We start from the raw sequence: 57,671 nt of genomic DNA on the forward strand, positions 1-57,671 counted from the left end.
TCCCGGTGGTGGTGAAGGACGCCGACGGCGATCCGGCTCCCGCCGGCAACCTGGTCATCAACATCGTCGACGACGTGCCGACGGCGCATGCGGACGAGCTGACGATCGGCAAGGGCGACTTCGCCGGCCACAACGGCAATGTGATCACCGGCGCGGGTGAAGACAATCCGGCTGCCGGGGCGGACGTAAAGGGTGCTGACGGGGCGAGCGTGACCTCGGCCTATGGCACGGGTTCGGCGCAACTGGTGACGGATGCGGGGACGACGATTGCCGGCCAGTACGGCACGCTGGTGCTGAAGGCGGACGGCAGCTACACCTATACCCGCAATCCGGGCACGAAGGGCGGCGTGGACGACGTCTTCCACTACACGCTGACCGACGGTGATGGCGACACTTCGTCAACCACGCTGACAATCCACATTGGCGATGCGGGCGTGACGGTAGGGTCGCCTGGAACGGGAGCGGGTGTGGACACGGTCTATGAGGCCGGCCTGGCGAACGGCTCGCATGTGGGGCCGACGCAGACGGTTGCGAGCGGCGTAATCACAGTTGCCGCGCCAGACGGGGTCGGTTCGATCACAGTGAACGGGGTGCCGGTTGTGCTGAACGGCACGCACACGACGATCGCCGACGGGGCGCGTGGCAGCCTGGACGTGTGGTGGAACGGGACGTCGATCCAGTACCAGTACACGCTGCAGCACAACTATCTCGAGAGCCCGGCGGTGAACAACGGCCGGGATCTGGAAGCAACGCCGCAGTTTGCGGTGAAGGTGACGGACCAGGACGGCAGCGTCGGCAACGGCACGCTGACGATCAACATCTATGACGATGCGCCTATATTGAACAGCGTGCAGAATCAGCAGGCAAGCAACGATCCTTCACAGACACCTGCAGTTGGACATATCGATTTTGTCCCCGGAGCCGATGGCGTCGGGTCGGCCATGACGATTTCAGCTAATACCACCGGCATCACCTCGGGCGGCCACAATCTTATTACGGTGCAGGAAGGTAATGTATTGACGGCCTATGCCGACAATGACAACAGCGGTACCTATAACCAAGGTGATACTGCGGTATTCACAATCACCGTGGACCCAACAGGTGGACAGTATGTTTTCGATCTGAAAGTGCCGCTGGATGGCGTGACAACTCCTGTTTCGATCGGTAGCGGCAGCTCTTTCGGCAGCGGTCCGAGCTCCTCCGTTGTCGTGTCGCAAGGTGGCCAAAACATCGTCATGGTAACAGGCTGGAAGTCCACCGATTCTGGCGGCGTTTTCACCTCACAACACGAAAAGGACTGGTTGCAAGGCGGCAATCCAGCACTGACGCAGACGAATGACGTCAACGGCTCTGGCCAAGGTTGGGGGCTTGGAAACAATAACTTCGACAAAGGCGAGTTCATGCGTTTCGATTTCGGAACGCCGAACGACTACGATGGCGCTGGCCCCTACACGCCGCCTAACATCACTTTGGCGAATGTCTCATTTGCCACATTCAAGTTCGAAACAGTCAGTTCAGCTAATAAGATCGAGTTCGTCGCCCATTACACAGATGGAACATTTGCTGCTTACGTCCCGGCAAATGGCGCCACTTCCGTGACGATTACATCGCCTGCCGGTGCGCAAATCGCATGGATCGATGCGTACGAATCGTCGGGAAAGACCAAACTAAACCTCACGAGTGTCGGTGTAACATCCACCACGGTCGACCACACGATCCCGGTGACGTTGCAGCTGACGGACGGCGACGGGGATCATACCGGGACGGCGAGTTTCAACATTCACGTCGCCGATGGCCTGACGCCCTCCGCTGTAGCGACCCCGGCCGGGCTTGATGCCAACCACAACGCCATCCAGGCGCTCGATGTTTCGCACTTGGCCGTCGCATTCGATTACAATGGCGAAGGCATTGCATCGAAAACTGCCGCCGACGTTGGCCCCAATCACGGCATTCTGGCTATAGATCCTAATGGCAATAGCATAGGTAGCAGTGGCTCGGAGATCACCCAGCATGATGTGGGCGCGGCAACTGACCTCACCGCGCCCGACGGCAAGCCGACGGCCCTCGAGATCGAGACTTTTGCAAGCCCTGCTCTCGGGGAGCACATCAGTGGCTCTGACAATAACGATCTCCTGGTCGGCGATAGTGCCAACCACATCCTGGATGGAGGTCCCGGCAACGACATCCTCATTGGCGGTGCTGGCAACGACCTGCTGATCGGCGGACTGGGACAGGACACGCTGACGGGCGCCAGCGGGGCCGACACGTTCAAGCTCGACAGCCTGGACATCAAGGACCTGATCACCGACTACAATGGTGGCGAAGGCGACGTGATCGATCTTACGGCATTGTTCAAGACCGATGGCGGCAACCTTGATGATTTCGTTCGCTACGACCAGTCGACCGGCACGCTGAGCGTCGACAAGGACGGTGCGGCCAATGGCACCAATTTCGTCGACGTGGCTACGCTGCAGAATACGCCGGTGGCCAGCACCATCACACTGCTCTACGACGACGACAAGCATGCAACCGCCCCAGGCGTGGTCTGACCTATGGCGCGGCAACGCAAGCGCATGATATAAGAATTCGCGGAGGGAATTCAGTATGACAAAACTTGCAAAGTCCTTGCTTTGTTGCGTGGCGTTGTTGGCGTCGGCCGGAACCGCTGGCTATGCGGCGGATCTGGCTGGAGGTCCGCAGATCGAATACTGCCAGGTTGCCGGTGCGTCGGAGCTTTTGCTGACACAGGGTGTGCCCGAGTTGCGGGCAGAGGTCGTGCAACTGATGGACGAGTCCGTGGCCGTTTCGGAGGATCCGCATTGGATATTTTCCGCGCGCCCGGCCTTTGTCTGGGCCGTGGAGGCAAAGGCGGCCTGTGGCAAAGCCATTGGCTATCTGAAGGCGAGCTATCGCGACGAAGATACCCTCAACAAATGCGCATGCTTCCATAGCCGGATGGTCGAGTACATGAACTGATCGTCCGGCGAATGCGGCGCCAAGTGGTTCTTGTGGGATGCGTTGGCACGCCCGGCATCGTAGCCGGGCGTGTCGGCCTTTTCGCGGACCGCTGTCCATTGCGTCCCGCGTCGCTTCTTGCCTCTAAGCTGCGCAGGCTCGGCCCAACAGGCCTCGAATGTGCTGGAAGCCAAAATGCATCATAGGCGAATTCGGGTTCTAGCGGGCGTAACGGCCCTGTCAGTGCTTCTCGCGGCCTGCCAGTCCAACGGCAATGTCTCGGATATGCTCGATCCTGGCGGCAGCCCATCGCAGACGAAGGATGGCCCGGCACCTCAGGCGGCTCTGGTTCTCGGCGAGGGACCGGCGAAGGTTACCATGCTGCTGCCGCTTTCTGCCCCAGGGCAGAGTGGCGAACGGGGCAGAAAAATGAAAGATGCAGCCCAGCTTGCAATGAACGACCTGGGCAACAAAATCCTCACACTGACGATCGAGGACACGCGCGGTGATGACGGTCGCGCCAAGGAACTGGCCCTGAAAGCTTTGTCGTCCAGGGTTGTCATCGGCCCTACTGAACTCTCTGTGGCGAGGCATCTGGCACAGGTTTCCGGCAAGCTGCCACCCGTCCTGACACTGGCGGAGAATTTCGACGGTGCTCCTGGCATCTATTCCGTGCCGTTGAACGAGGCTGACAGCGCCGCTGCCGGGGCAGCTGCGATCGCCGCAAAGGGTGCCCGGAAGTTCGTCCTGCTGGTGCCGCGCGGACCCGACGCTTCGGTCCTGGAAAAGCGTGTCGCCAACAGTTTGAGCGTTTATGGCGCATCGCTGGCAGTGACCATTCCTTACGATGCCGGTGAGGGTAGCGCGACGGTCGTGACGAATATGAAGGCGCTGGTCGAGGCGCCAGAAGCGATAATACTCGCCACCGGAAACGACAATCCTGTATTCATCGCGGGAGCACTGAAGTCCGAAGGTTTTTTGAAGAAAGGCATGGCCCTTGTCGGCACCCACCGGTGGCTTGAGCACCCGATGGACGACCAGGCGCTCCAGGGTGCTTACATAGCCGCGCTGGATGCAAAGGAAACAGGGCCGATAGCCGAGCGTTTCAAGGCCAAGTTCAACTACCCGGCCGATATCACTGTTGCGTACGCCTACGACACGGTCGCGCTAACGGCGGGTATCGCCAATGCTCTGGGTCCCGATGGATTGCAAAAGAGCGCGTTCGAAACCCCGGCCGGCTTCCGCGGTTCGACGGGCGTGTTTCGCTTCAGGTCCGACGGTGGGAGCGAACGATCGATGCCATTCTACCGAATTGAAAACAGTAAACTGAAGCAGATTGCCAAGTCCACTTCCGGATGAACGCAGTGCCATTTCTGTATGACGCCTGCGGAGAATCAGATTTACGGGAGTAAAGCTTGGCAGTCGGGTGATGAGGCTTCACCCGACGATTGGCTCTCGTCGCAGGGCTTTCGGTCGCCATGAAGGTTACAGCGTTTCGCCGCAATCTCATCGCGGCTCCATCGCGAATTGGCGACGGTGCGCTATACTTCGCCCTCAGTTTTCGGATATCGCGTTGATTTGTGCGATTTCTCGTCGGATGCTCGTCCATCTGCGGCCATCTCAAGCAGCTTGATCACTTGAAGGGCCCAGCCGAAAAGAGGGACTCTGCCGCAAACCCTTATCCCAGTTTGCGGCAGAGCCGAGTTACTTCCAGATCGGATTCGACCAGGCGCTGCGGCCGGTGTCGTCAATGACGATGACGCGCAGCCACGGGCTCTTTTCCAGTGGAGCGAGCGAGACGGTGGTGCGGGTCATCGAGATGCCGCTGCTGTGGCTCATCAGGTAACCCTGTCCGGCGACCAGCACGCGCGAGGCCGGCGAGCAGCGCACCCCCACGCGATCCGCAGTCACGTCGATATCATCGATGCGCGGACCCTGGGTCGAGTAGAAGTGACCGTTCTTCAGCGCTTCCAGAATGTGCTCGGGGCTGTTGATCTCGGCCTTCAGCTCGATCCAGCCGCCGCCGAAATCGGCCGCCTTGAAGTGCGCATCGTCGCAAGCATAGGTGGTCAGGCGGTAACCCTTGTCCAGCAGGCCGTCGAGCAGATACGCGCCATGGCCCTTGTCGTGCATAACCTGGCAGCCATGGTTGTAGATCTCCACGGAATGGGCAGCATCAACCAGCGTCTCGGCATCCGCCAGCGACAGGCTGTACCAGCCGGGATGGGCAATACCGACGAATGCGCCGGCGGCCTTGGCGCGGCGGGCAAGGGTCGGACCAGTTTCGTCCGGCGATGTCGGCGCGAAATCGAGCGGCAGACCGACGGCGACCAGGTGCCAGATATCGCTCACTTCGGTGCGGGGAGCATGTACCTCGGCGCCGAGCAGCATGGTGAAATTCTCGTCGCTGAACGCGCGCGTATCAGTGATCGGAAAGTCGAACTGCTTCAGGAAGTGATCGGTGATCGACAGGAAGTCATAGCCCGAGTTGCGATAGGCCTTGATCACGTCCTCGACCGAAAGCGCTCCGTCAGAGCGGGTCGTGTGGGTGTGGATATTGCCGCGCAGGAAGCGGCCGGGCATGGAGAAGAGAGCGACGCTGCTCATGCTGATGTCCTTTATGTTCAGGATGGAATCTAGGCGCTGACGGCCGCTGAAACACCGGCTGCCAGCCAGGGAAGGGCGGCGAGCTGGTAGTGATCGGTAAGGATGTGATCGGCACCGAGCGAAAGCAGGCGCTGGTCGTGGCCGGGTAGTATGTGGCCGCCGCCGCAGAAGCCGACAACGCGCATGCCCGCGGCACGGGCTGCGGTGACGCCGGTCACGCTGTCTTCGATGACCAGGCACCTTTCGGGAGGAATGCCACCCATCGTCTTGGCCGCGTGAAGGAAGAGGTCAGGTGCCGGCTTGCCGCGCGCGACATCGTCGGCGCTGAAGACGCGTCCCTCGACCAGTGGCGCGAGACCAGTCGCGGCGAAGGTGCAGCAAAGACGCTCATGCCCGCTGTTGGACGCAACACAGTAAGGCTGATTGAGGCCGCGCAACAGTTCCACGATGCCAGCAATGGGCTGCAGTTGCGTGTTGAACGCGTCATCGAGACGCTCGGCAAGGCTTGCCTCATAATCAACCGGCAAAAGAACGCCATGGATCATCTCAAGCTTGCGGCGTGCCGCCATGGCATCCAGGCCGACCAGCTCGGAAATGGTCTCCTTGACCGACATCGCCAGTCCGAAGGCATTGAGTGTCTGGCTGGTTACCTGCGCGGCGAGGATTTCGCTGTCGACGAGAACTCCGTCGCAATCAAAAATTACAAGATCTATCACAGCTTTAACCTGATGAAGAGCCGCGCGTGTTCTTTCACGCGCGGCAGATGTTGGGTGAGGTAACTTACTTCGGAAGAAGCGCGTTGGTTTCCTCGGTGATCTTGGCGAGGCCGTCCTCTGGGGTAACGTCGCCGCTCATCACCTGGCCGATGATGTCGCGCTGCATGCGCCAGATCTTCACGCCATTGGTGCCCGGATAGCCGCCCCAGGGAGCCGCGCGGGAGATCTGCTTGATGCTGGTGTACCAGTTCGGGTTCTCTTCGTAGAACTTGCCAAGATATTCGGGCGCAAGCGCTGCCTTGTTGGTCGGCATGTAGCCCGAGCCGAGAACGGCGATCGTCTGGCCTTCGGCGCTGGTCGCGAACTTGATGTATTCCCAGGCCGCATCCTGCTTGGCCTTATCCTTGGCGAGGATCATCATGCCGTTGCCGCCGGTCGGCACAACGCCCTTTTCGAGGTTCGAAACCGGGTAGGTCGAGGACATGAGCTTGAAGCGATTGCCGATCAGGTCGGAGAAACCACGCGCGCTGTTCGGCGAGGCGAAGATGATGCCAAGCTTGCCGGCGGCGAACTGCTGGCGAGACTGCTCGTAGTCGCGCAGGACCATCTTGCCGTCGGTGACGAAACTGCGAGCCAGCTTCAGGGCGTTCATGCCCGAGCCACTGTCGAAGGCGACAGTCTTGTTGTCATCCTTCATGATGTGTTCGCCCTGCTGAAGGATGAGCGAGCGCCACAGCCAGTCGTCCGGCCAGGCATGCATGTCGTAGGCGAAGCCGTCGACATCGCCGCCGAGTTCCTTGATCTTGGCGCCGAGGGCGACCATGTCCGCCCAGTTGGTCGGGAAGTTTTCAGGATCGCCGCCAGCCTGCTTGACCAGATCGGCATTGTAGAAAACGATCGGCGTCGAGGCATTGAAGCCGATGCCGTACTGCTTGCCGTCTACTTTGCCGAGATTGAGGATCGAGGGCTCGTAGTTGGCGTTGATCCAGGCCTCGCCTTCCTTGGCCATGTAGTCGTCCAGTGCAATGACCTGACCGCGCTTTTCGAGCTGATGGACGACTTCAGGCAGCAGGTGATAGCCGGAGTGATAGACATCAGGGAGATTGTTGGTGATGGCTTCGCGCAAGAGTGCCTGGTGCTGCTCGTCATAGCTCGGCAGCGCATTGCGGAACTTGATGACGATGTCCGGATGCTTCTCCATGAAGGCCGCGGCGACCTTCTCATGAAAGACGTTGTGAGCCGGCATGAAGTGCTCGACTTCGATGGTGATCGGGTCCGCGTAAGCGGAGGACGCACCGACCAGGGTGGCGGCGCCGACCAGAGCGGCCTGCATGAGGGATTTCATCATTTTCTCCTTGAGAGTTGGATGAGCTATTGGGTGGTTACCGGGATCCGATGGAGGATGTTCGGAGCCCATTCTTTCGGCCGCAGCCGCTGCCAAGGGCGAACCATCCGGCCCATGGCGAAATCGAAATTTCACTTCACGCCAGTCATGGTGACGCCCTGGACGAAGTGACGCTGTGCAAACAGGAAGAGGATCGTCAGCGGAGCAGTCAGCAGCGTGGCAGCGGCCATCAGAGCGCCGAAGCTGGAGCCGAGATCCGTATCGCTGAAATACATCATGCCGAGCGGCGGCGGTGCGAGCTCCGGGCTGGTGACGACGATCAGCGGCCAGTAGAGGTCGTTCCAGTGGGCGGTGACCGAAAAGACCGCAAAGGCTGCAATAGCGGGGCTGGCACTCGGAACAACGACCCGCCAGAGGATTTCCATCTCGCCCATGCCGTCCAGCCTTGCGGCATGGATGATGTCGTCGGGGAAGGAGCGGAACACCTGGCGAAACAGGAAGATGGCGAAGACCGATAGAAAGAACGGCAGCATCAGCGAAAAGTAGCTGTCGAGCGTTCCGCTGAAGGCAAGCCCCATATAGAGCGGCAGGGCCGGTACCTGGACGGGAACGCAAAGAGCAAAGAGCACGAGTGCGAAAAGCAGATTGCGTCCGCGAAACTCGTATTTTGCGAGCGCGTAGGCGCAGGGGATAGCCGTCAGCAACTGCACCGCCAAAATGCCGGCGCAGATGATTACGCCATTGGCCATGAAGCGAAGCAGTGGCGCCTTGGCGAAGGCTTCGCGAAAATTGTCGAAACCGACGAAGGTTTGCGGCAGCCAGTGAAATGTCGCCGAAAACACTTCCTGCGACGGACGGAACGCCGTCAGTACCATCCAGTAGAACGGAAACAGCATGGCGAAGGCGTAAGCCAGAAGGAAAACATGCATCGCGATCTGGCCGGGGGTCAGGCCTGCTCGCACGAGGAAGGAACCGGGGCGCAGCATCAGTAGTGAACCTTCCGTTCCAGAACCTTGGCCTGAACCAGGGACAAAAGCAGGATGATGCCGAGGAAAACGACGGTGATGGCCGAGGCGAGGCCGATACGCATGTATTGGAAGCCCTCGAGATAGTTGACGTAGAGCAGCACGTCGCTGGCGCCCTGGGGACCGCCGCGGGTCAGCACGGCAACCGTGTCGAACACCTTGAATGCCGTGATCGAGGTGGTGATGATCACGAACATGGTGGTCGGCCCCAGCATGGGAAGCGTCACGGTGAAGAAGCGCTCGATTGGGTTGTCGATGCCGTCGACGGCTGAAGCTTCGTAGAGCTCCTGTGGGATTGCGGTGAGGCCGGCGGTGAAGAGCACCATATTAAAGCCCGCAAGTGACCAGACACCGATGATCGCAAGTGCGGGCATCACCAGCGACGGATCGCCGAAGAACTCCAGGGAGGGCAGGCCGATCGCGGTGAGAAGGTGATTGACCGGGCCGATCTTGCCGTGAAGCAGGTATTTCCACACGGTCGCCATGGCGATCAGGGTGGAGGTTACCGGCAAGAAGAAGGCGATCTGATAGAATTTGCGGCCGCGCTTAAGCCCGTTGACCATGACCGCGAGAACAAGCCCGATGATGACCGATGCCGGAACGACCAGTGCCACGTAGTAGGCCGTGTTGAGCAGCGATCGCCAGAAGGTCTTGTCTCCCCAGAGCGAGAGATAGTTGTTGAAACCGACGAAGGAGAAGTCGAGCGCGCCGAGCTCATAGTCGGTTAAGCTCATGGCGATCATCATGACGATCGGCAACAGCATGGTGCCGACAAGCAGGATGATCGATGGCGCGGCGAACCAGTATGCGATCGATGGCGCGATCTCGGCGCCAAGCCGGCGCCGGGCAGCGCGGCCGATCGAGGCAGACGACAGAACCATGGTCATGATCAGGCGCCCACCAGCTTGCGGCCTGGGGTATAGGTGATCGGCTCCGGTGCAGTCGCGCCATGAATAGCCGGCAGTCGCTTGCCATCCGCGTCAAACAGCAAGGCCGCGCTTGCGCGCGCGCCGATGTTGAAGTTTTCCTCCAAGCGGCCGCTCATCTGCAGCGCTTCGAGTTCCGCCGCCGAAATTCGGAGCGTCATGTTCTTCTTGTCACTGCCATCGTCGCGCACATGCAGCAGCACATCATGTCCAAGGCGCTCGACCCGCTGCAGGCGTCCATCGATCACGATGTCGGACGAGCCGTCGTCGATGGTGAGGATTTCCGGGCGCAGGCCGACCGTCAGTTGCCCGGTTGCCTCCGTGCGCAGCGCGGTGGCACGCCCCGCGATAGAAATTCGTCCCTGCGGGTCGGCACGGGCCGTTAGGAGATTGATTTCCGGGCTGCCGATGAAGCGGGCAACGCGAACATCCGCCGGGTTGGCATAGATTTCATTGGGTGTTGCGACCTGAATGATCTCGCCATCCATCATCAAGGCCACGCGGGTCGACATGGTCATGGCTTCGACCTGATCGTGCGTGACGTAGATGAAGGTTGCGCCGAGACGCTGGTGCAGTTCGGAGAGTTCGCCGCGCATGTGCACGCGCAAGCGGGCATCGAGGTTGGAAAGCGGCTCGTCCATCAGGAAAACGCGCGGCTGGCGCACCATGGCGCGGGCAAGCGCCACGCGCTGCCGCTGGCCGCCCGAAAGTTGGGCCGGGCGCCGGTCGAGCAGCGGTTCGATCTCCACCTGCGCCGCCACCTGCTTCACCGCTTCCGCGATCTCGGCGCGGGCGGCAGCCTGGCCCGGGGCAAACTTGCCGACCAGTGGCCAGCGCGCGAAGCTGTTCAAGCGCCGGACCTTGAGCGGCGTGGCGATATTGTCGCGAACGCTCATATGCGGATAGAGCGCGTAGCTCTGGAAAACCATCGAAACGTCGCGCGCCTTGGGCAGAAGATGATCGACAGGCGCTCCGTCGATGCTGATCGTGCCGCCGTCCTGCGGGATGAGGCCGGCGATGATGCGCAGCAGGGTGGATTTTCCGCAGCCGGAAGGACCGACAAGGGTCAGGAATTCTCCAGCCTCGACATCCACGGAAACGCCCTTCAGCGTCTTCGTAGCACCGAAATTCTTTTCGATCGAGGAAATGGATACGGTCGCCGTCATGCTTTGTCCCACTGATTTCGGTGGAACCATGACGGAGTTTTATTTCATCTGGATGACAGGAGTGGATTAAAACTCCACAACCAACATCCGCCGCTTAGCCGGCATCATTCCGCCGCGATCGCACCTGCCAGCGCTTCCACAAGCAGAATTTTTGCCGGGACCGCGGTCATTTCCCCGCCGATCGGCGGAGGGTCGACGGCCACCGCCAGCAGCACGGCATCGGCGTTTTGGGTAAGCGGACTGTTTGCGCGGCCGGTAATCGCCAGGGTAAAAGCCCCGGCCGCCCGGGCCCCGCTCAAGAACCGCACCGTGTCCGGCGTCAGTCCCATTTCGGAGATCCCGATAGCCACGCAAGACGCGTCGAACTTCGTGATCACCTCATGGGCGAGCGTGGCATCCTGGAATGCCTGGGCGATGAGGCCGACCCGCATGAGGCGGTAAGCCACCATCTCGGCCACGATTCCCGAGATTCCGGCGCCGAAGATGTCAATGCGCCGGCTGTTCTTGAGTTGTATCGCCAGACGAAGCAATAACTCCGGATCGAGATTTTGTGCAGTGCCGTTGATCGCATTGCCGAGCCGGTCCGCGAGAGGCGTTAGGCCGCCGACATTGGACACGCGCTTCAGCCGAGAGGTGCGCTGGCTCGCGAGTTCCGCCGTCAGCGCGATCTTGAGGTCGCGATAGCCGGCATAGCCGAGATGCTTGCAGAAGCGCACCACGCTGGCTTCGCCGCTCTGCGCCAGCACCGCGAGTTCTGCAAGAGAGGAGCGGACAACCCTTTCCGGATTGTCGAGAATGTACTTGCCAATGCGCGAAAGCGCTTCCGGCATCCCGTCGATTTCCTTGCGCATGCGTGGAAGGCTGGGAGCGCCGAAAGTTTCACGACTGTTTTCTGAAAGCACTTTGAGTGGCATTGAGTCTTTCTTGGCGCCGGTTCTGCAATGGGAGCGGCGCCAAGCGTGGAGCGTTCTGGGCTAAATGTCCAGAATATGCAGTGGGATCCCAGGCCCTTTCTGGCGCGGCCATAGATTGCGGTTCGCTGGCGTTCTCCGAATCTCGAAAGCGGTTTTGCGCCCTTATTTCAGAGACGCGAATTCGCAACAGTTGGATTTCGCTGCTTCCGAGAACTTTTGAATACGTGGCCCCTGGGTCAGACGCACGTATACTGAGAAACCCATGTGTTTACAGCCAAGCGATCTGTACTGCGGTATCTCTGGAAGTGAGAGAGCGGTGTGGCAGAAAATTTAGAAGTGGCTATCGGCGGCTCTTGAGCAGATTCTTAAGGGGCGAGCCCCCGAATTCCGAGATCGTGACATATCAGAAATCTGTCGCGGGTAGCCAAACCTGTTCACCTGCGGCTAGCAAGGTCGCCCCCACCGTTGCTGATCCTCCCGCGACACCAAGTAATGAATGAAGGCCCGGCATTCACCGATCAATCGGTCATTAGAAGGGTCAGCGTTTCAAGCCTGCGGTTCTGTCGATCGGTGATGTCGCTTCGGCTTCGCTGAGATCAGTCTCCCAGGTTCGGTTCACGAAGCCGAAGAACTCTCAAGAAGACCGGCCAGCGCGTTGGAGATCTGTACAATGGGACGTTCCTTTTAGTAGACGAATGAGAAATTCGTTAGTGGGCTTCACGACTGGCGCGCGGATTTCGTTAGTATCGATCATGGTGTCCTGCATTGACCCTCGTCGGCGGTTCGGACACGCCGCAGGGTGATGGCGAATTCGTCGCCCCCACGCGCGCCACCGTGTCGGCTTCTCCGATCAGAGGCGCAAGCCTGCGGCCGACCTCGCACAGCGACTGGTCCCCGGCTTCGTGACCGAGCGTGTCGTTGACCTGCTTGAAGCGGCCGAGGTCGAGTGCCAGCAGCGCGACGCTCGCCTGGTCGCGACGCTCCTGTCACTTTCTCCAACTGCTTGTTGAAATAGGCGCGGTTGGCGAGGCCGGTCAGCGTGCCATGATTGGCATGATATTCGGCATCGGCCTTGCCCTGCTCGAGAGCTGCCGTGGTGCGGCGCAGCCCACGCAGCAGGAGCAAAAGGATGACGCCGGCAATGGCCAGCGCGCCGATCATGGCGGGCAAGGTTTCTGTCAGAATCCGCGCACCCGGGCGATCTGGCCGCCAGATGAACCAGCCGACGGTCACCGCGACAATGTAGACAGGTGGAACTGGCGGTTGAGCAGCACTTCGCCGTTTAAGATATCGCCGAAGATGCCGACGTCGCATGCGCCGTCCCTTCCCATCAGTAAAAGCGGCGCATCTGCAAAGAGGCGCGCCGCATCTTCGCCGATGCGGGATTGGATGGAGTAACTCCTTCGAGCTTTTGCTCGCAGAGGCCGCCCAAAACGCTGCAAGCTGTGCCGAGAGATCGAGCGTCACGGGCTACTTGGTCGGCGCATTCTGGCGCTGGCGTCAGCCCCAAGGTCATCACGACGCTGCGGAATATCGCAGCGCGTGGGCTCGTCGGCTACGGTTGCCGAACCGTTAAGAAAGTCCCTCGCTTTTGTTGAAACATTTGGAGCGCATTTCCACGGCGAATTAAATCGAACACGCTAAAACCTCTCCCATAACGAACAAATATCCGGGAGACTGGTGGCATGGCATTGGCGTCAAAAAATATAAATATGAAACTCGGAGTTATTGGTAAGTTTCTTATCGTTGCGCAAATTCTTATTGTTTCAATGCTTATATCTGAGCGTGCGTACGCCTCTGATCGGCCGACTATGATTTCGTTTGGGCTTACCGATTCAGGATTGCCGCAGCTCAAGAACAAAAGAAAACCGAACAGAATAAGTAGTTCATTCGGACGCGTGAAGGTAAGTTCTGTAAATTACCTTGGCAGCGCACCGTATATTTGCACGCCCAGCGGATTTGGAAGTACCTCTCGCTGCTTCCGTCGCGACAGCATTTTGAAACTCGCGAGCAACGCAAATTGATACATTAAAGGGGGCGGGCGATTTCCTCCCGCTTCCCCTTGCGTTGAACGAACAAACAACCCATTCCACGTGACCCGTGGTATGCCGATAGGGGATATCAGTATTTCTGTTTGATCTTCTCGAGGTTGAGTGTGACGTAGTCCCCACTGCGCAGTTTCAGAAACTCGTCGCCAGGTTGCACCTCACTGTGGCGAAATACATACCAAGTGCCGCCAAGTGACTTCTTCTGAAAAATTACGCCTGCATTTTCCCTAAACAGAAAGCAGGAGAAGGCCGGCGATGTGCCGGCTTTGCTGCGCCATAGGGCACGAAAGCAGAGCTTTCCTTCATTCGACGCAAACCAATCGCCCTGTGCGTAAGAACTTTGAGCGCCCTTTCGCGTCCATGCAAGAAAGTGCTTGTCGGGCGAAAAGAAGCCGCCTCCATCCCGCCAGATCCAGGTACGACCTTTGTGTAGATCTTCCAGAGCAGCGCGGGACATCGGACGGGCCAAGGCGGCAGCCTTGTCGATCTCGATTTGCGAGGCCGCTTGCGCCAATCCTCCCGCCATCCCGGCAGCAATGACCGCGGTCAAGGTGAAAATTCGGAAAGTAGACATCATATCTTACCTATATGGTTAGAGCGTTAGTTGAGTACGTGATCGGCAACTCGCCAATCCGGACGGCTAACACCGTGCGGCCATGCATAGACTTCGAGATCGTTGAAATAGACGACAGCAGTCAGGTCCGGAAATTCCGTATGCGGCTTTGCAGCCTCTTGCGCCCAGTCCCGGACATAGTCGTCGTTACCTGCATAACCCAGCTCCGCGATTTTGATTGGCTTGCCGAAACCCTTCACGCGGTCATATCCAGGCTCTGTCCTTTCGACGAAAGTTGAATCCCGTCCCAGTGTGGCCTGGTCGTATTCCTGATAGCCGAAGACGGACAGGCCGATCACGTCCACATATTCGTCGCCAGGGTAGTAGGCCTCAAGACCCTCATCGCCCTTGGGTGACCACATGTACTGCGCATGTGGAAGCTCCTTACGGCACACCGTGACCGTCCGCCTATATGCGGCGATGAAGTCTGCGGGCTTCCAAAGGGCCCAGGTAAAATGCCCGAGCCTGTCTTCCATCTCCTGCCCCCAGCGAATGGTGATCGGGCTTTTCAATTTGGACGCTTCGGAGCAGACAGCCGCCATGTTCGCATCGTAGCGCCCATTCAATATGTCGCTCAGAAGCTGCTCGGGCGTAAGACGCCAATCCTTGTTCCAGGACCACGGCTCGACCGTGATCATCAGCTCACGCCCGCGTTCTTGGGCATAGCTATCGGCCAAGGTAAGCGTTTCAAGGTCAACGTCCTCCCAGGGAAGGAAGAGATGCTCGATTTTGGAATTCGGGTCGTTCGTGAAATCCCCATGGGGATCGTAGGCACCGAAAACCAGCGACTGCGGCGTGATGATAGGGCGCTTGTCGTGGAAATCCCCGCGAGTGTTCACGCTTGCGCCAGAAACACCGCTAGCCGCATTGACCGCGCCAGAAAGGGTAAACCCGCAAAGAAGGGCCGCCGTGACTTTTCCTAAGACGTTCATTTATCTACTCCTAGCTGCCTCGAGAGCGCTGTCATGGTGGACTATTTTCTTGAAAGAGAGGCCTTGATGTCACTTTGCGGTTGCGAGACGACGTCTTCCTTCGTCAGCTTGGCGAACTCCCCGTCCTTGTCCGACGTGGAACTACGGAAGACGTACCAACTGCCGTTCGGTTCTTTGCGTTGGTAGATCGTGCCATTGTAGACTCGGTGGCTAAAGCAGGTTTTGTTAGGGAATGCCCCGGTCGCGCTATGCCAGATTGCCTTTAGGCAGAGGAAACCGGTGTCGGTGACTATCCATCTGCCATCCGCCCAGGTCACGCCGTCTTTGCCATCGCTCCATGCCGAGAAACTGCGCCCCTCGTCGTTCATTCGGCCAGCGCCGTCAGACCACAGCCAGCTTTTGTCGCGGTAGATCATATAGAGTTCGACGCTGGTAAGGGCTTGCGCGTCGGGGGGAAGGATAACTGTCCCCTCGGCGATGACAGGCGTTGACACGACTGAGAATAAGGCCGAGGCGCCGACAAGCCTGCTCCATATACGCCCACCGCCGAATACGGACAGCAAGTGGTGAAATTCCTTCGCCATCGTGGTTCTCCGCTATGCCGCCGGTGCCGCCTTGGTCGCGCAGCGCACCTTCCGGACGGGGAGATCGATCGGTCGACCTCCCTGCGTGGCAACCGCGGTTTTCGCATTGGCACGGCCTACGGCTGACACCTGGAAACCAAGCCTTTCGGCCGCGCCCGGCTCGAAGGCATTGCGCAGGTCCACCAGAACCGGTTGGCGCATGAGCCGCCTAAGGCGAGCAAGGTCAAGGTGCTGGATGCTGTCCCATTCCGTCACCACCACGGCCGCATCGGCCCCCTGCACGCATTCGTAAGGGTCCTCGAATAAGGCGACATCTTCCAGAAGCGACTTTGCATTCTCCATTCCCACGGGATCGTGAGCGCGAATTTTGGCACCAAACCGCTGAAGGGTTTCAATCAGCGGCACGGAAGGTGCATCGCGCATGTCGTCTGTGTCCGGCTTGAACGTAAGGCCAAGCACCGCAACGCTCATGCCGCTGACATCGCCCCCCAGGGCATCCACGACCTTCAGTGCCATCTTGCGCTTGCGTGCCTCATTGGCGCTGACGGTTTCCTCGACGATACGCAGCGACACACCATAGTCCTGTGCGGTCCGCAGCAGCGCCAGCGTGTCCTTCGGGAAGCAGGAACCGCCATATCCAGGCCCAGCGTTCAGGAAACTGCGGCCGATGCGCTTGTCGAGCCCCACGCCAAGTGCCAGTTCGTTGACATTGCTGCCCACCTGCTCGCACAGATCAGCCAGTTCGTTGATGAAGGTGATCTTGGTCGCCAGGAAAGCGTTGGCGGCATACTTGATGAGTTCGGAGGTGCGGCGCCGCGTAACCACGATTGGAGCACTCTGTGCCGCGAGTGGGTCCGCATAGAGATCAACGAGCACGCCGCGCGCGTTTTCGTCCTCCACGCCGACGACCACGCGATCAGGCTGCAGAAAGTCTCCAATCGCCACGCCTTCACGCAGGAACTCAGGGTTTGATGCGACCGAGAAAGTGTCGTGCGGACGTGCGAGCGCAATGATCTTTTCCACCGCATCGCCCGTGCCTACGGGAACCGTAGACTTGACCACGACGACGGTGTTTTCGTCGATCAGCGGCGCAAGCTCGCGCGCCGCCATATAGACGAAAGACAGATCGGCGTCGCCGTGACCTGCGCGCGGCGGCGTGCCGACAGCGATGAACACCGCACGCGCATCCTTGACTGCCTCCGCCAGGTTGCAGGTGAAGGACAGCCGCCCGGCGGCACAGTTGCGCTCAACGAGTTCATCCAGTCCGGGTTCGTAGATTGGCATTCTGCCCTCGTTCAATCCCGTGATTTTCTGCACGTTCTTGTCTACGCAGACCACCTGATTGCCCCATTCGGCAAAGCAGGCTCCACTGACGAGGCCGACATATCCGGTTCCGACAATTACAATCTTCATCGTCTCGTCACGCCCTTGGCGCCCTTTCCGTTAAGGTGTTCAGTCGGCGTCGTTCGCTTGCCAGTGGGGGTTGAAAATGATCTTCCGCTGTTTCCGGCCATCCACGCCTGCGCCTGCGGCCGAATAGCGACTATCAAACAATCTGAAACTTGTGGTGCCCCATGTGAGGGCTTCGACGCCGGCTAGGCCGCGTTCGACGGTGGCAAGACTTGTGAGAGAGACAAGTCCCGCAACACACGCGGCAAGGGCAGGCCGATAGGAACGTGCCTGTACGCGCACTGTATTTTCACGTGCATGCTGAATCACGATTGTGAGCAGCAGCACCAAATAGAAGACGGCATTGATGATGGCGAAGACATAGAACCCGCGATTTTGATGTGCGTCCTCGATAAAAAGCACGGGCAGTATGGAGGCCAGCGCTACCACGCAGTAAGGCAGGAGAACACGGAAAGGAATCGGGTCGACCTCCGAACTACCCTTCGGGGTAACCCGAAAATCGACAAACGAGCCAGTGATCCAGTCACGCGTAGCGGCGAATGTTCCCGCAAGCACCCAGGGCCACCGGGCCAACAGGAAAAGCATCACTTCCCAGCTGAAAATCTTCCCGTCTATTGGGCGGAAGGTACCACTTGCCCGCCAACGATGGGCGAGGAAGAGGATCATCAGCGACTGCGGCACGAAGTGCATCAGAAAGTCGGGATAAGTGACGCTGACGAAGTTGTCGCCATACAACAGCACCATGACCGGCAGCAGGAACATCATCGCCAGGAAAAACGCATAGAGCGGATACCAGAGCTGCGAGAACAGGAACTGGATCTTCAGCCGCAACGGCAAGCGCCGGATCAACTGAGGCGTGTATTGTAGCAGGATCATGACGAGGCTTCGCGACCACTGGAACTCCTGCGTGACCAAATCGGTGAATGTGCGCGGTCCGTCGCCATGGGCGATGGCGTCGAGCGCGTGTGCGCCGCTCCAGCCATGTGCATTCATGAAAAGGGTGGTCGAATGGTCTTCTGCCAATTCCGGACCGAGTCCGCCGATCTGCTTCAGGGCAGCGGTCCGAACGGCATAGTGTGAGCCGATACAAACCGGAGCGAAGCCACCGTTGTATCCCGCTTGGAGCGAGCCATGCATGCTTGCTTCGACATAGAGCCGGCCACGCGCGGACCAGCTCTTGCCGGCGTTGCGGTCGCAGATGCTGGGCGCGGATACATAGCCCACAGCCGGATCGGCGAAGGGGCGCAACATGTGAAACAGGTAGTCTGGCTCAGGCACATGATCGGCATCGAGCTGCGCCACGAAGTCATAACGCTCATAGCCATAGTGATCGTAGAAGAACGCAAGATTGCCTTCCTTGCACCGTGTCCGTCGCGGCCACGACTGGCGATGATAGTCTGCCCGTCCTTTTCTGGTCGAAACATACACCCCGTGCCGCCGGCACCAGTCGAGCGTTTCCGGCAAAGGATCTTCATCCGCAAGCCACGTGTCATGCGGCACCCCCTGTGCCAGCATCGCGCGCAAGGTCTCCGCCACGACCTCAAACGGTTCCGACGGGGCTTTGGTCACCACCATTGCTACCCGGCTGCCGGCTGGAAGATGCAAGGGGCCGCTCGGCCGACGCGCATTGAAGAAAATGATGATGAAATACACCGGAAGGATCGTCACCCAGGCCAACAACGCGGTCACCAAGATGGAACCGGCAACGTTGACATGGTGCGCCGTCAAGAACCACCATTGCCAGAAATAGACCACCGCGGCAGCCCAGAGAACGACACCGGCGAGATACTCGATGCGTCGCCAGCCCGAAAAGATTGGCACCATCGAAGGTGTGCCCTGTTCTGCGCTCATTTTCGAGCTTCCAGCCCGAAGAAGGGAGCGGCGGTACGGATGATTGTCTCGAGATTCGAATATTGTGCCCAGAAACCCAGCTTCTCTCGGGCCATTCCCGGATCGGCATAAAGCGCAGGGGGATCGCCCGCGCGGCGCTGTCGCATCTCGACAGGTACATCACGACCCGTGATTTCGTGAATTGCATTGAGGATTTCACGGATCGAGGTGCCGCGGCCAGTTCCGAGATTGACCGCGAGGTTGGTCCCCCCACGCATGAGATGCTTCAGCGCCAACACATGCGCGCGCGCCAGATCGGTCACGTGAATATAGTCGCGGATACAGGTACCGTCCGCAGTGGCGTAGTCATCACCAAAAATCTCCAGGCGATCTATACGACCCGAAGCAGCCATCAGAGCACGCGGAATTATGTGGGTTTCGGGATCGTGTGCTTCACCGAGCTCACCTTCGGGATCGGCGCCGCATGCATTGAAATATCGCAAGGCCACGTAACGCAGGCCGTAGGCGGTCGCGTAATCGGCAAGCATGTGTTCCGCTATCAGCTTGGTGCGACCGTAAGGGTTGATGGGGGTCTGTGGCGCGTCTTCCCGGATCGGCAGTTCTGAAGGAATTCCGTAGGTTGCACAGCTCGACGAGAATATGACCTTGTCGATGCCGGCGCGACGACACGCCTCGATCAGCGAAAGCGTGCCGCCCACATTGTTACTGTAGTATTTCGCCGGATCCCCAACGGATTCCCCGACATAGGCGGACGCCGCGAAATGAATGACGGCGACGGGGGCATAGTCCTCGAGCGTTCGCGCCACCAGTTCAGTGTCGAGGACGTCACCCTCGACAAGAGGCCCCCAGCGCACCGAACTGGCGTGGCCGGTGGACAGGTTGTCATAGACGACGGGTTCGAAGCCACCAGCGTGCAGAAGCTTGGCTGTATGGCTGCCAATGAAACCGGCACCACCTGCGACGAGAACGGTCCGAGTTGACATCACGCCACCTCTGCGAAGGCTCCGGCGGATCGGGCCAGCAGGCGTTCGAAATAGGCGATCGTCGACTTGAGACCGTAGGCCAGCTGAATGCTCGGCTCCCAGTTCAGCTCGCGCTTTGCCACAGAGATATCCGGTCGGCGCTGGCGCGGATCGTCCACCGGCAGCGGAAGATAGACTATCTTCGAAGACGAGCCGGTCAGCGCAATGACCTTCTCTGCCAGTTCAGCCACGGTGAATTCACCTGGATTGCCGAGATTGACCGGCGCGTCCAAGCTGGCCGGCGCCCGCATGAGGCGGACGAAACCCTCGATCAGGTCGTCGACGTAGCAGAAGGAACGCGTCTGCGCGCCGTCGCCGTAGATGGTAATATCGTCGCCCTTGAGCGCCTGAACGATGAAGTTGGACACTACCCGCCCGTCATCCGCCCGCATATGCGGACCATAAGTGTTGAAGATGCGGGCGATCTTGGTCTGGACGCCGTATTGTTGATGGAAGTCGTGGAAAAGCGCTTCGGCGCAGCGCTTGCCCTCGTCGTAGCAGGAACGTGGACCGAACGGATTTACATTGCCCCAATAGCTCTCGGGCTGCGGATGAACATGGGGATCTCCGTAGACTTCCGAGGTGGAGGCCTGAAAAATGCGGGCGTTTGAGCGTGCGGCCAGCTCAAGCAGATTGAGCGAACCCAGGACGCTTGTCTTCGTCGTGTGGATCGGGTCTGCCTGATAGTGCGGAGGAGAAGCAGGGCAGGCAAGATTGTAGATTTCGTCGATCGGCAGGTCGATTGGCTCAACGATATCGTGGCGAACGAAGCTGAATGCGTCGAAACGCAGGAGATGACGCAGATTCTCCAGGCGGCCAGTCGAGAAGTTGTCGATGCAGATAACTTCTTGCCCGTCATTGAGCAGGCGCTCGCACAAATGGGAGCCGAGGAAACCGGCGCCGCCAGCCACGAGGATTCTGCGCTTGGATTGATTTTGGCGCGGATTCCTACCCGCTCCCTGGAACGCACCCAATATACACCCCCCACTACTTGCGGAGACCATTGCAGTATTCACAAAGGCAGGGTCGACCGCTCGCAAATTAACTCATATATGCAGTATATTTTGAAATCAATCTGCAATGAGTACTTGGGGAAAATGTATAAGAAGCAATTCGGCGAGTCGTTATCGGGAAATCCGGAAACTTGTCTGGCTGTCCATTTCTGTCCACGGGGCATGCATTGGCCTACTGCCAGCTTTTCGGACACGCAGTTAAGGTAACACATGGCTTGTCGCGCGAACGCGATGGCGTAGAGTGTCGTCGCTGAGAGTCGATGTAATCGAACGTCCGCCCTGGCGTCATCCCTCGTCCCTTAAACCTTGTCCGCGACGGGTTCGGTCTTGAGCGACGAGAAGGAGCTCCCCATCGCAGCATTGTCCCAGACATCGCCGGCCCTGCTCATCGAGAATATGATGCCATGGTCCGCCATCGGCCGCCGGAACTGTTCGCTGCTATTTTGCGATCCACGATCCGAGTCATGCAGCAAGCTGTGGAGATTGCCTCTACGCCAGATCGCCATGATGAGAGCGTCGGTGACGAACTGGGCCGTCATCTCCAACTTCGGAAACTCCGGAACCCGCGCAGCACGTTTTTGTGTAGATCAAAATCGCCGGCCGCCTGCGCCAATGCGACACCTCGGACGTATCTCGATACGCCCTGCGCCGAAGCCCTCGCCCTTGTCCCGAATTCCCGCCGGCAGAACGCTTTCGAGTAAAAGCTGAAAGGCGTTAGTGGAAGCAGAGCGTCCTCAGCCAGCTTTCAAAGCTCGCCTGTTCTTGCTCATTGGGAGGCTGGTGAGCGAGTCCGTGAACTTCTACAGAGCCTGTGTGCCTACGGACCATACTGGGGCTGTATCCGAACTTCTGGCTGAAGGCTCTGCTGAAATTAGCTGCGGAATCGAAGCACGCGGCATTTGCGATATCCAGTATCCGGTTTGAATTATTGGGGTCACTCAAAGCGGCGTGTGCTGCAAGCAAGCGCCTCGAGCGGATGTAGTTCAGGACACCGCCATAGGTTTCGAAAAGCTCGTAAAGCTTGGTGCGAGAGATAGCGAGCTCGCGGCTCAGGGCGTCAGCCGTCAGGTCTGGAGATGCCAGATTGTTTTGGACGAAGCGCCGTGCGCGAGCCATCAACCCAATCTGAGTGGTCTGATCATTTACATCCTCTCCCCTGCCCAGAAGAGGCGAGACGCTGTCAATTATCATCTCTCGGACATGGCCTATGATCTTCGGCAAATCCTCGGCCGTGAGACGGTCCAGATTGGCTTCAAGGCTATTCGTGTAGTCGATCAGCAGCTTTGAAAGGCTGCCATCAAGAACGGTGTTGTTAGCTCGTAACATTCCTCCATGGTCGATAAAGAGGTCAGACGGCAGAATTAATGACACCGATGACGCCTCAAGCGTGCGTCCCCGAAAGGGATAGCCAAGCCACCGGATCTCCAATTTGCCTGGCTCGTTTTCTGCGACGCGTCCGTCAACGCCTGTCCACGTTTTCCCCGAACGCAGAAAGGATACTTGCCAATGGTCGATGGGGCTGAAACGTAACTTGCTGGCTGATCGCTCATAGCTCAAAGCAGGGGTCGATTGCTGCACGAGCAGCATGCCGCCTAGGTTCCACACAATGTGGTCGGCCACAAACGGGGCTTCTGGCGATACGGCGTCAGGCAACTGAACATCCATCAGCGGCGCCATGTGATCTTCCCACGCTGAAAATTGTCTGCCGAGTGCAACATCACGCGTTGAAAGGCGCAGAGGCGTCAATGCCGGCGGAACATATGGTACATCACCCGACAGTTGGGGCAGGCGCGGCCACTGGCGGCGCTCCACGAATGCAGAATGTTCCGTGGTCGAGTTTTCCTCGCTGGAATTCACGGCAAGGCCCTTCACTTCTTAACCCCACGCCAAATCAATAATAGCGCTTCATGAATCTTGGCTGAAGAATGCTCTTTGCAAGGTTGCGCTAACGCTGCACGTTCGGAATATATCACCCTTGTTGTTGCCATCTTCAATGCGTTTCCGCAGCTGGCCGCCCCGCGTTTCCGGGAAACTCCTGGATTAAGTCGACTCTCGAAGAGCCATCTCTCCGAGGCGCTAGCTGATAATGAGTTGGGCGGCCACGCCGTAATCCTGAAGCGCAATGGTCACGAGTAGCGCGGCCGAGATGGGGACACCGAAGGGAACGACGCGCTGGCGGTTCAGTCGCTTGATATAGGCGTGGAATGCAGGCGACGGCAGCAACATCGGATTGCGCACGATGGCTGCTGTGACCAGTGCGAAGACCAGCAGCGCCAAGGCAAAGACCAGCAAATCGGCCCCACCCGAGACAAACGGCGCCACGGCCACCAGCTTGACGTCGCCGGCGCCGATCTTCTTCAGCAGCCAAAATGGAAACAACAGCACGAAGAGCAAGGCGCCTGCGATCGCGCTCAGTCCAAGGTTCCACCAGGAGCTTTCGGCCAAGGCGGCGAGAAACAGCGATGCCGAGCGAGTGCCGGCGCTAGTCGGCCAATCTGTGCCCGAGTGAACAAGGGGCGTGAGAGACTATTTTCGAATCGGGAAGCGCTGCTTCATACCGTCAAAGTGACGCTCAACGAACGTCCATGACATGTATGCCACGGTGATAGTCAGCGCGGTCATCACGGCGAAGGTCCACCAGGTTTTGGCGTAGAGTACGGGCCAGCAATCGGCAGCGAGCCACCAGAGCGGCAAGTGGAAGACATAGGCACCGTAGCTGACCCGACTTGCGAACTTGGTAAAGCCATTGTTGAGCAGGAAACCGATAGGGCCACGGAAGCCCGCATAGGCCCCGGCAACGATCGACACCAATGGATAGATAACGAACAATCGATAGGGCGCGGACTGACCAAAACCTGACCAGAGGTAGAACGGCGTCAGAATAACGAGTACCGACATCGCGATGTTGGCGGGATGCCGCAAGACGGCTTGTAGTTCCTTATTGTCCTTCCCAAGGGCGAGTAGACCGCCGGCGGCTATAGGGTCGAAGGCTGACACAATGCCAACCCATCCGTCGAGGCCGAAGTGTGGCGCGTTGACCCGCACGAATATGCTGAGCACCATCGCGGCGACAAACAGAACGGCGAGTCCCGATCTCGACAGGAAAAACACGGCGATCGGGCACAGCAGATAGAACTGTTCGAGTGTGTTGAGGCTCCAGAGGTGAGCCGCAACCCATGGCGACCACGTCTTGTTCATCATGAAATAGAGGTTCGACAGCTGCAGCGCGTGCCATGGCAGGCTGGCCCGGATGCCGTCCATATTGAAGATCGCGGCCGCTAGGAAGGTAAGAGCTAGCGGTGGGAAGAGCCGCAGGATTCGGCGAATGTAGAAATTCTGGATGTTGAAGGTGCCGCCGATCGCTAATTCGCGGGTGAGCATGAGTGTGATGAGGAAGCCGCTGACCACGAAGAACATTGAGACGCGGACATACTCGATGGTAGGGCCGACTTCCCAGAAGTGGACGTAGAAGACCGCCAACATGGCGATCGTCCGCAGCCCATCGATCTGACCCCGCCGATCGGCAGACTGAGTATTGCCCACAGCTATCGGCGGGACTGAGTGTATCTCGCCCGCACCAAGGTCAACTTCCCGAAGCATTGCAGTGTCTAAAGCCCCACTCCCAATATCTGACAGTAAAAATCATCTATGCCGCCGAATTGCAATGGCATTACTACTACGGAGTCAGAAATTCATGGTCCGCTGGTTAGAAATGGGGCATATGATCGTATGGTTTTGTCCGCGATGCCCCGAGCGAAGCACGTGCTGTGCATCACAGCGCCAAATAATCCAGAACCTTTGCGTCGTTTGACGCAGTAAGACTAGGGGGGCACCCCTCATCAACTGCCAATCCTGCTCAGCGCGCGGCGAAACTGATGCCACCGAGATTAACAACATGCCGAGGAGCAGCACCGCAGCCCGACGGCGGCAAGGACGTCCTCAGGGTTCTCGATGGACACTAGGAACATCGCCCTGAATGCGGTGTCGCTGCCGAAGCAAGGCATCGATCTCTTGTTGCATTTTGGACATGGCGGTCGCATCCGATACCTTAATCGAAATGAAATTAAACGATTGCCGGGTTGCGCGGAGCACGCGGCTCTTTGCCGTCAAAAGCGGAATGAACACGACATCGTCTTGGCTGCGGCCGGCTGCTGCCTATCCCTTTTGTCGAGCGCCGATGAGGGTGAACGATACGTCGCCAAACCGCGAACACCTCGGGTGGTGGTGGTTTTGCTCGGCAGCAGAAGTCGAAGCGGCAGGGTGGAGACCCGTTGCGGTAACCGCAATCGACCGGGCTCTTCGATATGAAGGTCCTGAGGATGAGTGGCCTCAGTTCTCAATCCGCTGTACGCAGTTGGTCGGAGCAACGCTGTCTCGAGCGGTAGTGCTTAATGGCATCGCAACTCCCCGCTCATCACGGAAAATCCCGGCAGCTCATGCAACGCTGTGGGTGGTGGGTGAGCTGACGCGGTGATTGCTGGGTGGTTACTTTTCTGACGATTTGTCTTGTGTCAGATCGCATTTGTTGGCGCGCACCCACCATTTTCCTCCTTGTTATCAATGACCTGCTCTCTTATTGGGAGTTAGAGACGAGATCGCTGGACGGCTTCCAAGTCACGATTAAGTCACCCGCTAGGTAGCCTGAATCCGCGGTGTCTCGCTCGCGTGCGGCCCTTGCCTTTCCGAAACGGCGTCAAAACGTCCACGTTAAGATGGCGTTCTCGGCAACAGAGAGGCCAAAACGATTTTTGCGTCACGGCGGCCAGACCTTACCCTTCCGGATGACTTTGACGCCATGCCATCAGCCAAAGCGCGAAATTGAGTAGCAACAGACACGATGCCAACCTGTGCGTCACCTCCAGGATAGACGGTCAAGGGAAGCGTCTTGTCACGGACAATTCAACGGGTCCGGCGAACTCCGCCCGAGGGGACGGATGCACTGAGATTCTCGACTTTGGACGGGCTTCGCGGCATCGCCGCGCTAGCGGTCTTGCAGCTCCATGCTCAAAGCTTGTTTGGCCGACACCTCCGATCAAGCTACCTCGCCGTCGATCTTTTCTTTTTGCTGAGCGGCTTGGTTTTATCACACGCCTACGAAGAACGACTTAAGCGAGGTATGTCAGTCAGGCGATTTATGCTCATCCGCATCGTGCGCCTGTACCCGCTTTACATTCTCGGGACTCTTGTTGGCGCGGCCTTCCTTCTTGCAAGTCATGTGTTCGGAACGTCGGAATATTCGCTCGTGGGCATAGCGATCTCTCTTGTATTTTCTGTCCTTTTTATGCCAACCCCAGCGGGCGTTTTTTTCGGTGACATATCTCTCTACCCCTTTGTCTACCCGGCGTGGTCGCTGTTCTTCAAGCTTGTGGCCAATTACCTGTATTCAGTGACTTTGCCCGCGCAGGCGACTCGATTCCTTATGTCAGTCGTGGGTCTTGGGGCGGTTCTGTTGATTTGGTCGGCTTTTCGGTTCGAGGGTCTGGATGCCGGTATCTCTTGGAGCGGTTTTTCTGGCGGTTTCGCTCGCGTTATATTTTCATTTTTCCTTGGCGTCCTGCTCTTCAGGTTCCCGCTGACTTGGCGAGGGAACGGTCTCCATGCTGTGCTGTGCGTCGTTGTCCTGATCCCAATCTTTGCAGTGCCGGTCAGCAAGGATTATCGGGCAATTTTCGATCTCGCGGTTGTGATTTTTGTTTTCCCTGTCTTGGCTGCCATTGCGGCCGCCTCAGAGGGCAGCCTTCGATTTCGGCAGTGTTTTGCTTTGCTAGGCAATTCTTCCTATGCGATCTACGCGGTCCACGCTCCTGTGCTCTGGTGGACCACTAGGGTCTCGTCCAGGGTCTTTGGTGTGCAATTGACTGATCTGGCTCCGGCGTCAGGGGGCGCCGTCTTGGTCATGCTATTGCTCCTCGCATTTGCCTTGGACCGATACTATGACAGGCCGGTGAGGCGGATTCTGATGCGGCGATTAAGTGATAGCAAACTGCCGGACCAGAACAGCGTAAGTCGTAGGCTCGGCGTAGAGGGCGAGAAGAGCAGCTGGTAAATCCGCGTAGGTTTGCACCTGAGAATGAATCTCAGTTAGAAAACTCGTTGTAAATCAGCGCGTTAGAATAGCGAAATCGCGACAATATCAAAGTTGGTTGGTTTTTCGCGATAGCTATGATCCTGGCGCACTGCGGGTAGGATTGCGCCTGCGATACAGGACAACAAAAAAGCCCGCCGGAGCGGGCCTCGAATTGATCGATGGATCAGTACTATCTTTTCTTGAATCTTGGAATCACGATCGGAGCGTCGATGATGTCGGATCTGCGGAAAAACCGGCTGACGTTGCCGCAATTATCGTAGATTGGATGCACACCGATTTTTGCGAAAAGATCCAGGATCACGATCGGATGCGTCTCGTAGAATGAGGCCACTTCGGAAACTGGGATGTGCTCGGTTCGGAATGCATCAATCGATGCTACGGTCACAACGGTCTGCCGGCGATTGTTGAATGGATTGTTGATGACGCCAGTTTCGAGCAGCCCTTTGTCAATGAGGTAAGGAATGGTCGTCGCCTTGACGTGCATGTAGACTGAGGCATCTCGTTGGCTCATGACGTTGTTGCTGGCGATGTCGCTCAGGGTTGCGCGGATGGACGAAAAATAGGCGATCGCTTCGTCCAGATCAAACCTGAGGGAGTCTAGGCGGTGTCCATGGTTCGGTTTCGCTGCAACGCCACTTATGCGTCCGCTCATGACGGCGGAGAGGACATCCTCCACGTCGCAGAAAGCCTTCTGGCAAACCGTCACTATCGTCGACAACGAGCTCAAATCTTCTGAGATCGCGACATTGGCAAAGAGGTGGGTCCGGAAATCATCAAGGTCTTCTCGACGGATCCGGGAGTAGTTGCGAATTCCGTCGCGGGCCTCTACGCGGCGGAGCAGTCCGGCCTGCAAAATTCTGGACATCACACGCTCGGTCGCACCTAGTTCTCGCTTGGCTTCCTGGCTCGTGATCGTCCGGCTTGCGGCAACGAGGATGTCATGAGCCTTTTCTGCATCGAAGTAGATGCGGGCGTGCGAAGATGTGTCGTCTTCGATCAGTCCGGCTTGCTTGACCAAGGTTAAGGTCCTGTCGGCGAACAGGCCGTATTCGATGCTGGCTGATTTCACGCTATGCAAATATCTGCGCCGTACGGGGACGAAGCACATTTCGCCGGGGCCGTACGGCAGGTTGCGTTCCGCGATGTCCTGGAATAGCTCGAGAACCTCCGCGAACTCAGGCTCGTGCGAATTGTTACGCAGCCAGCGTCCCAATGATCCGAACAGAAACCTCGCCCTTCCTTTCGGACGCTCCCTTTCAATGATCCAGGCGACCGTGCTGCGAATCTTTAGCTCCCCTTGCCGAGCGAGGAAGAAACCGATCTCGCGGGATGGCGCGGAGCGCAGGTCGGGCGGGAGGAGTGAGAGTGCTGGCGGGTGACGTTTTACGAAGCGCCCGAGGTGTGTACAGAGGTCGATTGCGACATGGGCTTCGAAGCGGTCAAGATACTGTTCCTGCAGAATGCCGCTGATGCGATCTTCCACATAGCTGTCGAGCGCGACTGGAAAGTCGGCGACAGTAGCAGCCGCCTGATGCTCGATCTCGCCAAGATTGGCGGCAACGAAACGGCAGAAGCTGTCACCTGTCCTCGCCGTCGTGGGTTTCTCGACCAAAGGGCAACGATGTCGGGTGCAATTCCTAACCGCGCGGGTTAGCCATCCAACCCGCACGTAAGGGCGGGAAACATGCCGGCACCGGCCTGTTTCCATGTCGTTTACGACGCACATCGGACAGTATCGGAAGCGGTTTCCGCGTCTCACTCCCTTGTTGAAGATGGCTGCACCGAGTTGCCAGTCGAGTCGTCGAAGCATGGTGGTGACGCGATACCTTGCCAGCAGAGTCGGATCGTCTCCTGACCAATGTGATAGTCGCGCGATTGACTGCGATTCGCCGCGTTCGAGACCCCTAGCGTCGATCCCTGTCATGGACATGAAAAGCTTCATCGACGAGAAGCCGTTGGCCGCGCTCAATCGATCACAGAGGCTTTCGGGAATTTCATCGGGATGGAATACGACAGGGACGGGGAGTACCATAGCCTCAGTCCTCCATCATCGATGCGAGAGACATCTTGGGATCAATGTCCCGGAAATTCTCAGCGAGGAAGATGTTGTCACTGGGGTCGCAGCCGGTGGCGATCTGGTATTCCTTGGCAAAATGTCGGATGGTCAGCACAGTTCTGTTCCGCTCGAGCGCCCGGAAGCTGGCTGACTGGATCATCTCAATCATGGTGCCCCAGGCGCCGCTGGTGGCCAAGCACAAGCGCTCGCGGAACTCGTCGCATACCAGGTCGGCACTGAGCTCAAGACCACAGCCGATCCCCGCGACCTGCTTGATCAGATGCGCGACCCACTCGGTGTCGACCGGGAACTCCATGGGATGAAAAGGAATGACATTGGACCGGCGACGGATCTGATCGTCCTCCCGCATCTTCTCGATCTTCGGCATCCCGCTGAGGATGATGTGGAGCGGCCAGTCCTCGATGTCCAACATCGACTTCAACAGATCCTGCACGGCTTCGAACGTCACCCGGGTGTTGGACCGGACTGTGTGCTGGAGCTCGTCGAGATGAAGGCAATGGACCCTTCGTTCCTTGAACTGAAGGCGCATGAATTCGGTCATCTGAGTCTCGTTTCCCTCGTGTGGCAGGTTCATCGCCTCCAGCACCGCAACCACCAGGTCCTTTGTCGTACACCTCTTAGGGAGCTTAATGCTGATCAGCGGGTGGACCGTCTCTCCATGTTCGTTCTCGTAGGTCTGGAAATCGGACACCTGCTTGAACGCGTGTTTCAAGGCCCACGATTTCCCCGTTCCGGCAGGTCCGATGATGAAGATTCCACGACGAGGCGATGCCGCGCCTGCATGAAAGTCATGGATGTTGCTGACGACGTAACTCATCGCGGCAGCAATCTCGTCGTCCTTTCCGCTCTCGATGTACGTGTTGCGTACCCGGACCCTGAGCGATTGAAGCTCATCCTCACCAGGCGCTCTTCCATTGATCATCAGTCGTCATCCCGTTTGGCGCGGTCAAATTTGGAAGTTTTCGGAGCCGGCGTTGGCGCAGGCTTGAGTTCGGTCGATCGACCAACGGTTCCGCCACGCAGATCGTCCGGGGGTGGGAGCAGAGGAACGTCCGGCTTGATTGTTGCGCCTGAGGATGGAGCGACGATGAAATTCCGGTAGAGTTCTTTGCGTTGCTTCTCGATTTTGGCGGCCGACGGCACCACGGGGTCTAGCCCGGCACGCAGGGTTGCAGCCTTGCCGTTTTCACGGTTTAACAGAATGAAGTCGCGCATCGCGACGTAGTTCTCTTCGGTTTCCCTGCGGTTCTGCGCCAAGTCTTCCTTGCGGGCTTCCGCCCACTCGCGCTCAGTCAGATCCGGAGGAAGATCGATGGTGTTCTCAACCTCGGCCCATCCACCATCGCTGCCCTTGACCAGGATGCTGTTGAGGTAGCCAAGGTCCGAAATGATATCGAACGGCTTCTGGCCGCGTTCCATGTGCTGCTCGACGAGCCATTCGTTGTTGTACGGGATTCCATACTTGACGATCCCGTATCTTCCGATTGTTGCCTTGTCCGGCTTCCCGAAGGCACGGATAAGGTCCATCCGGTGGGGAGGCCGCATCCACCCATAGCCCTCGACGGCATCCACCAGTGCGTTGTGCGGGCTTCGGCCGCCGAGTGCGCTATGGCCTTTGACATTGTAGTAGTCGCAGATGCCGTGAATGATGATCTCGGCGAACTCTGCGGCGGCCAACGAGGCGTGCGCCTTGGGATCGTAGTCACCTTTTTCGGCGATGCTGCGGAATGTACGGCCGTCGAAAAATTGCGTGAACATAGGCCCGATCGTATGGAACACGCTCTCGATATGCGGGCGCTTTTTCGGTTCACCAGTCTTCGGTCGCGTGACTTCGATCCGCAGTGCCCGAAAAGCGTCGGCGGTCTCTTCCGCAAGAAACGCGGAACCATTGTCCATATACGCGGTGCCGCTCGGCTTGACCTTTCCGATCCATGGGATCTGTGCGCCGACGTAGTCCGAGATGTGGGTCTTGTCGCTCATGACGAGCCGCAGCGTGTCCAGGGCCGCCTGCGCATTGGGGCTCGGCGCCGCCTTCGCGGCCAGCGGGTAGCGTGTCGCGACGTCGACCACCATGACGATCCAGAGGCGAATCTTCTTCAGGATCGCGCGCTGCTCAGCCGTGATTGTGTCGAGCATCCCCACCATAGCCCAGACCGCCTCCAGATCGGTCTTGAGCTCGTCGATCTCAATGCGCTGGCCGAGCAGGATCTCATCGTGGCTTCTGAGATTCGGCGCGAAATGCTTGAGGGCGGCTGTCAAGCCTTCGCGGGCTAACATCACGTCAAAGGCCGGGAAGGAGTCGATGATCTCGTAGAACTTTGTCTTCTTAAATTCCTGATACTGGAGCTTTTTTTCGGACTTGCGAAGCTCATTCGCCTTGTGAAGCGCGGCGCGATACCCCTCGAACACGTCCTTCTTGCGCGGTTTCAAGCGGGACATGAAGTTGCGCGCTTCGATAACCGCGAAGTTCAGGCTTTCCGCAGTGAAAGTGGGGGTCTTCTGGCCCGGTCCGGTGTATCTCGGGAGGATTGCCAGGATGTTCCGATCGTACTTCAGCCACCGCCTGTACAGGCGGTTGAACGTCGAGACGGAAGGCGCGGTGATGTTGTTGACGGTGTCCGACCGGGCGGGGCCGAGCAGCTTCTTCCATTGGGGGGCGATCCACGTCTGGAAAGTTTTGCTTGATCGGGGGTGGTGACCGCCGATCAGGCACTCCTCATCGTACCTCAGGAAGAGCTGTTCTCGCAGCCTAGCGATCCTCCGAACTTTTTCGCAGAATTCGGCGAACGTCCTTCCGTTAAATAGGAGTTCGAGGAACTGCACCTCCGGCCTGTTGCCGCCGTAGGTGGCGTGATAGGTAGGAACGTTGCTGCAAAATAGGTTCTTGAACACCGTTAAAAAATTGGACTGGTGGGTATTGCAAGAAACATCAGGCTATGCCCGGCGTGTACGAATCCTGGCCGTGGATACTGTCCAGCATCCAGTCGGCGCACTATTGGAAAACGCCCTGTTCGACATCTTAATCCTTTGGCCGTGTTCCCTCTACTTTCGATTTCGGTGCCTGGACCCTCTGGTACCTCACTCGGGCAATGATGGATCCGTCGCCTGGCTGCGGCCCCCAAATCGATGCTCGCTGACGGAAGCTGAATCTAGGATTCGATCTCGCCTTTAGACGTGGCCTTTCTCACTGTGTCGCCACGTTCGCCCGCTGCGAAACAATCCTGCTATTGGGGGCGTGTGTCATCGGCAGGTAGATCAGAAACATGCAAGGGACGGGAGGCTGTTGGCGACGATCTGGAAAGATTGAGTCCTGCACTTCGGGTGTCCTGCAGGGATTCGCTGCATTCGCAGAACCGTCGAAATGGGACCGATGACACACCGCAGCTGTCCATTGTAAGTTGGACTGAGCAAAGCCAGTGCGTGCGAATCCACCAACCGCGATTGCTGTCGTGCGGCGTTGGCTCCCTTGCCCAATTTACGTGGGATCTAGATTTCACCGGCGAGCTCAAAAAAGCTCGCCACAATGCAATTGAAGGAAATGACCAAGGGGAGGAAGGGAGGGGCTTCTGCGTTATGATACTTAGTCACTAGACTGTTGACTGTGCCCGCCAACCTCGACCAAAACGAATCCTTCGCTGACGGTCTGTGCGGCGCAAGAGACTTAATCCCTGGAAATGCATCGTCCCATGTAGTCCAAGGCCAAAGAAGCCGCACTGAATTGCGCTCACCCGAGGCCGGGCTGCCGACCCTAAGGCCGGTCTCCTTACCTTGTGGCGGTCGTCCGAAGACCGAAGCGCCTCTCTCGAGGCAGCGAAAATGTGATCGACAACTTTGGGCTGTGAGGTGTCGCACAGAGAGGAAGTGGCTACGCCTGAATCCAGAATCGGATGTGCAGCAATGCTGCGTGAGCGTACTTGCGGCCACCTGAGCGGGGTGTGAACCTCGGCTGTCGTTCCAACATGCACCCCGACCAACGCCGACCTCTGAGTATGTGTCGCGCCTTCGCATCCCCGGAACTTGCATAGCGCTTCTCCGCGCTTCCCTCCGCGGGAGGCTTCCAGACGGCGTTTGGGTTAGTCCGATCAGACGCTCTAGCAATCGACGAGGCGCGGCGTCGCACGCTAGGGAATTCGAGTTGCTCCGTCGATGGCACGTTGCTCCGGCCAAGGCTCGAAGGCGTCACGCCCAGTAGCCTCAACGACTTCCGGAAGGGATATTCATCTTGTCGCCCAGCGGCTGTTCGACCTGTCAGAAGATCTCGGTCGGCTAGGAGAGCGAGACGATCAGTTCCGCTGCCGCATGGGCGCGGCGACGAACTTTTGCGTGGCAATCGCGCGCCTGACCCACGTGAGCGACCGCAAGCCGCCGCGCCGGCGCGGGACATCTTCATACCCGACCTGCGAATTGATCGGTTCAAGGTGAAGAGCCGGAATTTCCATTGCCATGGTCGCAGTCCGCCCGAAGCAGAATCTCGGTGGAGTGCCCTCGGATTGTTTCAGCGACGGATACAGACCGAGAACAGCCGGGAAGCGACACCTATTCGATGACGAATCGTGGAACATGCCGCAGGAATTCCTTCCTTTTCCGGGTACCAAGCTGAACGCCTACAAGCAATAACTATCGTCATTGTAATCGACACAGCGGGGGCAAGATGAGTAATGAAGAAAGAGACGACGTGCTCGACATCTGTGATGTGGAAGCGCTTCCGGACTACGCGGCGCTTCGGCAGGTAAAAGATGCTCTATGGAAGCTCGGGGATGTCCATGGCGCGGCCGTAATGGTTGGAGCAGGGTTTAGCCGATTTGCGAAATTGGCCGCCGCTACAACGCCGCAGGCGCCGCTATGGAGTACTTTTAGGGACGCAATGTTGCAGGATCTCTATCCTGGGACAGAAGGCCCTTCAGACCCATTGATACTTGCCGAAGAGTATCGCTCGACTTTGGGACATGGAGCGCTTGAAGGGATTATCCGTAAGCACGTTCGTGATACCGAGTGGGAACCCAGCGACCTGCACGGCAATTTGCTCCGCCTCCCCTGGTCCGATGTTCTGACAACCAACTGGGATACGTTGCTTGAACGGTCCGCGGCGTCAGACCCGGATACTTCCTATGATGTCGTTCGTGTCACGGCAGATATCGCCCGTGCGCGCAGACCCAGAATCGTAAAGCTCCACGGTAGCATGCCGTCGCATCTGCCCTTCATCTTCACCGAAGAGGATTTTCGCACTTATCCCGAGCGGTTCGCGCCTTTCGTGAATCTCGCTCAGCAGGCTCTGCTTGAAAACGAACTGTGTCTGGTCGGTTTTTCCGGAGAGGACCCCAATTTTCTGAAATGGGCCGGGTGGGTCAGAGACAAACTGGGCACTGCGGCAAGGCCTATCAGGCTGATCGGCGTTCTTGATCTTGCTCCATCAAGACGGCGTCTCTTTGAGGCGCGAAACATCACGCCAATCGATCTGGCTCCGCTGGTCCAACATGTGCCGTCAGAGGATCGCCATCGCAGAGCGATGGAGATCCTCCTAGAATACCTCTGGCAAGCGCGTCCATCAGCAAACGTCGAATGGGAATGGACGGCAGAGGAAGACTACAACTTAGACTCGGCCAAGGATTCGGAAGCGAAAGTGTCCCTCTTGACGAGCATCTGGCGTCAGGACCGCGAGCGTCATCCTGGATGGTTGGTCACACCGTATTATCAACGATACCGCAATCGATTTGGCATTCAGAATACGTTTCAGTTGCTGGCCAATGAACTACCTAATGTAACGCCGGCCACACGAGCTTCCATGCTTTTTGAGGTCGTGTGGAGGTGGAACACGCTCTACTGGACATTGCCACCGTTTTTAGAGGAGATCGCGGAAAAGGCCTTAAGTTCGGAAGAGGATAGCAGACTTCCCCAAGACCACCGCGCGCTTCTCCACATGTCGCTGGTACGCGAGGCGCGGCAACGACGGGATTGGTCGGCGTTTGAAAAGCGCATCGAACGTCTCAACTCTTTACCAGGCGAGGATGCCAAGAACGCGTGTGTCTACGAAGCCTGCCTCCGCGCTCGGGATGAACTGAACTACAGGTATCTCCTCGAGAATGCCCCCTTACTTGATGGTCACGACCCTATTTGGATGCTTCGCCGAGCAGCTTTACTGGCGGAGATACTTCAGACTGAAGCTGCGGCAAGGGCCGCGCAAGCGGCCTATAAGGAAATACGTCGCCGCCGCTCGCAAGACCGTCGAAGCCTATGGCTTCTTTCGCGGGAAGCATGGGCATCTTTCATGATGCGAAGCGCATGGCCTGCACTTAGGACTGCGACGTCCCAAAGTGATCGTCCGGACTGGCCTCTCGCCTACAAAGGAGCAGATGCGGACCCTTGGGATGAACTAAGCTCCATCACCGATTCACTGGCAGAGATAGATCGGAAAAGGCGAACTGAAGAGGGAGAGAAGCAGCCACTTTTTGATCCAGGGGTATACCGGATCAATTCAGGGGTGCGTTTCGTGAGCAATGCCGTCCCGCAGCCTTACGAGCAGCTTGTCTATCTGTCGGAGCATGTCGGACTGCCGCTGCGTCTTGGACATAGCGAGATACTAGGTCGCCGTTGGGCGAGAGCGATTTCAGCTATTGATGACGCCAATCTGCCGTGGTTGGCCATGAGGTCGATCATCTCGCACGACTATGAGCTTTTGGAGGAGCATTTCAGCCGTCTCGCCGTGGCAAGACTTGGACATGCCGATGTCGATGCGATGGTAGACTGCCTGCGGAGTGCCATCGCATTTGGACGAGCGCAGATAGCTCGCGAAGATTGCGTGGCCGACTGGGCAAGCCGGCTCAAGATCATGTGCGAATTACTGTCGCGCTTATGTATGAGACTCGATGGCGACCGAGCGATCGAATGCTTTCAGTTGGGATCGTCTCTTCTATCCGACCCGTCCATTCGGCACTGGTGGGTACTCAAAGGGATCGGCAGCCTCTTAACCAGGAGCATTCAAGCTCTTCAACCCGAAAGGCGTCACGAGATTGCTCTCGATGTCCTTCACCTACCTTTGCCTAACGAAGCCAAATTTGCCGGGATCGAAAGGGACTTTCCGGAGGCATCAGAACTGCTCGAGGCAAAAGTCTGGGCAGCGCGGGAGCGTACTCATAGCTGGAAGTCTCGTATTGCTCATCTGCTGGATCAGAGCAAAGGCGGGGACCGTGAGTCGCGCCGCCACGCAATTTTTCGACTATTGCGATTGTTCGAAGCTGGCGTCCTGACGGATAAAGAGGCAGAGGAATTTGGGCAAGGGTTGTGGCTTGGAACCGCTCCACATCAAACCTCGGTCGAATCTGGCCTACTGCCTCATGTATTTCTGAGGCTGCCAAGCCCAGACCCCAGGCTGCCAATTCGACATTTTGCAGAGCTTGTCCAGAAGATCGCGGATGGATCATACGACGCAGATTTGCTCGTCTCTCTTCATAGCGCGTCTTACACATTGCAGGGCGAGTATAGTCTGTATCAGCTGGATCTATTTACGGCTCAAACGATACTGGGGAGTCTGTTGAAGTGGCAACCTAAACCCGTTGGCCGGCGAACGGCTTTTGATTTTGAGGAAGTTCGCGACAATGAGCACACGGAGCGCGCGATCGCCCGCGTCCTTTCGTCAACCATCTTGCCATGCGTTCCCACCGAGGCTGTGGATGATCCCACTTCCGATGCTATCTTCAGGCGGGTAGCTGATGGCTCGATGCCCTCGCTCCTTTTGGCTCTGCCGGCACTCGTGGACCGCAATCCTTCGCAGGCCGAAAAAGCTCATAAGGCGATTCGCGCGGGGATGCTGAGTGGAAGGTCGCGCCCTGTCGAGGCTGCCCTCAACGCAGTATTCTTGCTTGTTCAACGTCGAGAAAGCGACGGAACACCAATCCCGGAAATGCTCGTTTCAGAAGTTGTAACCTTATGCTTTATGCGGCGCGGGCCAGGCCTTGTGTCCGCGCTAAGGGTCGCCACCAAATTGGTAGAGTCGAAGGCTGTGCCAGAGGGCGAACGCAATCGGCTTGTCGAGGGGATAGAACTCATACGCACCGAAACGGCATACGGCGACACTGGGAAGACCAGTCACGCCGGTCAGATGTCGGGTTAATACGCCGCAGCGCGGTCCAGCTTTGCGCGGCTCTCAAAAATGCTGGTGAAACCGCCGCTGTCGTCGATGAATGGCCGCCGGGCTCGCTGTGGCTCGGCTTTCTCGTCGGCGCGCTTGGGGGCATGGCCGTGGCTGCGGTGATGGCGCTGCTTTGCGTGCGTCTTGGGCTCAACCAGATCGTCATCGGCATCGCGCTGACGCTCGGGCTCGAAGGGCTGACTGCGCTTCTGCATCACTTCCAGTTCTCGCGCAGCTATCCACGCCTGCCAGCGGCCGACAAGATGCCGATCCCGCTGCTGGCCGACATTCCGGTGCTGGGGCCGGCGCTCTTCCAGCATCACCTCATCGTCTACTTCGCCGTCGCGCTGGTATTCGTGATGATCTACATCTACCGCCGCACTCAGCTGGGCCTCAATCTTCAGGCTGCCGGTGACAAGCCAGCCGCGCTCGACGTCGCCGGCATCAATGTCATCCGAACCCGCACCACCGCGGTGCTGACCACCGGCGCACTCGCTGGTCTCGGCGGTGCTTATCTCGCCAATGTCGGCGCGGGCATCTTCATTCCGTTCATCACCAATGGCGCGGGCTTCCTCGGCATCGTTCTGGCAATGCTGGCGCGCGGCCGGCCGCTCTGGGTGCTGTTCGGGGCGCTGCTGTTCGGCGTCTGCCTGTCGCTCACCACTGCTATGCAGGTTGCCGGCATCAACATGCCGACGGATGTGATCCAGATGCTGCCGTTCCTGGCGGTAATTATCATGCTGGTGCTGTTCGGGCGTAAGGCAAGCCTGCCGGCCGCACTTGGCCTGCCATATGAGCGCGGTGCGCGCTGACGCCAACAACAAACAATCGGGATGCGGCGACGCCGCAGGGGAAAACAGGAGGTAAAAATGTCAGACACGAAGGTCTATCTGCTTGACGGCGGCTCGCTGGTGCTCGACGGCTATCACGTCTACTGGAATCGCGGGCCGGGCGGTGAAGTACGCTTTCCCGTCTACTCGATCCTGGTCGAGCACGCTGAAGGTCGTTTCCTGATCGATACCGGCTTCGACTACGACCACGTGATGAAGGTTCTGCCTTTCGAGAAGCCGATCCAGAGCAAGGACCAGACCGTTCCGGGTGCGCTTGCGCTGCTTGGGTTGGAACCGAAGGACATCGACGTGGTGGTGAACTCGCACTTCCACTTCGACCATTGCGGCGGCAACAAATATTTCCCGCATGCCAAGAAGATCTGCCACAAGACCGAAGTGCCGCAGGCCTGTAACCCGCAACCTTTCGAGCATCTGGGCTATTCGGATCTGAGCTTCTCGGCGGAGGCCGCCGAGGCGCGCGGCGCGACTGGGCAACTGATGGAAGGCACCACGCGGGCGAACTCCACCTTCGAAGGCATCGACGGCGATGTCGAGCTTGCCAAGGGTGTCAAACTGATCTCGACGCCGGGCCATTCCATTGGCCATTACAGCCTCATGGTGAACTTCGGCAAGCGCAAGCCGATCCTGTTCACTATCGATGCGGCCTATACGCAAAAGAGCCTCGAGACTCTTTGCCAGGCCGCCTTCCATATCGATCCCGTTGCGGGCGTTGAATCCATGCGCCGCGTCAGGAAGCTCGCTGAGGATAACGATGCCGAGCTGATGTACTCGCACGACATGGAAAACTTCAAAACCTACCAGACCGGCACGCGGTTCTATGGCTGACGCCCGGGCATTTGGAGACCAGTTATGAGATATAAGGACAATGCGGATCCGGTGATCACGCTCACCTCGGGACCTGTAAACGCATATGCGGATGTGCTGCGCGGTCTCGGGCGCACCGTGCTTTACGATTACGATCCGGCGTTCCAGCTGTTTTATGAGAACGTCGTCGCCAAGGCGCAGAAGGCGATGCGTCTATCCACCCGGCCAGTGCTGCTGCAGGGCGAGCCGGTGATGGGGTTGGAGGCTGCGGCAGCTTCGCTGATTTCCAGCGAGGATGTCGTGCTCAACCTCGCTTCCGGCGTCTATGGCAAGGGCTTCGGCTACTGGGCCAAGCGCTATTCGCCGAACTTGCTTGAGATCGAGACGCCCTACAACGAGGCCATCGATCCGCAGGCCGTTGCCGACATGCTGAAGAAGCATCCGGAGATCACCATCGTCGCCGTCTGCCATCACGACACCCCGTCGGGCACGATCAACCCCATCGATGAGATCGGCGCGATCGTGTCGGCGCACGGCGCCTATCTGATCGTCGACGCCGTATCGTCCTTCGGCGGCATGAAGACCCACCCCGAAGACTGCAAAGCCGATCTTTACATCACCGGCCCTAACAAGTGCCTAGGCGCGCCTCCCGGCCTGACCATGATGGGTGTGAGCGATCGCGCCTGGGCCAAGATGAAGGCAAACCCTGCGGCGCCGCGCGCTTCGGTGCTGAGCATTCTCGATTGGGAAAATGCCTGGTCGCACAAGCATCCGTTCCCGTTCACGCCATCCGTTGCGGAGATCAATGGTCTCGATGTGGCGCTGGATCTTTACCTGAACGAAGGCCCGGAAGCGGTCTGGGCTCGCCACGCGCTGACCGCCAAAGCCACGCGTGCGGGCGCGCAGGCCATGGGGCTTTCAATCTGGGCAGCAAACGAGAAGATTGCTTCGCCCACCACCACCGCAATCCGCGCGCCGGTGGGTGTGGACGAAGTGGCGCTGCGTCAGGCGGTGCGTGAACGTTATGGCGTCGTGTTCTCGTCAGGCCGTGGCGAGACGCTCGGAAAGCTGACCCGTATCGGCCACATGGGCCCGACCGCGCAGCCGATCTATGCGGTCGCGGCGCTGACCGCGCTAGGCGGCGCACTGAACGCGATGGGCCAGAAGCTGGCCATCGGCAGGGGCATCGATGCCGCGCTCGCGGTCATCGATGCCGACGAATGATTTTTCAACAGGGATTGAGGGGAGATTGGTCATGAGCAACCGGCTCGCAGGAAAGACGGCTCTGGTTACCGGAGCGGCACAGGGCATCGGCAGGGCAATTGCCAAGCGGTTGGCGGCGGATGGCGCCGCAGTCATCATCGGCGACATCAATGCGGAAGGCGCCAAGGCCGCCGCCTCTTCCATCGGCGGCAAGGCGCGTGCCTTCGCGCTCGACGTTTCCGATCCGGCTTCGGTGAAGGCGCTGTTCTCGGAACTCGACAAGACCGGCGGCGTGGACATCCTGGTCAACAATGCAAGCATCGTGCCCTTCGTTGCGTGGGACGACGTTGATCTCGACCATTGGCGCAAGATCATCGACGTCAACCTGACGGGGACCTTCCTCGTCACGCGTGCGGCGACCGACCAGATGCGTACGGCCAACAAGCCAGGCCGTGTGATCAGCATCTCGTCCAACACCTTCTTTGCCGGCACGCCGAATATGGCGGCCTATGTGGCGGCGAAAGGCGGCGTAATCGGCTTCACCCGCGCCTTGGCGACCGAGCTTGGTAAGCACAACATCACTGCCAATGCAGTGACGCCGGGCCTCATCGAGAGCGACGGCGTCAAGGCCGGCCCGCATAACGAGGCGTTCGGCTTCGTTGAGATGCTTCAGGCCATGCCCGGCAAAGGCCAGCCTGAGCATATCGCCGACGTGGTGGCCTTCCTCGCGTCCGACGACGCGCGCTGGATCACCGGCCAGACGCTGAATGTCGATGCCGGCATGGTCCGGCACTGAAGATCGGATCCTGGGCGCATAATGGTCGCAGCGCCCTGGCGCCCAGGTGGTTCACGCTCCGAGTTACTTGTGTAACCGGTGGCGTGATCTGCCTGGGCAGTTAGTATCAATCACGGCAGCACTTCGCCTCTGCCGTTTTGGCTGGCGCGCGCAATTTCTGAAGGACTAGAGTTTTGGAACAAGCACTTGATCCGTCGATGTTCGACGGCCAGACAATCGTCGCGCTGATCGCCGGCTTCGCCGCCACCGGCGTCATTTCCGGCATCCTCGCCGGCCTGCTCGGCGTCGGCGGCGGCATCGTCATCGTGCCGGTGCTGTTCTGGGTGCTGACGCTGTTCCACTTCCCGGCCTCGATCACCAGTCATCTCGCCGTTGCCACCTCGCTGGCGATCATCATCCCGACCTCGATTTCGTCGATGCGGGCCCACGCCAAGCGTGGCAATGTCGATCACGCGCTGTTGAGCCTCTGGGGGCCGGCGGTGTTCGTCGGCGCATTGATCGGCGGCATCATGTCGAAGTTCATCCCCGGCGGCGGCTTGCGCCTGGTGTTTGGCGTGGTCGGTCTTCTGGTGGCCATCAACCTGTCGATGCCCAAGCATCTGGTCATTTCCGATCACCTGCCGAAAAGCGCCTGGGTCAACCGCGCCATCGCGACCGTCATCGGCTTCATCTCCGCGCTGATGGGGATCGGCGGCGGCACGCTGTCGGTGCCGACGCTGGCAAGCTTTTCCTTCCCCGTCCACCGCGCGGTCGGCACCTCGTCGGCGCTCGGCCTGCTGATTGCCATTCCGGGCGTCGCCGGCTTCATCTGGGCGGGGCTCAGTGTTGCTGGACGGCCGCCGCTCAGCCTCGGCTTCGTCAGCCTGCCGGCGGTGCTGATCATCGCGCCGATCAGCTATCTGCTCGCCCCCTGGGGCGCGCATCTCGCGCATGTGCTGAACGCGCGCTATCTGAAGCTTGCTTTCGCTTTCTTTCTCGCAATCACAGCTGCCAGGATGCTCATCTCTTAGGCGTTTCGCTTAATGGCCGATGCATCAAGCGCCGGTCAGCAGTTTCGCACTCGGCGGGAAGTGCTCTGCAAATCCTTGAACGCTTCGTATCGTTCGGAGTGGACTCCCGCCAGGGGGCCCTCAGCGGGACGGTAAACACGAGCGGTGCCGGACAGGCTCGCCATCGCCTGGCGAACATCGGCAAACGCACCGGCGGCTACCGCACCCAGGATAGCGGACCCGAGGAGGACCGGCTCGTCCGAATTTGGCGCGACAACCGGTTTACCGCTGGCGTCGGCAAGGATCTGGCGGACGAAATCATGCTGGCCCGCACCGCCGCTGATGACGATCTGGTCCACATTTGCACCGGCGGTGGCCTGGGTGTCGATGATCTGCTTCAGCCCATAGCCGATGCCGCAGATCCCCGCGACATAGAGCGCCACGAGGCTGTCGAGGTCCCGCTCCATCCCGAGGCCCGCAATCACGGCGCGGGCATGAGGATCAGCGAAGGGAGCACGATTGCCGAGGAACTCCGGTACGACATGCAGACCGGTCGCCAGGCGCACGGCCTCGGATGAAGTGCCCATCTTTTCCGCCGCAAGGTCGGCAAGCATGACCGGCAGGGCCATGCCCTTTGATGCAGCCAGGGCTGCTACCTCCTGAGCCGCTGGATGGAAGCGAAGAAGCTGGTCTATGGCGGCGCCCGCCGCGCTTTGGCCGCCCTCGTTGAGCCACATGCCCGGCACCATGGCCGAGTAGTACGGGCCCCAGACACCGGGGACGAAAACCGGCTCTGCCGTGGAGGTCATCGTGCAGGAGGAGGTACCGAAGACATAGGCGAGATTGCGTTCGGGCTGCCCGCCGATGCCAACGGTCCCAATGCCGCCCGCGTGAGCGTCGATCATGCCGGCGGCGATTGACGTGCCGGGCCTGAGCCCCATGGCCTGCGCCGCCTCTTCCGTCAGCCCCTGACCCAGCAGAGTGCCGGGTTCGACGATACGAGTGCCGATCCGCGAAAAGTCTTCGTCCGCGAGCTGACCGAGGCCGATCTTGCGGAAATAGGTCGAATCCCACCGCTGCTCATGGGCAAGGTAGGTCCATTTGCAGGTGACCGTGCAGGTCGAACGGGCAAGATCGCCTGTCGCTCGCCAGGTGAGGAAATCGGCAAGGTCGAAGAACTGCCAGGCGGCATCAAAAACCTGCGGGCGGTTCTCCTTCAGCCACAGGATCTTCGGCGTCTCCATCTCAGGTGAGATGCGCCCGCCGACATAGCGCAGCACGTCATGTCCGAGCTCATTGATGCGCTCGGCCTGCGAAACGGCGCGATGGTCCATCCAGACGATGATGTCGCGGTTGGGGTCCTCGGAGGGGCCAACCGGGAGCGGCCTGCCGCCTTCGCCCAGCGCCACAAGGGAGCAGGTGGCATCGAAGCCGAGACCGATCACCGATGCGGGATCGACGCCTGCGGATGCCACCACTTCGCGCACGATGGCGCATACGGCCTGCCAGATTTCGGTGCTCGACTGCTCGACCATGGCGCCCGGCTCGCGGAACAGGGATATGTCCCGCTTGGCTACCGAGAGCATGCGACCGCCAAGGTCGAACAGGCCGGCGCGCGCGCTTCCTGTCCCGACATCGACGCCGATGACGTAAGTAGCGCTCTCCGGCGCCGGCGTGCCAGACGTGTTGCTCATGGTCTCAAGCTCTCAAAAGGTCTTTAAGTATCGAGGGCGGACGTGACCTCGTCGCCAATCTCAGAGATCGACACTGTTCGGCAAGATCACGAGGTCGCGGATCGTCACGTTGCGGGGCCGCGAAAGCATGAAGAGCACTGCCTCGGCCACTTCCTTCGGCTGCATCAGGCTGCCATTGGCAAGCGCTTCTTCCATCTTGGCTTTGGGCCAGTCATCCAGAAGGGCCGTGACCACCGGACCGGGCAACACTGCGCCGACACGCACGCCGTACTGGGCGACCTGCCGGCGGGTCGAATGCACAAAGGCCTGAACGGCAAACTTGGAGGCCGTGTAGATCGGTTCCCAGACGACCGGCACGACACCGGCGATCGAGCTGGTAAAGAGAATATCGCCTGATTTCTGCGCTATCATATGCGGCAGGACCGCGTGGACGGAGCGGAACGCAGCATTGATGTTGAGGTTCAGCATCCGATCCCAGGCGTCCGGATCGCCTTCCGCCACCGCGCCGCCGATATAGGCGCCAGCATTGGCGTGGAAGATATCGAGCCGGCCAGCGACCTCGAGGATGCGCGGCAGCATGCCGGAGACTTCTTCAGGTGCGAGAAGGTCGACGACCAGCGGCTTGGCGCGATCGCCAAGTTCCGCGCACAGGGCCTCAAGCTTGTCCTTGGCGCGGTCGATTAACACGACGGTCGCGCCTTCGGCGAGAAGCGTGCGGGCGCATTCCAGCCCGATGCCAGAAGCCGCACCGGTGATCGCTGCGACCTTGCCTTTCATGAGTTCTGCCATGTCGAATTCCTATTGGGTATTGTCAGGCGCGGCCGTGGCTGACGCGAGACCGGCGGGCGAGCGAGTCGACGATGACGGCGATCGCAAGCACCGCGCCCGTGATCATGTAGCGCAAGGACGAGCTGAGATTGAGAAGCGTAAGTCCATTGGAAATCGCCTGGATGACGATGATGCCCAACAGTGCGGAATAGGCGCTGCCCCGGCCGCCGAAAAGGCTGGTTCCGCCGATGACGGCTGCCGCGATAGCGTTCAGGTTGACGTCACCGGTGCCGGCCTGCTGGCTCGAAGAAGCCAGGCGGGAAGCGGCAAGGATGCCGCCCAGCGCGCCAAGCGTGGAGCAAAGCATGAAGCCGCTGAGATAGATCCGGCGAACATTGATGCCAGAGCGGCGAGCGGCTTCGCGGTTGCCGCCGACGGCGAACATGGAGCGGCCCCATTTGGTCTGGGTGAGCGCGTAATTGAGGATGACGACCAGCGCGACGAACAGGCCAAACATCCACGGCACGCCGCGGCCGAGATTGAGATAGTAGACAGCGAATTCGAGCGCCGCGGTCAGCACGAGGGCCTTTACGATCAAAGCACCCAGCGGCCGGGACGAGAGATTGACGGCCTGGCGGCGCCGGCGATTGTTGAGACCGACGGCAATCATGACCAATCCAGGCAGGAAGGCCAGGGTGTGCGAGACCCAATGCGGCATGACCATGACCTGGCCGAAGCGGACCAGCGGCGAGGCGTAAGGCAGATTGATGCTGCCGGTCGGCCCCAGGATGTAAAGCTGCAGGCCGAGCAGCGCGAGCAGGCCGGCAAGGGTGGCCACGAAGCTCGGCATGCCGAGCCGGTTGTAGAGCACCGCATAAAGCGCACCAACGGCCGCACCGACGAGCAGCGCCACAAAGATGGCACCGGCAACCGGCCAGCCGGAGTTGACCCACAGCACACCGATGATCGCAGAAGCGAGACCGCTCATCGAGCCGACGGAGAGATCGATTTCTCCAAGCAGCAGCACACAGACGATGCCAAGCGAGATGACACCGACAGTCGCGCAGTCGAACAGCAGGTTCACGAGGTTGTTCGGTGCCAGGAAGACCGGATTGAGGATGCTGAAGACCGTCGAAATCACCACCAGTCCGACGGCGACGGGCAACATGCCCAGATCACCGGAGCGGATGCGGTCGATGAAGCCGCGCACCATGTCAAGAATGCCCTCGTCATGCTTGACGCGTTCGTCACTGCGGTCGAGGGCCTTGGCCTGGTTCGCCGGATCCTTGGAAATCTGCTGGGTCATGCGGTTGTTCCGCCTACGCTGGTACTCTGGACCACCTTGCGTTCGTGACGGCGCGATACCGCGTTTTCCGTAGCGCCCGTGATGGCCGTGACAAGTTCATGGTTGGAGGCGTCAGGGGTGAAGACCCCGTTGTTGCGACCGAGCCGCAAGACCACGATGCGGTCTGCAACGGCGCGGACATCCTCCATGTTGTGACTGATGATGATGACGCCGAGGCCGCGGTCGCGGACGCGCTCGATCAGGTTCAATACTTCCGCCGTCTGCGCGACGCCGAGTGCGGCAGTCGGCTCGTCGAGCATGATGATCTTGGGATCGAGCAGCAACGACCGGGCGATTGCGACGGTCTGGCGTTGGCCCCCCGACAGCGAAGCGATCGGCTGTCGTACCGACGGGATGCGCGCGGCGAGCTCCTTCAGCAGGGTCCAGGCCCGCACTTCCATCGCCACCTCATCGAGATTCCAGGGCGAAAGCTCGTGTCCCAGGAAGAGATTGGCGACGACGTCGAGGTTTTCGCAGAGTGCCAGATCCTGGAAGACCGTGGCGATGCCAAGTTCGAGCGCCCGGCTCGGGCTGTCGAGCGTAACCTGCCGGCCGCAGAATTCGATGCTGCCCGAGGAGGCTTGGTGGACGCCTGCCAGGATCTTGATCAGGGTCGACTTGCCGGCGCCGTTGTCGCCCACCAGGGCCACGACCTCACCTGCGTGAACCTCTAGGTCGATGTCGGTCAATGCCGACACGGCTCCGAAATTCTTGGAAACCTGGCTCAGCCGCAAAATGGGGCTGCCCCTTTCCGGCATTGCGCTGACTTCTCGCACCATGGCTGAACGCTCTTTTGGACGCTGCGGTGTGCCCGGCCGGACCAAGCCGGCCGGACACTCTCGGGAGGATATTACTGGGTAATACCGAGTTTCTTGCAACCTTCAGCATATTCGCCGGTGCAGACTTCCTCGGGCTTCTGGATACCCTTATCGAAGATTTCCGCCTTGATGTTCTCGGCGGTCACGACGGCCGGGACGAAGAGCTCGGACGGCGTGTTGTAGAGGGTTGCCTTCGGCTCGGGCGTCTCACCCTTGACCAGCTGCACGGCAACCTTGGCCGCAGCCGCGGCGACGATCTCGGACGGCTTGGAGATCGTGTTGTACTGGTCGCCGGAGATGATCAGCTGCAGCGCGGCGATCGTGGCGTCGTTGCCCGTGACCGGAGGAACCGGCTTCACGCCTGCAGCCTTGAAGGCCGCGATGGCGCCACCTGCCGTGCCGTCGTTTGCAGCGACCACGCCCTTGATCTCGTCACCGAACCGGGTGACCTGGCCGGCCGCCCATTCCTGAGCTTTCGGCGGCGCCCATTCCGGCGTGTCGAATTCGGCGAGCGTCTTGTAGCCCGAGTCCTTCAGGCCGCGATGGATACCGTCACGGATGAGGCCAGCCGCGGCATCGGTCGGAGAACCGTTGATCTCCAGCACGCCCGAACCTTCCGCAACGCCGCTTGCCTTCAGATGATCCACCAGCGACTTGGCAATCGCATAACCGATGCCTTCATTGTCGAAGGAGACGTAGTAGTCGGCGGCCTTGTCCGGGATCGGGCGGTCATAGGCGATGACCTTCACGTCCTGGGAATGGGCGATCTCGACGAGCCCGGCGGCAGCCGCGGAATCGACAGGGTCGAGCACGATGACCTTGGCGCCCTGGGCGATCACCGAGTTGAACTGCTGCTGCTGCAAAGCCGCGTCGGCATTTGCATTCTGGTAGATAACGGTGCAGCCGGCGCAGAGCTTCTCCATCTCGGCCTTGAAGCCCGGATAGTCGTGCTCCTCATAGCGCGTCGACGCCTGATCGGGCATCAGGAACGCGACCGTTGCCGACTCCTGGGCATAGGCCGCGCCCGCGAACATGGCGGCGGCGGCGGTGGTTGCCATCAACATAGTGCGAAAAATCATTTGTCTCCTCCTTGAGTGACCAATAACTCGTGTCGAGAGGTCCGGTTTAATGCCCAAGGCCCCGTTGCCCCTTTTTTGAGCAAAGCGCGCAAATCACCCTCCGACATCGACACGAGCCGACCCGGCCATGATTGTGGATTCTACCCGGACGTCTCCCCGGTCGACCCTACACAGCCAACCAACTTCACCGATTGAGCAGATTAGCTCAATCGATGTAGCAAAAATTGCCACCTCCGGTTATTAATGTCAAGCTAGTGTCCGAAGGGGAGACAAGCGTTCGTGAATCGAGACAAGCAGACCAAGAAGACGACCATCTACGACCTGGCCGCGCTCGCCGGCACGTCCGCGAGTGCGGTCAGCGCGGTGTTGAGCGGCAACTGGAAGAAACGCAGGATAAGCAGCCAGTTAGCCGACAAAATCACGCGCCTCGCCGAAGAGCAGGGCTATGCCGTCAACATGCAGGCGAGCCTTCTCAGGCGGGAGAAGTCAAAGATCATCGGCATGATCGTCCCCAAATACGACAACCGCTATTTCGGCTCGATCGTCGAGACGTTCGAAAACATGGCGCGAGAGCGGGGGCTGTTTCCGATCATCACCTGCACGCGACGAGATCCCGCGCTCGAGATCGAGGCTGCGCGCACCATGCTTTCCTATCAGGTCGAATGGCTGGTCGCGACCGGCGCTACTGATCCCGACCGGATCACCGATATCTGCGCCGCGTCTGGCGTCAAAAGCCTCAACCTTGATCTGCCGGGATCGCGGGCACCCTCGGTGATCTCGGACAATTTCGCCGGCGCCAGGGAACTGACCCGGAGAGTTCTGGCAAATTGCGAGCGCAAGCTGGGCCAGGCCTCGCCGCTGCTGTTCATTGGCGGACGCGGCAGCGACCACAACACCGCCGAACGTGTGCGCGGCTTCCGCGCTGCCCATGCGGAAGTGGGCGTGGCGGTCGATGAAAGCCATATCCTGGCCTGCGGCTACGCGCCGGAGAAAGCTGAAAACGCTCTCGATGCCTTGGCGAGTCGGGAGACGCACCTGCCGCAAGGCATGTTCGTCAATTCGACGATATCGCTGGAAGGGGTGATGCGCTGGATCCGGCGATCGGGCCATTATGATGGCCGGCCACCGATCATAGGCTGTTTCGACTGGGATCCCTTCGCCGCGCTGCTCGGCGACAGCATCGAAATGGTCCGCCAGGACGTCCCGGGCATGCTCAACGCTGTGTTCGATATCATAGATCAGGGTTCAAGCCAGTCGTCGCTGATCGAGGTTGCGCCTGTCTTCATGGGTAGCGCGTGACAGGTGGCAGATGGCGTCGGCAACCTAGCGAGCAAGGCCAATCACCCGTCCATTCCTGTGGCTCTCCGACGTCGTGGCTGAACAACAGAACCGGAAGTCGCTTGGCAGCGGCCCGATCGAACGCAAAGCGGCGAAACTCACGCCGCAGGTTGGAACCCAGTTTCGAAAAGGGTTCATCGAGGAGCAGCGCCTTCGGTACCGCATTGAGGCAACACTGGTGCGCTGACCGTCCAAAGGCGTCGCAGGATCTCTGTCTCGAACTGCCAGCACCGAAAGCCCCGGACAACATCAGGGCCAGCGGTCATATCGTGCCGCACAAACAGGCCGGAGACATGGCATCGCCCGCTGATCCCGTTTGATCTCGCGCCAAAACTTGACGCTGGATGCCTCCGGGTCCAGATTCCCACACGGGCTAGGGGTGAATTGAATGACATGCCACTCTCGATTGTCGGCGCATTTCAAAGCTGACGAACGCCCGTTGAAAGGAGACAACCGTGAAGAACAAATCGCTCATCGCGCTGGCCGCGTTGCTTGCTTCCGGCCTCACGCTCACATTCGGTGTGCCGTCCGCGGCAATTGCTGCTGACGGCGCGACTAACATCGTCGTCGGCGCGGACACCACCTTCCCACCTTTCGAGACCGAGACGAGCGGTGAGGTCACCGGGTTCGATATCGACCTGATCAAGGCGATCGCCGAGGCCGAGAACATGACGGTCACCCTAAAGACGCTGCCGTTCAACGGGATCATCCCCAGCCTGCAGGCCGGCTCGCTCGACGCGGCCGTGGCCGGAATCACGATCAAGACCAGCCGCCTGCAGAATGTCGATTTCAGCGACGCCTACTACAAGTCCGGACTTTCGGTCCTGGTCAAGAAGGACTCCGACATCAAAGGTTTCGACGATCTGAAGGGCCATGTTGTCGCGACCAAGAAGGCCACCTCGTCGGTTGACTATCTAACCGACCACGGTTTCCCGTCCGACTATATCAAGCAGTTCCAGACCATCGACGCCGCCTATCAGGCGCTCGCGACCGGCGGGGCTGACGCGGTCATCTTCGACAATCCGGTCAACATCGACTTCAAGACCAAGCACGGCAACGTCAAGACCGTGGGGCCGCTCCTGACGGGCGAGTATTATGGCATCGCCGTCAGCAAGAAGAAGCCCGAGCTGGCCGCCAAGATCAATGACGGACTGGCCAAGATCAAGGAGAGCGGAGAATACAAGAAGCTCTTCGAGAAATATTTCGGCGGCGATTTGAGTGGCGCGGTCGAGGGCGTGGAGAAGCCGGACTCCGTCGCGGTCAAGGACTGAGGATCGTCCCGGCACGATCAATATCCGGCGGTTTCGCCGGGCGGAACGCGCGGCGCGCGATTGGCCCCGCGCACTTGCGCGTAGATTGATGCGAGAGAAGGATAACTCGGGGGACGTCCATGGACGCCATCTGGCAAAACCTACCTGTCATCCTGGTCGGTCTGCGCTTGACGATCCAGTATTCGATCGTTGCCATCATCCTGATGGTGGTCATCGGCTTGATCGCGGCGCTGATGCGGCTTTCAAAGTTTGCGCCGCTGCGGTGGATCGCTACCGCCTATGTCGAGATTTTCCGGTCGACTCCGCTTCTGGTGCAGCTTTTCTTCATCGTTCTGGGGCTGCCCGCCATTCTGCCGGTCAACGAATGGTTCGGGCAGTTGTGGTATCCGATCCTCGCGGCCGCGCTGACACTCAGCCTGAACGAGGGCGCCTACGTCACCGAGATCATCCGCGCGGGCATCCTTGGCGTCGACCGAGGCCAGAAGGAGGCAGCGCAGAGCATCGGCATGAACGGCTTCCAGACGATGCGCTATATCGTCCTGCCGCAGGCGTTCAAGCGGATGATCCCGCCGCTGGTCAACCAGGCGGCCCAGACGATCAAGGACACTTCGCTCCTGGCTCCCGTCGGCATCGCCGAGCTGGTCTACAAGGGCGAGATCGTGATCGCGGAAACTTTCGCGTCCTTTGCGATCTGGGGCCTCATTGCGGTGCTATACTTTATCCTTATCTTCTTGCTGTCGAAGTTCTCGTCCTATCTCGAGAGGAGGCTTCAAGTTGATAAACGTTAGAAACCTGCACAAGTCCTTCGGCCACAGTGAAATCCTCAAGGGGATAAGCACCCATGTGGAGGAAAAGGAAGTCGTCGTCGTCATCGGTCCCTCGGGAAGCGGCAAGAGCACATTCCTGCGCTGCCTGAACGGGCTGGAGACGGCCACCAGCGGCGAAATCGAAATCGCTGGAATGACGTTGACCGATCCGAAGACCAACATCCACAAGCTACGCCAGCATGTCGGCATGGTGTTCCAGCAGTTCAACCTCTTCAAGCACCTGACAATCCTGGAGAACATCACGATCGGGCCGCGCAAGGTGAAGAAGATCCCTGCGGAGGAGGCCAACAGGATCGCGCGCGAGCTTCTGGCCAAGGTCGGCCTCGTGGGGAAGGAGACAAACTATCCCGACGAACTCTCCGGCGGCCAGCAGCAGCGCGTGGCGATCGCCCGCGCGCTCGCGATGGGGCCGAACGTGATGCTCTTCGACGAGCCGACCTCCGCGCTCGATCCCGAAATGGTCGGCGAGGTGCTGCAAGTCATGAAGGCGCTTGCGGTCGAGGGAATGACGATGGTCGTGGTCACCCACGAAATGGGTTTCGCGCGCGAAGTGGGCCATAGGGTGATCTTCATGGATGACGGCCTCATCCTCGAGGAAGGGCCGCCCAAGGAGCTTTTCTCAAACCCGCAGAGAAACCGAACGAAAAGTTTCCTGGCAAAGATCCTGTAGTGGTTCCAATTCGGCCGTTGTTACAGAACGCTCCACTTCTCTGCCGGGATCCTTGTCTTTACTCGGCAGGTGTCGACCGCAAATCCTGTTCGGGTAGCTTGTCGGCCTTAGCTTCCTTCTCGAGCCAAAGCTTGTGGTGCTCCTTCGCCCAGTTGACATCCACAGTGCCCTTGCCCATCGCCTCGAAGGCACCTTCCATGCCGATCGTTCCGATATAGATGTGAGCGAGCATCACCGCGAAGAACAGCACAGCTACGATGGAATGAACCATGTGTGCCGCGTGCATGTTGCCTATGTCGGTGCCGTAGAAGGGAAAGATCAGCACATAGCCGCTGATCGCCACCGCTGCGCCACCCAGCACGACGATCCAATAAATGGCCTTCTGGCCAGCATTGAACCTGTCCGCAGGCGGATGCTTGTGACCGACGATGCCACCACCGCGCTTCAGCCATTCGATGTCCGTCCTGTCGGGAATGTTCCCTCCAAGCCACATCAGGAAGATCAGCACCACGCCAATGGTGAAGGGGAAGCTGAGATAGTTGTGCGCATATTTGGCCCACACAGACCATGTCGAAAATGCGTCATGGCCGATCAATGGCATCAGCAACTTCTTGCCAAAAGTGATGTTGAGCCCCGACAATCCGAGCAGGATAAAGCAGGTCGCCGTCATCCAGTGCACGAAGCGTTCGAAGCCGTTGAAGCGGACGATGGTGCGGCCGGAGCGGCCGCTTTCCAGTCGCACCATGCCGCGCGTCAGATAGAAGGCGACCAGAACGGCGAGCATACCGAGTATGGCGATGGCGGCGATCCAACGTAGCGCGATTTCATGAAAGGCACGCCATTCGCGGCCCGCCGGCTGAATGAGCACCGCGGCCCTCTTGTCGGGTATGATGATGCGTCCGGTGATACGCGGCTCCTGCTGCAGAAGCTGCTGCTCGGTCACGCCTTGCGCCGTCGGATTGATGATCGTCGTTGCGGGCTGCTGCGTTTGTTCCTGGGCACTGATGGGAGAGGAAAGTGCTGCCAGTCCCGCTAGAGCGCAAGCGCCCGCGACATTGCGAATTGCGGCGGCAAGACTGCTCATCTGACATCCTCCCTTGCTCATGGCTGCCGGCCACAGCACTGCGGCGGCGGCAAGCCGTCACGACGGGCTAAACTTCTTCGCCGTAGGCCGTCTTCCAGCCCCAGGCGCCCGAGCTGTAGCCGCGCTGCTTCACCCGGTCGCGGAATATCTCCTCGATGACTTCGCCGTCGCCGGCCAGCAGCGACTTGGTCGCGCACATCTCGGCACAGAGCGGCAGCTTGCCCTCGGCGAGACGATTGGCGCCATATTTCTCATATTCCTCCTTGCTGCCGGTCACCTCCGGACCGCCGGCGCAGAAGGTGCATTTGTCCATCTTGCCGCGAGAACCGAAATTGCCGAGCCGCGGGTATTGCGGCGCGCCGAAGGGGCAGGCGTAGAAGCAGTAGCCGCAGCCGATGCACTGGTCCTTGGAGTGCAGCACCACACCGTCGTCGGTGGTGTAGATGCAGTTGACCGGGCACACCGCCATGCAGGGCGCGTCCGTGCAGTGCATGCAGGCCATGGTCACCGAGCGCTCGCCCGGCTGGCCGTCATTGATGGTAACCACGCGGCGTCTGTTGATGCCCCACGGCACCTCGTGTTCGTTCTTGCAGGCGGTGACGCAAGCATTGCAGTCGATGCAGCGCTCGGCATCGCAGAGGAATTTCATCCGTGCCATTCTTGCCTCCTTATGCCGCCGTGATCTGGCAGAGCGTGGCCTTCGGTTCTTGCATACCGGTGGCCGGGTCGTAGCCGTAGGTGGTCATGGTGTTCGCGCTTTCGCCAAGAACTATGGGGTCGGCGCCATCCGGGTAGTTCGCACGCAGATCCTCACCGCCGAACCAGCCGCCGAAATGGAAGGGCATCCAGGCCACGCCCTTGCCCACTCGCTCCGTCACCAGCGCCCGCACCTTGGCCTTCGAGCTGTTTTCGGCGCCAGCCACCCAGACCCAGGCGCCGTTGACGATGCCACGTTCGCTGGCGTCGGCAGGGTTGATCTCGATGAACATGTTCTGCTGCAGTTCGGCGAGCCACGGATTGGAGCGCGTCTCCTCGCCACCGCCCTCGAACTCGACCAATCGGCCGGAAGTCAGGATGAGCGGGAATTGCTTGGCGACTTGCCTGTCCACCGCCGATTTCTGTACCGAGAAGCCAATATTGGGCAGGCGAAACTGCACTTCGTCCTGTCGCGTAGGGTATTTCTCCACCAGATCAACGCGCGGCGTATAGACTGGCTCGCGGTGAACCGGGACCGGGTCGGGCACGCCGAAGGCATTCATGCGGGCGCGAGCATTGCCATAAGGCACACACCCGTGCTTCATCGCCACGCGCTGGATGCCGCCGGAAAGGTCGGTCGACCAGGAAACCGCATCGGCCTTGTCGCCGCCGATCTTCTGGATGGTCGCCAGTTCGTCCGGCGCCAGGTCGTGGTCCCAACCGAGCTTCTTGAGCACGCCATAGGTGAATTCAGGATAGCCGTCCTGGATCTCCGAGCCGAGCGAATAAGAACCGGAGGCCAGCAGGTTGACACCATCCCGCTCCACTCCGAAACGGGCGCGGAACGTGCCGCCGCCGTCCATTACGTGCAGGCCGGTGTTGTAGAGCAGCGCTGTGCCGGGATGTTTGAGTTCAGGTTTGCCCCAGCAGGGCCATGGCAAGCCATAATAGTCACCCTTGGCCGGCCCGTTCGTGGCGCGCAGGGTAACCAGGTCGAAGTCCTTCTGGTTGGCCATGTGCAGCTTCAGCCGCTCGGGCGACTGCCCGCAATAGCCGGTGCTCCAGCTACCGCGATTCATCTCGCGCAATATGTCCTCGGCTTCCGGCAGATTGTTCTCGACCTTGATGTTCTTGAACATCTTGTCGGCGAAACCGAGCTTCTGGGCGATGAGATACATGATCTCCAGATCGTCCTTGGCCTCGAAGCTGGGCTTCACGATCTGCTCGCCCCATTGCAGCGAGCGGTTGGAGGCGACACGCGAGCCCTTTGCCTCGAACTGGGTGCAAGCCGGCAGCAGCCATGTTCCGTCCTTGCGCCCCGACTTGACTGACAGCGACGCCCAGGTGGTGGGGTGGGGATCGACCACCACCAAAAGGTCCAGTTTGGCCAGCGCCTTCAGCGATTCCGGGATGCGGGTGATGCTGTTGGAGGCGTGCCCCTGCACGAACATAGCCCGCACATTGTCCTTCTGATGCACCTGGTCCTTCGGCAGCAGCACCGCGTCGAACCAGCGCGTCAGCGGAATGCCCGGCGCCTCCATGATCTCCTTGCTGTCGAAGCGCGAGACGAACCAGTCGTAGTCCACCTCCCAGACGCGCGACCAATGCTTCCAGGCAGTGTCCTTGAGGCCGTAGTAGAAGGGCAGCGTCACGATATCGAGGCCGACATCGGTGGCGCCCTGAACATTGTCATGCCCGCGCAGGATGTTGGCGCCGGTGCCTGGCTTGCCGACATTGCCAGTCAGCAGCAGCAGGATGCAGCTGGTGCGAACATTGGCGGTGCCCACAGTGTGCTGGGTCTGGCCCATGCACCAGATCAGGGTTGCGGGCTTTTCGGTGGCAAACAGCTTGGCAATGTGCTCGACCTGCGCGCCCGGCACGCCGGTGACGCGCTCGACCTCGTCGGGCGGCCACTTTTCGATCTCTTTCAGGACATCGTCATAGCCATAGACGCGGCTCTGGATGAATTCCTTGTCCTCCCAGCCGTTCTTTACGATGTGCCACATCAGCCCGTAGAGGAAGGCAATGTCCGTTCCCGGCCGCAGCCGCACGTAGTCGGTGGCATGGGCGGCCGTGCGCGTCATGCGCGGGTCAACCACGATCATGTTGGCGTTGTTGAGCTCCTTGCCCTCCAGCATGTGCTGCATGGCGACCGGATGGGCCTCGGCCGCGTTGCTGCCGACATAGAGCAACGTCTTGGCGTTGCGCATGTCGTTAATGCTGTTGGTCATGGCGCCATAGCCCCAGGTGTTGGCGACGCCGGTGACGGTGGTGGAGTGGCAGATGCGGGCCTGATGGTCGGTATTGTTGGTGCCCCAGAAGGCGCCAAGCTTGCGGAACAGATAGGCGCCCTCGTTGGTGAACTTGGCCGAGCCCAGCCAGTAGACGGAATCCGCCCCGGACGTGCCGCGTATCTGCATGAACTTGTCGCAGATTGCGGAGATCGCCTCGTCCCAACTTGCCCGCTGCCACTCGCCATTAACCAGCTTCAGCGGATATTTGAGGCGCCGGTCGTTGTGCACCAGTTCGCGCACGGACGCGCCCTTGGCGCAATGCGAGCCGCGATTGATGGGGCTGTCGAAGCTCGGTTCCTGGCCGATCCAGACGCCGTTGGAAACTTCGGCAGTGACCGTGCAGCCGACCGCGCAATGGGTGCAGACGCTCTTGCGGATCTCGACGGCGGCACCCGGCGCCGGCGGCGGGCCAGCCTTGGCCTTACGCATATTGGCGAGCGGCAGGGCGCCGATGGTTGCCAGCCCTGCGGCGGCGAGCCCGGAGCGCCGTAGGAAGCTGCGTCGATCGAGGCGGGCGAGCCCCAGCCCTTCGGCGAAAGCTGCAAAATGGGTCTGGCGAGCAGGACGATCTGAACGCTTGATAAGCATATCACTCTCCCCGGCCCGGATACCGGTTCACCCGGTAGTAGGTCTTCACGTGCTCGGTTTTGCGGTATAGGGACCTGGTCCGCTGGTCACGGCTTTCGCTGTCGGCCCGGGCTTCGGTGCCTTGCGTCGTTGTCATTGCGAGGGGAGAAAGGGCGAGAGCTCGCAGAAAATCGCGCCGTCGCACGTTGTTTTCGTGTTTATGTGCCATCCTTCTCCTCCGATCCCCGTCACGCTGGCAGGGCAAATGCCTCCGTCTCGATCTCGATGAACACGCGCCCAAGCCGACCAAGCTGTCTGTAGAATTCGCAATCGGCCGAACGCTCCAGATCCAGGAACAAGCGACCAAGCCACGGCTTCAGATGTGTTTCGAAAAACGCTGACTGAGCTTTGGCATCCGCTGTGCCGTAGGCGTGAAGGGCAAAACCGGCCATGACCTCGCACAGCAGCGCACCATGGTCCTCCGGTTCGGTATTTCCTTGGGCGCGCTCGATCCCGAGCCGGCGCAGGTCGCCACGCAACCGAGCTAGTGGGCGCTCGTTGATAAATCCGGTGAGATAATAAGAGGCATAAGGCAGAAGCTCGCTTCGACCAACGCCAATGAACAGCCGGAAATGATCCCGCTCTATCTCGTCAAGGTCGCTCTCACGCGCAACTGCAGCGAGAGCGCTATGCGCACGCCCAAGCTGGGTTCCGTCGCCCTCGATCGCTGCCAGTAGCCCCAGAAGCTCGCGGTCCGGCGGATGGAGGAGCAGCCTGGCGAGCAGGGCGTATTCCTGCGCACGAGCGCGGTCGACCTCGTCGTCAAAGCCCAAATTTAACCCTTTCCCGGCGGGAGCCTCATCCCAGCCCGGGGCCGAAAGAACTTGTGCTGTGGCGGCTCTCATCTCACCGCTCCAGTAGACACAAACGCGCTGAATGATGCGGTTTCCGCAATCTGCGCGACAGCCTCAACACGGTGGGAATTATGCGCAGGCATCGGTCCACCGCTTCGAGGCAGCGAGGCACCGTTTATGAAATGCGGCGACCCGCATCTGCCCGGATAAAACAGTCTACCTAAAAGCTTAAGACGTCAACTATTGTGTATAGGACTCCTTGCCCCTGGGGTGTCGGCCACGCGAGAAAAGCACTATCTTTCTTAA

At 59.5% G+C, this 57,671-nt stretch carries 46 protein-coding genes and 2 pseudogenes; 17 read left to right on the forward strand and 31 right to left on the reverse strand.

Annotated features, from left to right (window positions below; all coding sequences use genetic code 11):
* The 3 genes from M2281_RS10820 to M2281_RS10830 form a co-directional block, all read left to right on the forward strand.
* Nucleotides 1–2,549, forward strand: a 2,549-nt coding sequence (locus tag M2281_RS10820) for a calcium-binding protein (RefSeq protein WP_280821187.1), incomplete at its 5' end; no start/stop codon positions are given.
* A 55-nt stretch (nucleotides 2,550–2,604) separates the two neighbouring features.
* Complete coding sequence (locus tag M2281_RS10825) at nucleotides 2,605–2,976, forward strand: hypothetical protein (RefSeq protein WP_280821188.1); 372 nt, start codon at nucleotides 2,605–2,607, stop codon at nucleotides 2,974–2,976.
* A 222-nt stretch (nucleotides 2,977–3,198) separates the two neighbouring features.
* Nucleotides 3,199–4,314, forward strand: coding sequence for an ABC transporter substrate-binding protein (locus tag M2281_RS10830; RefSeq protein WP_280821189.1), 1,116 nt, complete (start codon nucleotides 3,199–3,201; stop codon nucleotides 4,312–4,314).
* A gap of 345 nt (nucleotides 4,315–4,659) precedes the next feature.
* On the opposite strand, the gene M2281_RS10835 is transcribed toward M2281_RS10830, so the two are convergent.
* The 8 genes from M2281_RS10835 to M2281_RS10870 form a co-directional block, all read right to left on the reverse strand.
* Nucleotides 4,660–5,562, reverse strand: a complete 903-nt coding sequence (locus M2281_RS10835; protein ID WP_280821190.1) for a CehA/McbA family metallohydrolase — start codon at nucleotides 5,560–5,562, stop codon at nucleotides 4,660–4,662.
* Nucleotides 5,563–5,591: 29 nt separating this feature from the next.
* Nucleotides 5,592–6,278: an HAD family hydrolase gene (locus tag M2281_RS10840; RefSeq protein WP_280821191.1), complete on the reverse strand. Its 687-nt coding sequence runs from the start codon at nucleotides 6,276–6,278 to the stop codon at nucleotides 5,592–5,594.
* A gap of 64 nt (nucleotides 6,279–6,342) precedes the next feature.
* A complete protein-coding gene (locus M2281_RS10845) occupies nucleotides 6,343–7,626 on the reverse strand; it encodes an ABC transporter substrate-binding protein (RefSeq protein ID WP_280821192.1) in 1,284 nt (427 codons plus the stop codon).
* A 128-nt stretch (nucleotides 7,627–7,754) separates the two neighbouring features.
* On the reverse strand, nucleotides 7,755–8,609 hold the full coding sequence (locus M2281_RS10850; RefSeq protein ID WP_425537713.1) for a carbohydrate ABC transporter permease: 855 nt from the start codon (nucleotides 8,607–8,609) through the stop codon (nucleotides 7,755–7,757).
* Nucleotides 8,609–9,535 (reverse strand): carbohydrate ABC transporter permease, encoded by a 927-nt coding sequence (locus M2281_RS10855; RefSeq protein ID WP_280821193.1) that lies wholly within the window; start codon nucleotides 9,533–9,535, stop codon nucleotides 8,609–8,611. The genes M2281_RS10850 and M2281_RS10855 overlap by 1 nt, the downstream gene beginning before the upstream one ends.
* Nucleotides 9,536–9,537: 2 nt before the next feature.
* Nucleotides 9,538–10,740 carry an ABC transporter ATP-binding protein gene (locus M2281_RS10860; protein ID WP_280821194.1) on the reverse strand — a complete coding sequence of 401 codons (1,203 nt, stop codon included), beginning with the start codon at nucleotides 10,738–10,740 and terminating at the stop codon, nucleotides 9,538–9,540.
* Nucleotides 10,741–10,844: 104 nt separating this feature from the next.
* Nucleotides 10,845–11,591: a MurR/RpiR family transcriptional regulator gene (locus M2281_RS10865; RefSeq protein WP_280821195.1), complete on the reverse strand. Its 747-nt coding sequence runs from the start codon at nucleotides 11,589–11,591 to the stop codon at nucleotides 10,845–10,847.
* Between the two features lie 803 nt (nucleotides 11,592–12,394).
* Nucleotides 12,395–12,610 (reverse strand): diguanylate cyclase domain-containing protein, encoded by a 216-nt coding sequence (locus tag M2281_RS10870; RefSeq protein WP_342394259.1) that lies wholly within the window; start codon nucleotides 12,608–12,610, stop codon nucleotides 12,395–12,397.
* On the opposite strand from M2281_RS10870, the gene M2281_RS10875 reads away from it, so the two are divergent.
* Both M2281_RS10875 and M2281_RS10880 read left to right on the forward strand, forming a co-directional pair.
* Nucleotides 12,573–13,052: a hypothetical protein gene (locus tag M2281_RS10875; protein WP_280821196.1), complete on the forward strand. Its 480-nt coding sequence runs from the start codon at nucleotides 12,573–12,575 to the stop codon at nucleotides 13,050–13,052. The two genes, M2281_RS10870 and M2281_RS10875, sit on opposite strands and share 38 nt — an antisense overlap.
* Before the next feature lie 287 nt (nucleotides 13,053–13,339).
* A complete protein-coding gene (locus M2281_RS10880; RefSeq protein WP_280821197.1) occupies nucleotides 13,340–13,678 on the forward strand; it encodes a hypothetical protein in 339 nt (112 codons plus the stop codon).
* Between the two features lie 97 nt (nucleotides 13,679–13,775).
* On the opposite strand, the gene M2281_RS10885 is transcribed toward M2281_RS10880, so the two are convergent.
* The 11 genes and pseudogenes from M2281_RS10885 to M2281_RS10935 all read right to left on the reverse strand — a co-directional run bounded on the left by M2281_RS10885 (nucleotide 13,776) and on the right by M2281_RS10935 (nucleotide 24,727).
* Nucleotides 13,776–14,279 (reverse strand): DUF995 domain-containing protein, encoded by a 504-nt coding sequence (locus tag M2281_RS10885; RefSeq protein ID WP_280821198.1) that lies wholly within the window; start codon nucleotides 14,277–14,279, stop codon nucleotides 13,776–13,778.
* Nucleotides 14,280–14,302: 23 nt separating this feature from the next.
* Nucleotides 14,303–15,247 carry a glycoside hydrolase family 26 protein gene (locus tag M2281_RS10890; protein WP_280821199.1) on the reverse strand — a complete coding sequence of 315 codons (945 nt, stop codon included), beginning with the start codon at nucleotides 15,245–15,247 and terminating at the stop codon, nucleotides 14,303–14,305.
* Between the two features lie 41 nt (nucleotides 15,248–15,288).
* Nucleotides 15,289–15,831, reverse strand: coding sequence for a DUF995 domain-containing protein (locus tag M2281_RS10895; RefSeq protein WP_280821200.1), 543 nt, complete (start codon nucleotides 15,829–15,831; stop codon nucleotides 15,289–15,291).
* 12 nt (nucleotides 15,832–15,843) lie between these two features.
* The gene (locus M2281_RS10900; RefSeq protein WP_280821201.1) at nucleotides 15,844–17,244 is read right to left on the reverse strand and encodes a UDP-glucose dehydrogenase family protein; all 1,401 of its coding nucleotides are present in this window, start codon (nucleotides 17,242–17,244) and stop codon (nucleotides 15,844–15,846) included.
* Nucleotides 17,245–17,283: 39 nt separating this feature from the next.
* A complete protein-coding gene (locus tag M2281_RS10905; protein WP_280821202.1) occupies nucleotides 17,284–19,092 on the reverse strand; it encodes a glycosyltransferase family 2 protein in 1,809 nt (602 codons plus the stop codon).
* Complete coding sequence (galE, locus tag M2281_RS10910) at nucleotides 19,089–20,075, reverse strand: UDP-glucose 4-epimerase GalE (protein ID WP_280821203.1); 987 nt, start codon at nucleotides 20,073–20,075, stop codon at nucleotides 19,089–19,091. Before galE ends, M2281_RS10905 begins: the two co-directional genes overlap by 4 nt.
* On the reverse strand, nucleotides 20,075–21,154 hold the full coding sequence (locus M2281_RS10915) for a UDP-glucuronic acid decarboxylase family protein (protein ID WP_280821204.1): 1,080 nt from the start codon (nucleotides 21,152–21,154) through the stop codon (nucleotides 20,075–20,077). The genes galE and M2281_RS10915 overlap by 1 nt, the downstream gene beginning before the upstream one ends.
* A gap of 145 nt (nucleotides 21,155–21,299) precedes the next feature.
* A pseudogene (locus M2281_RS10920) lies at nucleotides 21,300–21,669 on the reverse strand (hypothetical protein); the annotation flags it as partial.
* A 172-nt stretch (nucleotides 21,670–21,841) separates the two neighbouring features.
* Nucleotides 21,842–22,999: a helix-turn-helix transcriptional regulator gene (locus tag M2281_RS10925; protein ID WP_280821205.1), complete on the reverse strand. Its 1,158-nt coding sequence runs from the start codon at nucleotides 22,997–22,999 to the stop codon at nucleotides 21,842–21,844.
* A gap of 204 nt (nucleotides 23,000–23,203) precedes the next feature.
* The gene (locus M2281_RS10930; protein WP_280821206.1) at nucleotides 23,204–23,521 is read right to left on the reverse strand and encodes a hypothetical protein; all 318 of its coding nucleotides are present in this window, start codon (nucleotides 23,519–23,521) and stop codon (nucleotides 23,204–23,206) included.
* Nucleotides 23,522–23,653: 132 nt separating this feature from the next.
* Nucleotides 23,654–24,727, reverse strand: a complete 1,074-nt coding sequence (locus tag M2281_RS10935) for an acyltransferase family protein (protein WP_280821207.1) — start codon at nucleotides 24,725–24,727, stop codon at nucleotides 23,654–23,656.
* 1,354 nt (nucleotides 24,728–26,081) lie between these two features.
* Between M2281_RS10935 and M2281_RS10940 the strand changes: the two genes are divergently transcribed.
* Nucleotides 26,082–27,173, forward strand: coding sequence for an acyltransferase family protein (locus M2281_RS10940; protein WP_280821208.1), 1,092 nt, complete (start codon nucleotides 26,082–26,084; stop codon nucleotides 27,171–27,173).
* Nucleotides 27,174–27,384: 211 nt separating this feature from the next.
* Here the strand turns inward: M2281_RS10940 and M2281_RS10945 are convergent, their stop codons facing one another.
* The 3 genes from M2281_RS10945 to M2281_RS10955 are packed head-to-tail and all read right to left on the reverse strand — an operon-like array spanning nucleotide 27,385 to nucleotide 32,184.
* A complete protein-coding gene (locus M2281_RS10945; RefSeq protein WP_280821209.1) occupies nucleotides 27,385–29,247 on the reverse strand; it encodes a TniQ family protein in 1,863 nt (620 codons plus the stop codon).
* Nucleotides 29,248–29,251: 4 nt separating this feature from the next.
* Nucleotides 29,252–30,214 carry an ATP-binding protein gene (locus M2281_RS10950; RefSeq protein ID WP_280821210.1) on the reverse strand — a complete coding sequence of 321 codons (963 nt, stop codon included), beginning with the start codon at nucleotides 30,212–30,214 and terminating at the stop codon, nucleotides 29,252–29,254.
* The gene (locus M2281_RS10955) at nucleotides 30,214–32,184 is read right to left on the reverse strand and encodes an integrase (protein WP_280821211.1); all 1,971 of its coding nucleotides are present in this window, start codon (nucleotides 32,182–32,184) and stop codon (nucleotides 30,214–30,216) included. The genes M2281_RS10950 and M2281_RS10955 overlap by 1 nt, the downstream gene beginning before the upstream one ends.
* A gap of 1,314 nt (nucleotides 32,185–33,498) precedes the next feature.
* On the opposite strand from M2281_RS10955, the pseudogene M2281_RS29190 reads away from it, so the two are divergent.
* The 7 genes and pseudogenes from M2281_RS29190 to M2281_RS10985 form a co-directional block, all read left to right on the forward strand.
* A pseudogene (locus M2281_RS29190) lies at nucleotides 33,499–33,731 on the forward strand (OB-fold nucleic acid binding domain-containing protein); the annotation flags it as partial.
* A 212-nt stretch (nucleotides 33,732–33,943) separates the two neighbouring features.
* The gene (locus tag M2281_RS10960; RefSeq protein WP_280821212.1) at nucleotides 33,944–37,399 is read left to right on the forward strand and encodes an SIR2 family NAD-dependent protein deacylase; all 3,456 of its coding nucleotides are present in this window, start codon (nucleotides 33,944–33,946) and stop codon (nucleotides 37,397–37,399) included.
* Nucleotides 37,399–38,229 (forward strand): ABC transporter permease, encoded by an 831-nt coding sequence (locus M2281_RS10965; protein ID WP_280821833.1) that lies wholly within the window; start codon nucleotides 37,399–37,401, stop codon nucleotides 38,227–38,229. Before M2281_RS10960 ends, M2281_RS10965 begins: the two co-directional genes overlap by 1 nt.
* 57 nt (nucleotides 38,230–38,286) lie before the next feature.
* Nucleotides 38,287–39,093 carry a 4-pyridoxolactonase gene (gene pldA, locus M2281_RS10970; RefSeq protein ID WP_280821213.1) on the forward strand — a complete coding sequence of 269 codons (807 nt, stop codon included), beginning with the start codon at nucleotides 38,287–38,289 and terminating at the stop codon, nucleotides 39,091–39,093.
* 24 nt (nucleotides 39,094–39,117) lie between these two features.
* A complete protein-coding gene (gene ppaT / locus M2281_RS10975; protein WP_280821214.1) occupies nucleotides 39,118–40,296 on the forward strand; it encodes a pyridoxamine--pyruvate transaminase in 1,179 nt (392 codons plus the stop codon).
* 31 nt (nucleotides 40,297–40,327) lie between these two features.
* Entirely contained in the window at nucleotides 40,328–41,071 is a 744-nt protein-coding gene (gene pldH, locus M2281_RS10980) for a pyridoxal 4-dehydrogenase, SDR-type (RefSeq protein WP_280821215.1), read from the forward strand.
* A 173-nt stretch (nucleotides 41,072–41,244) separates the two neighbouring features.
* A complete protein-coding gene (locus M2281_RS10985) occupies nucleotides 41,245–42,081 on the forward strand; it encodes a sulfite exporter TauE/SafE family protein (RefSeq protein ID WP_280821216.1) in 837 nt (278 codons plus the stop codon).
* 35 nt (nucleotides 42,082–42,116) lie between these two features.
* On the opposite strand, the gene M2281_RS10990 is transcribed toward M2281_RS10985, so the two are convergent.
* The 5 genes from M2281_RS10990 to M2281_RS11010 form a co-directional block, all read right to left on the reverse strand.
* The gene (locus M2281_RS10990; RefSeq protein WP_280821217.1) at nucleotides 42,117–43,754 is read right to left on the reverse strand and encodes an FGGY-family carbohydrate kinase; all 1,638 of its coding nucleotides are present in this window, start codon (nucleotides 43,752–43,754) and stop codon (nucleotides 42,117–42,119) included.
* A 60-nt stretch (nucleotides 43,755–43,814) separates the two neighbouring features.
* Nucleotides 43,815–44,543, reverse strand: a complete 729-nt coding sequence (locus M2281_RS10995) for an SDR family oxidoreductase (RefSeq protein ID WP_280821218.1) — start codon at nucleotides 44,541–44,543, stop codon at nucleotides 43,815–43,817.
* 22 nt (nucleotides 44,544–44,565) lie between these two features.
* Nucleotides 44,566–45,828: a sugar ABC transporter permease gene (locus M2281_RS11000; protein ID WP_280821219.1), complete on the reverse strand. Its 1,263-nt coding sequence runs from the start codon at nucleotides 45,826–45,828 to the stop codon at nucleotides 44,566–44,568.
* On the reverse strand, nucleotides 45,825–46,646 hold the full coding sequence (locus tag M2281_RS11005) for an ATP-binding cassette domain-containing protein (protein ID WP_280821220.1): 822 nt from the start codon (nucleotides 46,644–46,646) through the stop codon (nucleotides 45,825–45,827). The genes M2281_RS11000 and M2281_RS11005 overlap by 4 nt, the downstream gene beginning before the upstream one ends.
* A 71-nt stretch (nucleotides 46,647–46,717) precedes the next feature.
* Entirely contained in the window at nucleotides 46,718–47,764 is a 1,047-nt protein-coding gene (locus tag M2281_RS11010; protein WP_280821221.1) for an ABC transporter substrate-binding protein, read from the reverse strand.
* A 279-nt stretch (nucleotides 47,765–48,043) separates the two neighbouring features.
* Here M2281_RS11010 and M2281_RS11015 point away from each other — a divergent pair, with 279 nt between their 5' ends.
* From M2281_RS11015 to M2281_RS11030, 4 genes are all read left to right on the forward strand, one after another.
* Nucleotides 48,044–49,063: a LacI family DNA-binding transcriptional regulator gene (locus tag M2281_RS11015; protein WP_280821222.1), complete on the forward strand. Its 1,020-nt coding sequence runs from the start codon at nucleotides 48,044–48,046 to the stop codon at nucleotides 49,061–49,063.
* Between the two features lie 494 nt (nucleotides 49,064–49,557).
* Complete coding sequence (locus M2281_RS11020; RefSeq protein WP_280821223.1) at nucleotides 49,558–50,373, forward strand: transporter substrate-binding domain-containing protein; 816 nt, start codon at nucleotides 49,558–49,560, stop codon at nucleotides 50,371–50,373.
* A gap of 119 nt (nucleotides 50,374–50,492) precedes the next feature.
* Nucleotides 50,493–51,161: an amino acid ABC transporter permease gene (locus M2281_RS11025; RefSeq protein WP_280821224.1), complete on the forward strand. Its 669-nt coding sequence runs from the start codon at nucleotides 50,493–50,495 to the stop codon at nucleotides 51,159–51,161.
* Complete coding sequence (locus tag M2281_RS11030) at nucleotides 51,148–51,870, forward strand: amino acid ABC transporter ATP-binding protein (RefSeq protein WP_280821225.1); 723 nt, start codon at nucleotides 51,148–51,150, stop codon at nucleotides 51,868–51,870. Before M2281_RS11025 ends, M2281_RS11030 begins: the two co-directional genes overlap by 14 nt.
* Before the next feature lie 58 nt (nucleotides 51,871–51,928).
* On the opposite strand, the gene M2281_RS11035 is transcribed toward M2281_RS11030, so the two are convergent.
* The 4 genes from M2281_RS11035 to M2281_RS11050 form a co-directional block, all read right to left on the reverse strand.
* Nucleotides 51,929–52,954: a formate dehydrogenase subunit gamma gene (locus tag M2281_RS11035; RefSeq protein ID WP_280821226.1), complete on the reverse strand. Its 1,026-nt coding sequence runs from the start codon at nucleotides 52,952–52,954 to the stop codon at nucleotides 51,929–51,931.
* Between the two features lie 67 nt (nucleotides 52,955–53,021).
* Nucleotides 53,022–53,612, reverse strand: a complete 591-nt coding sequence (fdh3B, locus tag M2281_RS11040) for a formate dehydrogenase FDH3 subunit beta (RefSeq protein WP_280821227.1) — start codon at nucleotides 53,610–53,612, stop codon at nucleotides 53,022–53,024.
* A 10-nt stretch (nucleotides 53,613–53,622) separates the two neighbouring features.
* Nucleotides 53,623–56,532 (reverse strand): formate dehydrogenase subunit alpha, encoded by a 2,910-nt coding sequence (locus M2281_RS11045; RefSeq protein ID WP_280821228.1) that lies wholly within the window; start codon nucleotides 56,530–56,532, stop codon nucleotides 53,623–53,625.
* 227 nt (nucleotides 56,533–56,759) lie between these two features.
* Nucleotides 56,760–57,416 carry a TorD/DmsD family molecular chaperone gene (locus M2281_RS11050; protein WP_280821229.1) on the reverse strand — a complete coding sequence of 219 codons (657 nt, stop codon included), beginning with the start codon at nucleotides 57,414–57,416 and terminating at the stop codon, nucleotides 56,760–56,762.
* Between the last annotated feature and the right edge of the window lie 255 nt (nucleotides 57,417–57,671).

This window comes from Pseudaminobacter soli (ex Li et al. 2025), from assembly GCF_029892515.1.
GTDB lineage: Bacteria > Pseudomonadota > Alphaproteobacteria > Rhizobiales > Rhizobiaceae > Pseudaminobacter > Pseudaminobacter soli_A.

Excerpts from the sequence above, each read along its gene's own strand:
- M2281_RS10825 (WP_280821188.1), top strand. The coding sequence starts at position 2,605 with ATGACAAAACTTGCAAAGTCCTTGCTTTGTTGCGTGGCGTTGTTGGCG.
- M2281_RS10835 (WP_280821190.1), bottom strand. The coding sequence starts at position 5,562 with ATGAGCAGCGTCGCTCTCTTCTCCATGCCCGGCCGCTTCCTGCGCGGC.
- M2281_RS10845 (WP_280821192.1), bottom strand. The coding sequence starts at position 7,626 with ATGATGAAATCCCTCATGCAGGCCGCTCTGGTCGGCGCCGCCACCCTG.
- M2281_RS10850 (WP_425537713.1), bottom strand. The coding sequence starts at position 8,609 with ATGCTGCGCCCCGGTTCCTTCCTCGTGCGAGCAGGCCTGACCCCCGGC.
- M2281_RS10855 (WP_280821193.1), bottom strand. The coding sequence starts at position 9,535 with ATGACCATGGTTCTGTCGTCTGCCTCGATCGGCCGCGCTGCCCGGCGC.
- M2281_RS10860 (WP_280821194.1), bottom strand. The coding sequence starts at position 10,740 with ATGACGGCGACCGTATCCATTTCCTCGATCGAAAAGAATTTCGGTGCT.
- M2281_RS10865 (WP_280821195.1), bottom strand. The coding sequence starts at position 11,591 with ATGCGCAAGGAAATCGACGGGATGCCGGAAGCGCTTTCGCGCATTGGC.
- M2281_RS10880 (WP_280821197.1), top strand. The coding sequence starts at position 13,340 with ATGGCATTGGCGTCAAAAAATATAAATATGAAACTCGGAGTTATTGGT.
- M2281_RS10885 (WP_280821198.1), bottom strand. The coding sequence starts at position 14,279 with ATGATGTCTACTTTCCGAATTTTCACCTTGACCGCGGTCATTGCTGCC.
- M2281_RS10890 (WP_280821199.1), bottom strand. The coding sequence starts at position 15,247 with ATGAACGTCTTAGGAAAAGTCACGGCGGCCCTTCTTTGCGGGTTTACC.
- M2281_RS10895 (WP_280821200.1), bottom strand. The coding sequence starts at position 15,831 with ATGGCGAAGGAATTTCACCACTTGCTGTCCGTATTCGGCGGTGGGCGT.
- M2281_RS10900 (WP_280821201.1), bottom strand. The coding sequence starts at position 17,244 with ATGAAGATTGTAATTGTCGGAACCGGATATGTCGGCCTCGTCAGTGGA.
- M2281_RS10905 (WP_280821202.1), bottom strand. The coding sequence starts at position 19,092 with ATGAGCGCAGAACAGGGCACACCTTCGATGGTGCCAATCTTTTCGGGC.
- galE (WP_280821203.1), bottom strand. The coding sequence starts at position 20,075 with ATGTCAACTCGGACCGTTCTCGTCGCAGGTGGTGCCGGTTTCATTGGC.
- M2281_RS10935 (WP_280821207.1), bottom strand. The coding sequence starts at position 24,727 with ATGCTTCGGGAAGTTGACCTTGGTGCGGGCGAGATACACTCAGTCCCG.
- M2281_RS10945 (WP_280821209.1), bottom strand. The coding sequence starts at position 29,247 with ATGGTACTCCCCGTCCCTGTCGTATTCCATCCCGATGAAATTCCCGAA.
- M2281_RS10950 (WP_280821210.1), bottom strand. The coding sequence starts at position 30,214 with ATGATCAATGGAAGAGCGCCTGGTGAGGATGAGCTTCAATCGCTCAGG.
- M2281_RS10960 (WP_280821212.1), top strand. The coding sequence starts at position 33,944 with ATGAGTAATGAAGAAAGAGACGACGTGCTCGACATCTGTGATGTGGAA.
- pldA (WP_280821213.1), top strand. The coding sequence starts at position 38,287 with ATGTCAGACACGAAGGTCTATCTGCTTGACGGCGGCTCGCTGGTGCTC.
- ppaT (WP_280821214.1), top strand. The coding sequence starts at position 39,118 with ATGAGATATAAGGACAATGCGGATCCGGTGATCACGCTCACCTCGGGA.
- pldH (WP_280821215.1), top strand. The coding sequence starts at position 40,328 with ATGAGCAACCGGCTCGCAGGAAAGACGGCTCTGGTTACCGGAGCGGCA.
- M2281_RS10990 (WP_280821217.1), bottom strand. The coding sequence starts at position 43,754 with ATGAGCAACACGTCTGGCACGCCGGCGCCGGAGAGCGCTACTTACGTC.
- M2281_RS10995 (WP_280821218.1), bottom strand. The coding sequence starts at position 44,543 with ATGGCAGAACTCATGAAAGGCAAGGTCGCAGCGATCACCGGTGCGGCT.
- M2281_RS11000 (WP_280821219.1), bottom strand. The coding sequence starts at position 45,828 with ATGACCCAGCAGATTTCCAAGGATCCGGCGAACCAGGCCAAGGCCCTC.
- M2281_RS11005 (WP_280821220.1), bottom strand. The coding sequence starts at position 46,646 with ATGGTGCGAGAAGTCAGCGCAATGCCGGAAAGGGGCAGCCCCATTTTG.
- M2281_RS11010 (WP_280821221.1), bottom strand. The coding sequence starts at position 47,764 with ATGATTTTTCGCACTATGTTGATGGCAACCACCGCCGCCGCCGCCATG.
- M2281_RS11025 (WP_280821224.1), top strand. The coding sequence starts at position 50,493 with ATGGACGCCATCTGGCAAAACCTACCTGTCATCCTGGTCGGTCTGCGC.
- M2281_RS11035 (WP_280821226.1), bottom strand. The coding sequence starts at position 52,954 with ATGAGCAGTCTTGCCGCCGCAATTCGCAATGTCGCGGGCGCTTGCGCT.
- fdh3B (WP_280821227.1), bottom strand. The coding sequence starts at position 53,612 with ATGGCACGGATGAAATTCCTCTGCGATGCCGAGCGCTGCATCGACTGC.
- M2281_RS11045 (WP_280821228.1), bottom strand. The coding sequence starts at position 56,532 with ATGCTTATCAAGCGTTCAGATCGTCCTGCTCGCCAGACCCATTTTGCA.
- M2281_RS11050 (WP_280821229.1), bottom strand. The coding sequence starts at position 57,416 with ATGAGAGCCGCCACAGCACAAGTTCTTTCGGCCCCGGGCTGGGATGAG.